The sequence below is a fragment of the Paenibacillus jepli genome (assembly GCF_047238105.1).
In the GTDB taxonomy this organism is placed as follows: Bacteria; Bacillota; Bacilli; order Paenibacillales; family Paenibacillaceae; genus Paenibacillus_D.
Genome location: NZ_JBDFMD010000001.1, coordinates 2,700,433 through 2,758,103, shown reverse-complemented (window position 1 = coordinate 2,758,103; position 57,671 = coordinate 2,700,433). Strand labels below are relative to the sequence as shown.

At 58.2% G+C, this 57,671-nt stretch carries 55 protein-coding genes (2 of these 55 only partly in view); 37 read left to right on the top strand and 18 right to left on the bottom strand.

From position 1 onward, the window contains the following. Positions 1-679: the 3' portion of an NtaA/DmoA family FMN-dependent monooxygenase gene (locus ABC336_RS12235; protein WP_413238915.1), read on the top strand. Its footprint begins 632 nt before the window's first position; only the last 679 of its 1,311 coding nucleotides appear in the window; the start codon falls outside the window, past its left edge; the stop codon is at positions 677-679. Between the two features lie 25 nt (positions 680-704). Next, positions 705-1,583: a fumarylacetoacetate hydrolase family protein gene (locus tag ABC336_RS12230; protein ID WP_413238914.1), complete on the top strand. Its 879-nt coding sequence runs from the start codon at positions 705-707 to the stop codon at positions 1,581-1,583. Between the two features lie 59 nt (positions 1,584-1,642). Here the strand turns inward: ABC336_RS12230 and ABC336_RS12225 are convergent, their stop codons facing one another. The 3 genes from ABC336_RS12225 to ABC336_RS12215 are packed head-to-tail and all read right to left on the bottom strand — an operon-like array spanning position 1,643 to position 4,263. Continuing rightward, positions 1,643-2,173, bottom strand: a complete 531-nt coding sequence (locus ABC336_RS12225; protein ID WP_413238913.1) for a hypothetical protein — start codon at positions 2,171-2,173, stop codon at positions 1,643-1,645. Positions 2,174-2,206: 33 nt separating this feature from the next. Then, entirely contained in the window at positions 2,207-3,580 is a 1,374-nt protein-coding gene (locus ABC336_RS12220) for a sensor histidine kinase (protein WP_413238912.1), read from the bottom strand. Next, positions 3,577-4,263, bottom strand: coding sequence for a response regulator (locus tag ABC336_RS12215; RefSeq protein WP_413238911.1), 687 nt, complete (start codon positions 4,261-4,263; stop codon positions 3,577-3,579). The genes ABC336_RS12220 and ABC336_RS12215 overlap by 4 nt, the downstream gene beginning before the upstream one ends. Positions 4,264-4,949: 686 nt before the next feature. Here ABC336_RS12215 and ABC336_RS12210 point away from each other — a divergent pair. The 6 genes from ABC336_RS12210 to ABC336_RS12185 all read left to right on the top strand — a co-directional run bounded on the left by ABC336_RS12210 (position 4,950) and on the right by ABC336_RS12185 (position 9,301). Beyond that, positions 4,950-5,150 carry a DUF5957 family protein gene (locus ABC336_RS12210; RefSeq protein WP_413238910.1) on the top strand — a complete coding sequence of 67 codons (201 nt, stop codon included), beginning with the start codon at positions 4,950-4,952 and terminating at the stop codon, positions 5,148-5,150. Then, complete coding sequence (locus tag ABC336_RS12205; protein ID WP_413238909.1) at positions 5,147-5,557, top strand: DUF6220 domain-containing protein; 411 nt, start codon at positions 5,147-5,149, stop codon at positions 5,555-5,557. Before ABC336_RS12210 ends, ABC336_RS12205 begins: the two co-directional genes overlap by 4 nt. 144 nt (positions 5,558-5,701) lie before the next feature. Next, a complete protein-coding gene (locus ABC336_RS12200; RefSeq protein WP_413238908.1) occupies positions 5,702-6,373 on the top strand; it encodes a PspA/IM30 family protein in 672 nt (223 codons plus the stop codon). Between the two features lie 28 nt (positions 6,374-6,401). Then, complete coding sequence (locus tag ABC336_RS12195) at positions 6,402-7,433, top strand: TFIIB-type zinc ribbon-containing protein (RefSeq protein ID WP_413238907.1); 1,032 nt, start codon at positions 6,402-6,404, stop codon at positions 7,431-7,433. Then, complete coding sequence (locus ABC336_RS12190) at positions 7,430-8,188, top strand: TPM domain-containing protein (protein ID WP_413238906.1); 759 nt, start codon at positions 7,430-7,432, stop codon at positions 8,186-8,188. The genes ABC336_RS12195 and ABC336_RS12190 overlap by 4 nt, the downstream gene beginning before the upstream one ends. A gap of 18 nt (positions 8,189-8,206) precedes the next feature. Beyond that, a complete protein-coding gene (locus ABC336_RS12185) occupies positions 8,207-9,301 on the top strand; it encodes an SPFH domain-containing protein (RefSeq protein WP_413238905.1) in 1,095 nt (364 codons plus the stop codon). A gap of 173 nt (positions 9,302-9,474) precedes the next feature. Here the strand turns inward: ABC336_RS12185 and ABC336_RS12180 are convergent, their stop codons facing one another. The 6 genes from ABC336_RS12180 to ABC336_RS12155 form a co-directional block, all read right to left on the bottom strand. Further along, positions 9,475-10,254 carry a tyrosine-protein phosphatase gene (locus ABC336_RS12180; protein WP_413238904.1) on the bottom strand — a complete coding sequence of 260 codons (780 nt, stop codon included), beginning with the start codon at positions 10,252-10,254 and terminating at the stop codon, positions 9,475-9,477. Between the two features lie 72 nt (positions 10,255-10,326). Beyond that, positions 10,327-10,962 carry a GntR family transcriptional regulator gene (locus ABC336_RS12175; protein WP_413242495.1) on the bottom strand — a complete coding sequence of 212 codons (636 nt, stop codon included), beginning with the start codon at positions 10,960-10,962 and terminating at the stop codon, positions 10,327-10,329. Positions 10,963-11,072: 110 nt separating this feature from the next. Beyond that, the gene (locus tag ABC336_RS12170) at positions 11,073-12,620 is read right to left on the bottom strand and encodes an ABC transporter substrate-binding protein (protein WP_413238903.1); all 1,548 of its coding nucleotides are present in this window, start codon (positions 12,618-12,620) and stop codon (positions 11,073-11,075) included. Between the two features lie 61 nt (positions 12,621-12,681). Beyond that, on the bottom strand, positions 12,682-13,569 hold the full coding sequence (locus ABC336_RS12165) for a carbohydrate ABC transporter permease (RefSeq protein ID WP_413238902.1): 888 nt from the start codon (positions 13,567-13,569) through the stop codon (positions 12,682-12,684). Between the two features lie 13 nt (positions 13,570-13,582). Next, positions 13,583-14,515: an ABC transporter permease gene (locus ABC336_RS12160; protein WP_413238901.1), complete on the bottom strand. Its 933-nt coding sequence runs from the start codon at positions 14,513-14,515 to the stop codon at positions 13,583-13,585. 15 nt (positions 14,516-14,530) lie between these two features. Next, entirely contained in the window at positions 14,531-15,364 is an 834-nt protein-coding gene (locus ABC336_RS12155) for a metallophosphoesterase family protein (protein WP_413238900.1), read from the bottom strand. A gap of 553 nt (positions 15,365-15,917) precedes the next feature. On the opposite strand from ABC336_RS12155, the gene ABC336_RS12150 reads away from it, so the two are divergent. The 14 genes from ABC336_RS12150 (at position 15,918) to ABC336_RS12085 (ending at position 32,451) form a co-directional block, all read left to right on the top strand. Continuing rightward, positions 15,918-17,249, top strand: a complete 1,332-nt coding sequence (locus tag ABC336_RS12150; RefSeq protein WP_413238899.1) for an FAD-binding oxidoreductase — start codon at positions 15,918-15,920, stop codon at positions 17,247-17,249. Positions 17,250-17,267: 18 nt separating this feature from the next. Next, entirely contained in the window at positions 17,268-19,118 is a 1,851-nt protein-coding gene (locus ABC336_RS12145) for a CocE/NonD family hydrolase (RefSeq protein WP_413238898.1), read from the top strand. A gap of 45 nt (positions 19,119-19,163) precedes the next feature. Further along, entirely contained in the window at positions 19,164-19,658 is a 495-nt protein-coding gene (gene lspA, locus ABC336_RS12140; RefSeq protein ID WP_413238897.1) for a signal peptidase II, read from the top strand. Positions 19,659-19,695: 37 nt separating this feature from the next. Further along, positions 19,696-20,376 (top strand): hypothetical protein, encoded by a 681-nt coding sequence (locus ABC336_RS12135; protein WP_413238896.1) that lies wholly within the window; start codon positions 19,696-19,698, stop codon positions 20,374-20,376. Between the two features lie 21 nt (positions 20,377-20,397). After that, positions 20,398-21,480 carry an AbrB family transcriptional regulator gene (locus ABC336_RS12130; protein WP_413238895.1) on the top strand — a complete coding sequence of 361 codons (1,083 nt, stop codon included), beginning with the start codon at positions 20,398-20,400 and terminating at the stop codon, positions 21,478-21,480. Positions 21,481-21,681: 201 nt separating this feature from the next. After that, positions 21,682-24,396 carry a cation-transporting P-type ATPase gene (locus tag ABC336_RS12125; protein WP_413238894.1) on the top strand — a complete coding sequence of 905 codons (2,715 nt, stop codon included), beginning with the start codon at positions 21,682-21,684 and terminating at the stop codon, positions 24,394-24,396. Between the two features lie 378 nt (positions 24,397-24,774). Then, entirely contained in the window at positions 24,775-25,527 is a 753-nt protein-coding gene (locus tag ABC336_RS12120; RefSeq protein ID WP_413238893.1) for a hypothetical protein, read from the top strand. Positions 25,528-25,560: 33 nt separating this feature from the next. Further along, the gene (locus tag ABC336_RS12115) at positions 25,561-27,246 is read left to right on the top strand and encodes a vWA domain-containing protein (RefSeq protein ID WP_413238892.1); all 1,686 of its coding nucleotides are present in this window, start codon (positions 25,561-25,563) and stop codon (positions 27,244-27,246) included. 87 nt (positions 27,247-27,333) lie between these two features. Then, positions 27,334-28,473, top strand: a complete 1,140-nt coding sequence (locus ABC336_RS12110; RefSeq protein WP_413238891.1) for a toxic anion resistance protein — start codon at positions 27,334-27,336, stop codon at positions 28,471-28,473. 179 nt (positions 28,474-28,652) lie between these two features. Next, positions 28,653-29,150, top strand: a complete 498-nt coding sequence (locus ABC336_RS12105; protein WP_413238890.1) for a hypothetical protein — start codon at positions 28,653-28,655, stop codon at positions 29,148-29,150. Between the two features lie 43 nt (positions 29,151-29,193). Continuing rightward, positions 29,194-30,108, top strand: a complete 915-nt coding sequence (locus ABC336_RS12100) for an aldo/keto reductase (RefSeq protein WP_413238889.1) — start codon at positions 29,194-29,196, stop codon at positions 30,106-30,108. Positions 30,109-30,470: 362 nt separating this feature from the next. Then, entirely contained in the window at positions 30,471-30,935 is a 465-nt protein-coding gene (locus tag ABC336_RS12095; RefSeq protein WP_413238888.1) for a DIP1984 family protein, read from the top strand. Between the two features lie 445 nt (positions 30,936-31,380). Then, complete coding sequence (msrA, locus tag ABC336_RS12090) at positions 31,381-32,049, top strand: peptide-methionine (S)-S-oxide reductase MsrA (protein WP_413238887.1); 669 nt, start codon at positions 31,381-31,383, stop codon at positions 32,047-32,049. Between the two features lie 84 nt (positions 32,050-32,133). Further along, entirely contained in the window at positions 32,134-32,451 is a 318-nt protein-coding gene (locus ABC336_RS12085; RefSeq protein WP_413238886.1) for a thioredoxin family protein, read from the top strand. A 179-nt stretch (positions 32,452-32,630) separates the two neighbouring features. On the opposite strand, the gene ABC336_RS12080 is transcribed toward ABC336_RS12085, so the two are convergent. Next, the gene (locus tag ABC336_RS12080) at positions 32,631-34,019 is read right to left on the bottom strand and encodes an MFS transporter (protein ID WP_413238885.1); all 1,389 of its coding nucleotides are present in this window, start codon (positions 34,017-34,019) and stop codon (positions 32,631-32,633) included. A 207-nt stretch (positions 34,020-34,226) separates the two neighbouring features. Between ABC336_RS12080 and ABC336_RS12075 the strand changes: the two genes are divergently transcribed. Both ABC336_RS12075 and ABC336_RS12070 read left to right on the top strand, forming a co-directional pair. Continuing rightward, positions 34,227-34,523 carry a hypothetical protein gene (locus ABC336_RS12075; RefSeq protein WP_413238884.1) on the top strand — a complete coding sequence of 99 codons (297 nt, stop codon included), beginning with the start codon at positions 34,227-34,229 and terminating at the stop codon, positions 34,521-34,523. 920 nt (positions 34,524-35,443) lie between these two features. Further along, the gene (locus tag ABC336_RS12070; RefSeq protein ID WP_413238883.1) at positions 35,444-36,430 is read left to right on the top strand and encodes a cell wall hydrolase; all 987 of its coding nucleotides are present in this window, start codon (positions 35,444-35,446) and stop codon (positions 36,428-36,430) included. 64 nt (positions 36,431-36,494) lie between these two features. Here ABC336_RS12070 and ABC336_RS12065 read toward each other — a convergent pair whose 3' ends face one another. Then, the gene (locus ABC336_RS12065) at positions 36,495-37,238 is read right to left on the bottom strand and encodes a sulfite exporter TauE/SafE family protein (RefSeq protein ID WP_413238882.1); all 744 of its coding nucleotides are present in this window, start codon (positions 37,236-37,238) and stop codon (positions 36,495-36,497) included. A 73-nt stretch (positions 37,239-37,311) separates the two neighbouring features. Then, positions 37,312-38,727 (bottom strand): pyruvate kinase, encoded by a 1,416-nt coding sequence (gene pyk / locus ABC336_RS12060; protein ID WP_413238881.1) that lies wholly within the window; start codon positions 38,725-38,727, stop codon positions 37,312-37,314. Between the two features lie 103 nt (positions 38,728-38,830). Here pyk and ABC336_RS12055 point away from each other — a divergent pair, with 103 nt between their 5' ends. Then, the gene (locus tag ABC336_RS12055; protein ID WP_413238880.1) at positions 38,831-39,610 is read left to right on the top strand and encodes a helix-turn-helix domain-containing protein; all 780 of its coding nucleotides are present in this window, start codon (positions 38,831-38,833) and stop codon (positions 39,608-39,610) included. Positions 39,611-39,714: 104 nt separating this feature from the next. Here ABC336_RS12055 and ABC336_RS12050 read toward each other — a convergent pair whose 3' ends face one another. The 3 genes from ABC336_RS12050 to ABC336_RS12040 all read right to left on the bottom strand — a co-directional run bounded on the left by ABC336_RS12050 (position 39,715) and on the right by ABC336_RS12040 (position 41,994). Continuing rightward, the gene (locus ABC336_RS12050) at positions 39,715-40,461 is read right to left on the bottom strand and encodes a peptidylprolyl isomerase (RefSeq protein ID WP_413238879.1); all 747 of its coding nucleotides are present in this window, start codon (positions 40,459-40,461) and stop codon (positions 39,715-39,717) included. Positions 40,462-40,633: 172 nt separating this feature from the next. Then, positions 40,634-41,056 (bottom strand): hypothetical protein, encoded by a 423-nt coding sequence (locus ABC336_RS12045; protein WP_413238878.1) that lies wholly within the window; start codon positions 41,054-41,056, stop codon positions 40,634-40,636. A gap of 107 nt (positions 41,057-41,163) precedes the next feature. Further along, positions 41,164-41,994, bottom strand: coding sequence for a hypothetical protein (locus tag ABC336_RS12040; protein ID WP_413238877.1), 831 nt, complete (start codon positions 41,992-41,994; stop codon positions 41,164-41,166). 239 nt (positions 41,995-42,233) lie between these two features. Between ABC336_RS12040 and ABC336_RS12035 the strand changes: the two genes are divergently transcribed. From ABC336_RS12035 to ABC336_RS12010, 6 genes are all read left to right on the top strand, one after another. Continuing rightward, positions 42,234-42,797 carry a GNAT family N-acetyltransferase gene (locus tag ABC336_RS12035; RefSeq protein WP_413238876.1) on the top strand — a complete coding sequence of 188 codons (564 nt, stop codon included), beginning with the start codon at positions 42,234-42,236 and terminating at the stop codon, positions 42,795-42,797. Between the two features lie 135 nt (positions 42,798-42,932). Beyond that, positions 42,933-43,814 (top strand): decaprenyl-phosphate phosphoribosyltransferase, encoded by an 882-nt coding sequence (locus ABC336_RS12030; RefSeq protein ID WP_413238875.1) that lies wholly within the window; start codon positions 42,933-42,935, stop codon positions 43,812-43,814. Positions 43,815-43,838: 24 nt separating this feature from the next. Continuing rightward, positions 43,839-44,168: an EamA family transporter gene (locus ABC336_RS12025; RefSeq protein ID WP_413238874.1), complete on the top strand. Its 330-nt coding sequence runs from the start codon at positions 43,839-43,841 to the stop codon at positions 44,166-44,168. A 4-nt stretch (positions 44,169-44,172) separates the two neighbouring features. Next, positions 44,173-44,475, top strand: a complete 303-nt coding sequence (locus ABC336_RS12020; protein ID WP_413238873.1) for an EamA family transporter — start codon at positions 44,173-44,175, stop codon at positions 44,473-44,475. Between the two features lie 107 nt (positions 44,476-44,582). Beyond that, entirely contained in the window at positions 44,583-45,890 is a 1,308-nt protein-coding gene (locus ABC336_RS12015) for a DUF6080 domain-containing protein (RefSeq protein ID WP_413238872.1), read from the top strand. A gap of 103 nt (positions 45,891-45,993) precedes the next feature. Continuing rightward, positions 45,994-46,884: a DMT family transporter gene (locus ABC336_RS12010; protein ID WP_413238871.1), complete on the top strand. Its 891-nt coding sequence runs from the start codon at positions 45,994-45,996 to the stop codon at positions 46,882-46,884. Between the two features lie 103 nt (positions 46,885-46,987). Here the strand turns inward: ABC336_RS12010 and ABC336_RS12005 are convergent, their stop codons facing one another. Next, on the bottom strand, positions 46,988-48,658 hold the full coding sequence (locus ABC336_RS12005; protein ID WP_413238870.1) for an ABC transporter substrate-binding protein: 1,671 nt from the start codon (positions 48,656-48,658) through the stop codon (positions 46,988-46,990). Positions 48,659-48,793: 135 nt separating this feature from the next. On the opposite strand from ABC336_RS12005, the gene ABC336_RS12000 reads away from it, so the two are divergent. The 5 genes from ABC336_RS12000 (at position 48,794) to ABC336_RS11980 (ending at position 54,922) form a co-directional block, all read left to right on the top strand. Then, positions 48,794-50,311 carry a DUF4153 domain-containing protein gene (locus ABC336_RS12000; protein ID WP_413238869.1) on the top strand — a complete coding sequence of 506 codons (1,518 nt, stop codon included), beginning with the start codon at positions 48,794-48,796 and terminating at the stop codon, positions 50,309-50,311. Between the two features lie 208 nt (positions 50,312-50,519). Beyond that, on the top strand, positions 50,520-52,826 hold the full coding sequence (locus ABC336_RS11995) for a serine hydrolase (protein WP_413238868.1): 2,307 nt from the start codon (positions 50,520-50,522) through the stop codon (positions 52,824-52,826). Positions 52,827-52,995: 169 nt separating this feature from the next. Further along, a complete protein-coding gene (locus ABC336_RS11990; RefSeq protein ID WP_413238867.1) occupies positions 52,996-53,343 on the top strand; it encodes a PadR family transcriptional regulator in 348 nt (115 codons plus the stop codon). 1 nt (position 53,344) lies between these two features. Then, positions 53,345-54,379: an HAAS signaling domain-containing protein gene (locus tag ABC336_RS11985; protein ID WP_413238866.1), complete on the top strand. Its 1,035-nt coding sequence runs from the start codon at positions 53,345-53,347 to the stop codon at positions 54,377-54,379. Between the two features lie 69 nt (positions 54,380-54,448). Then, a complete protein-coding gene (locus ABC336_RS11980) occupies positions 54,449-54,922 on the top strand; it encodes a hypothetical protein (RefSeq protein ID WP_413238865.1) in 474 nt (157 codons plus the stop codon). A gap of 230 nt (positions 54,923-55,152) precedes the next feature. Here ABC336_RS11980 and ABC336_RS11975 read toward each other — a convergent pair whose 3' ends face one another. Both ABC336_RS11975 and ABC336_RS11970 read right to left on the bottom strand, forming a co-directional pair. After that, positions 55,153-55,815, bottom strand: a complete 663-nt coding sequence (locus ABC336_RS11975) for a hypothetical protein (protein ID WP_413238864.1) — start codon at positions 55,813-55,815, stop codon at positions 55,153-55,155. A 268-nt stretch (positions 55,816-56,083) separates the two neighbouring features. Then, entirely contained in the window at positions 56,084-57,001 is a 918-nt protein-coding gene (locus ABC336_RS11970; RefSeq protein ID WP_413238863.1) for an EamA family transporter, read from the bottom strand. Between the two features lie 149 nt (positions 57,002-57,150). Between ABC336_RS11970 and ABC336_RS11965 the strand changes: the two genes are divergently transcribed. Next, positions 57,151-57,671, top strand: the 5' portion of a protein-coding gene (locus ABC336_RS11965) for an aldo/keto reductase (protein ID WP_413238862.1). The gene runs 433 nt beyond the window's last position; the window shows 521 of its 954 coding nt (coding positions 1-521); its start codon is at positions 57,151-57,153; its stop codon lies off the right edge, out of view.

Sequence of the window (57,671 nt, the reverse complement as noted above, 5' to 3'; positions counted from 1 at the left end):
CACCCCGCAGGGCAGGCCGACGCTCATCCAGGCCGGCTCCTCCGCGCGCGGCAAGGACTTCGCGGCACGCTGGGCGGACGCAGTCATCGTCGCCAAGCACAATCTGGATGACATGAAGCGCTACTATGACGACCTGAAGGAACGGGCGGTCAAGATGGGCCGTCATCCGGACGAACTGAAGATCTTCTTCATCATCAAGCCGGTGGTCGGCGCGACCGAAGAGATCGCCGCGCAGCGGCAACAGCTGCGCATGAACCCGACCGATCTGGAGCTCCATGCCGCGCTGGCAGCCATGTCCTCGCGGATGAGTGTGGATCTGGCGAAGTACGAGCTGGATGAGCCTGTGCCGACGATGAATGAGAAGAGCATCCAGGGCGGCCAGACGACTCTCTCCCGTTATCAGACGGCCGAGAAGCGTCCGACGCTGCGCGAGATGGCGACCGAGGAGAGTGCCGGCAACAAAGCCAACATCATCGGTACGCCGGACCAGGTGGCAGAGCAACTGGAGCACATCATGACGACGGTTGGCGGCGACGGATTCGTCGTGCGGGTCGATGCGCATGATCATGGGTACATGCAAGAGTTCGTCGACACGGTTATCCCTGTGCTGCAGGAGCGCGATCTGGTAAGGCGCGAGTATACCGGCAAGACACTGCGGGACAATCTGTTCGAATACTGAGCAGACTAGAAGGGAGAGAGGCTGGATGAAAATGGCTACGCTCAAAATCGGCGAGGTGGAGAAGGCTGCGATCCGGGCGCCTCATGGGTATGTGCTGCTGGAATCGCTAGGCGGCAAGTGGCCGACAGAGCTGTTGGAGCTGCTGAGAAGCGGCTTGCTGGGCGAGCTGCATGCATGGTACCGCGAGGGCGGCGCAGAGGTGCTGCTGCGGCTGCCTGCAGTAGATACCGCGGGGCTTCGATACGGTCCGCTCTATCGCGAGCCGTCCAAGATCTGGGGCATCGGCATGAACTATGTCGCCGAAGAGTCGGAGCTGCTGCAGATCCCGGCGGGCGAGGAGCCGGTCGGCTTCATGAAGCCGGCCACGGCGCTGATCGGCCCCGGAGAGAAGATCCGGGTCCCGGAGGGCTTCGGCGAGGTGACGGCGGAGGCCGAGCTCGCGATCGTCATCGGCAAGGCGTGCCGCGGCATTACAGAAGCGGAAGCGCCTTCAGTGGTAGCCGGCTTCACGACGGCCCTCGATATGACCGCCTCGGACATCCACGCCCGCAACCCGCGGTTCCTGACGCGTGCGAAGAGCTTCGATACGTTCCTCTCGATCGGGCCGGAGCTCGTCACGCCGGATGAAGTGGGCGATGTGCTGGATCTCGAGGTGGAGACGGTGTGGGGCGGCGAGGTGAAGCATGCCAACCGGATCCGCAACATGCGATTCCGGCCGTGGTACACCGTCGCTTTTCATGCGGCTTTCATGACGCTGCTGCCGGGCGATATCATCCTTACGGGGACGCCGGGAGCGGTCGTGATCCGGGACGGGGATGTGGTCGAGTGCCGCGTGGGCGGCATGCAGCCGCTGGTCAATCCGGTGGCTGCGATACCGGCAGTTCCTCAAGTGGAGGCAGGATAAAGGCAGGTACAGCGGCGCTTCCCGGACGGGGAGCGCCGCTGCTGCGCGTGCTGCCGTCTTCAGGCGGTGCCCCGGCGGGAGTCTGAGTAAAGCCAGGCCAGGGCCCATAGGCCCGCAAGGGGCTTGAGAGCGGCGATCAGCAGGCCGTTATGGACGCGGCTGGAGAGGATGCCGGCATCCAGCTGGCCCGGGGACGCGGCGTCAGCTGCGGTAGATAACTGGCCGATCCCGAAGAGGCTTCCGATATCCAGCACACAGCCTGCCGCGAGCAGCGCCATCCCCATGCTCGGTCCGGTGGCAAGACGGTGCATCCGGGCCTGCAGAGTGGCGGTCTGGCCGCTGGGCGACAGCGTGAACCGGAGCGCCGCAGCGATCAGACAGGAGAGTGTCCAGACGACGCGCAGCTCCAGGTCCAGGATGAGGTGGCCAGTCGCGATCACGGCCGAGCCGGTCATCAGCACGAGCATACTGAGCGCTGTGCAGTGCTGCATTCTCCGCGATAGTCTGCTATCAACCGCTTGCCCGTTCAGTTTGACTTGCAGGGCGAGCGCTCCCCCAACCGCCACATTGACGCACCATAACCATGCCACGGCTTACCCCTCCCCTGAAGAAAGCTGTACCGCCTACGTTCCTGGCGCCGGTCTCTCGGCAACCGGCAGCCTTACGACAAATACCGTTCCCTCGCCCTCCGTGCTCCGCACTTCGATCGTTCCGTCATGCACGAGCACGAACTCTCTGGCAATCGCCAATCCCAGTCCCATGCCGCCGCTGTTGCGTGCCCGAGCCTCATCCGTGCGGTAGAATCGGTCGAATAGCCGGGGCAGATGCTCCTTGGAAATCCCTGGCCCCGTATCCGCGATCTCCGTCCGAAGCCAGCCCTTGCCGGCGGCGTGCCCCGCTTCGGCCTCTACCCGGATGCTGATCCGGCCGTTCGCGGGCGTATAGCGAACGGCATTGACTAGCAGGTTCAGGAACACCTGCATCATCCGGTGCGGATCCACATCGACCTGCGGGAGATCCGCCGGCGCCTGGATGTCGAGCGAGATGTCATTGTCCTCAGCTGACGGCTCGATCCGCGCAGCTATCCGTTCAAGCAGCGTGCCAAGGTTCGTCATCCTGCGCTCCAGCGGCAGCTGTCTCGCCTCCGCCAGGGAGAGCTGATGCAGATCGCTGACGAGCCGGCGCAGCCGGGTCAGCTCGTCCTGAAGCGGCAGCAGGCGTTCCGGCTCGATCGGCTGTCCGTGCAGCTGGAGCTGCTCCAGCTTGCCCTGGACGATGGTCAGCGGCGTCCGCAGCTCGTGGGCGACATCGGCGACGAGGTTGCGGCGGGCCAGTTCGCCTTTGTGCAGCTGTCTGGACATGTCGTTGAACGCAGCCGCCAAAGTCGCGTATTCATCCTTGGAGGTCACGGGTGCCTGAATGCCGAGCTCGCCCTGGCCGAGCCGTTCGATCGCAGGCAGGATGCGCCGCAGCGGTGCGGTGAGCCGCCCGGATACCCGGTAGGCGACGAAGAGAGCGAGCAGGATGAAGATGCATAGACTTGCTGAGAGCAGGAACAACGTCGAGAACGAGATGCCGAGCTGGATCTTCTTCAGGATGGCGCCTTCCGGGCTGTAGTGGTATAGCGAAGCGATCGTCTTCTGACCACTCTTCAGCTCCCGCTTGATCCCGAGATTGCGGAGGAGTCCGGCGCTCTCCCGGCCGTCTGCATAGAGCAAGTGTCCTTCGGCGGACACAAGGAGCAGACTGACGTCACTGGCTGCACTGCCGGAGCCTTCAAGTCGCTTCTCTAAGACATCGGCTGCGGGCCACCCATGCTCCTGCTCATACACTTCCACGATCCCCTCTGCCAGCTCGTCCAGCTGCCCGCCCAGCGTCGACTCGATCACCGCCCCCAGCGACTCGCGGATAACCAGCTCTGTCAACAGTACATAGACAACACTCAGGACGACGATGAACGACGCGATGGTCAGGAAGATCTTGCGGCTGACCTTCAAGGGTTGTCACCAAACCGGTAACCGAAGCCGTAGACGGTCAGGATGTAGCGGGGGCGGGCAGGGTCGTCCTCCAGCTTCTTCCGGAGCCGACTGATATGGGCATCGGCGGTTCGTTCGTCGTTCATGACGTCGTCCTCGAAGGCTGTCTGCAGCAGCTGGAGCCGGCTGTAGACGATCCCCGGTCTGGAGGCGAGCGTGAGCAGCAGCCGGAACTCGGTGGGCGTCAGCGTGATCTCTGCTCCGCGCTTCCAGACACGGCGCTGCGATTCGGAGATCGTCAGCTCGCCTCGCTCTATCGTCAGATCCGAAGGTCCTGCCCCCTCCATCCGCCGGAGCAGGGAGCGGATGCGGGCGACCAACTCGCGCAATGAGAACGGTTTTGTCAAATAATCGTCAGCTCCGACCTCCAGCCCGACGATTTTATCGGTCTCCTCGACCCGGGCCGTCACCATGATGATGCCGATCCGTCCCCTGCTGCGCAGCTCGCGGCACACTTCGATCCCGCTCATGCCGGGCATCATCCAGTCCAGGATGACAATCGAGGGCTGCTGCTCTCTTACGATCTGCAGCGCCTCGCGTCCGGAGGACGCCGTGAGGACGCCGTATCCCTCCTGCCGGAGGAAGGGAGCGATAAAGTCGATTACTTTCGGCTCGTCGTCGACGATGAGCACAGTATGTGTCAAGAAGGATCCCTTCTTTCTTACATTCTAAGCGTTATATGATTCCTGGGTTTCAGGCTGCAAAAAATGCGGCAATAGCAGCAGAAAGGGTCGCTGCAGCAGCTCGAGCCGAAGATTGCGGTGCAATAGCGGCAGAAAGGGTCATTGCAGCAGCTCGCACCGAAGATCTGGTGGCACTAGCGACTGGGCTCGACCGTTCACCGCGCTCCAAGGTACCTTTCTTCCCTAAGAGAGCGCGGGAACCAGCCGTCCGCTGAGCTGCAACGCACTTTTTGTTCCTTAGAGCGCCGGAACCAGCCGTTCGCTGAGCTGCAACGCACTTTTTGTTCCTTAGAGCGCGGGAACCGGCCGTTCGCTGAGCTGCAACGCACTTTTTGTTCCTTAGAGCGCCGGAACCAGCCGTTCGCTGAGCTGCAACGCACTTTTTGTTCCTTAGAGCGCCGGAACCAGCCGTCCACTGAGCTGCAACGCACTTTTTGTTCCTTGGAGCGCCGGAACCAGCCGTCCGCTGAGGCTGCAACAACGCACTGTTTGTTCACAGGGTTAACATCCTTGCTGTTGTATCCCCATTATAGGGGATTTTTTGCGTTTCGGGGCATTTTCACAGCATAAGCATACGAAGCGCATAAGTTCGCAACATTGTGCTGCTACAATGAACCCAGTTACAAGAGGTACAGGAGGCGTTGGTAATGAATAAACGGTTAAAGGTTGTGTTGATTGCGCTGGCGGGGGGATTGGTCGGGGGCTTCCTGTTATCGGAACTTATCGGGATCCTTGGTTACCTGATCACGGGAGAGGCTTGGGGGATTCGCTATCTGCCGTTCATCCTGCCGGTGGTCAGTGCGGTTGCGGCTGGGCTGATGACGGGCAACAGGCGGGGTGTCAGATGAAGAAACGGGTACATGAAGAACGGATGGGCTCGCGGGTCCGCTTCTTCAGGTGGGTGTTCTTTGGACTTGCCTGGGCGCTTGTAGGCTGTATTGCACTTCAGACGCTGTTTGCCGGCATGGCGATTTTTAACGACCCCGGACACTGGGGCAAGCACGAGATGTTTGTGCATTTCTTTCAGTTTGTTCCTTTAATCATGCTAATATTTAATGCCGCCGGACGTCTGCCCAAAGGTACGGGGTGGCTGACCTTGGCCTCGTTCCTACTGATCTACCTTCAATATATGACTGCCCATCTGCCTGCCGCAGGCGCATTGCACCCGGTCATGGCATTGGTGCTGATCGTCCTGACGCTGCTTGTGGCCAGACGAGCCTCTGCTGCTGTCTTCCGTCGCGGGGCGGAGGAATAACTCTTTATATTAGGCTGTGCGAGACACGCCGCCAAGCGCAATTTCTCCTGCGCGTGGCGGCGCTTTTGCATACATAATGAATCCTTTTGGTTAAAAGTAAGGTATTATAAGGGTAAGATGTGATCAGGCGAGGAGGCGTGTGCGATGGGAGTCTTGTCCCGGTTCAGAGATGTGATGAGGAGCAATGTGAATGCTTGGCTGAACAAAAACGACCAGTCGGATAAAGCGATTGATGGCTATATGCGGACCTTGCGGAGCGACCTCGGCCAGGTGAGGGCGGAAGCGTCGGCGATGCAGGTGGAGGTGAATCGCGCCAAGCGGGCGCTGGACGAGTGCCGGTCGGAGATCAAGAAGCTGCAGCGGTATGCAGAGCGGTCGGTCGAGCGGGGCGAGGAGGACGCGGCCCTGCGCCTCCTGGAGCAGAAGGCGGTACAGACTGGCAAGGAAGCGCAGCTGAGGGCGGCGCATGAACTGGCGGCAGCCAAGGCAGAGCGTATGCGGCACATGCAGGAGAAACTCGTCGCCGACGTAAGCCAGCTGGAGCTCAGACACGCCGAGCTGAAAAGCAAGATGGCGGATGCGCGGGCCCAGCAGCAGCGCAATGAGATGCAGGGCAGCGGCGGCTTTGCGGCGGCGGAAGCGAAAGTGAATCAGGCTTATGATGAAGCGATGGCGCTGGCTGAGCTGCGGGCGGAGCAGGAGAGCGACCTTGACGAGCTGTTCGCCGAGCTGGAGAAGCAGCTGGCGGCAGAGGCCGAAGCCTCTGCAGATCCACAGCAGGAGCTGACGGCGCTCAAGACGAAAGAGGCAGAGTAACGGATAGAGAGAGAATCGAGGTGAGAGAATGCCGGTTATCGAGTACAAATGTCCCAGCTGCGGCAGCGGGATGAATTTCGACAGCGCCTCCGGGATGCTGTCTTGCCCCAGCTGCGGAAGGCAGGACAAGATCGACGATACGTCAGATCCGCTAATGGTTCAGACGTTTGAGGAAGGCGAGGCGGTGGAGTACCACTGCAACAGCTGCGGCGCCGACATCATCACCGACCCGGAGACATCGGCGACCACTTGCAGCTTTTGCGGCTCGGCGGTTGTGCTGGCGGACCGGCTGACGGGCAAGCTGGCCCCTTCCAAGGTGATCCCCTTCGCGATCAGCAAGCAGCAGGCCGAGGAGGCCTTCCGCAAATGGTGCCGGGGCGGCCTGATCACCCCAAAAGGATTTATGACGGCGGACCGAATCAAGAGCATCACGGGCATGTATGTGCCGTTCTGGCTCTATGACATCGACAACAATATCGAGGTGCAAGGTCACGGCACCAAGGTCAGAACCTATACCCGGGGCGATTATCGCTATACCGAGACCCAGCATTATGAGGTGTACCGCAAGATCCGGCTGAACTACCACAAGGTGCCGGTCGACGCTTCGGAGAAGATGAAGGACGAACTGATGGACCGGCTGGAGCCGTTCCCCTATCAGCAGCTCAAGACGTTCAACTCGCCGTATCTGGCAGGCTATCTCGCGGAGAAATACAGCTACGACGACAAGCAGCTGCTGCCGCGGGTAAAGGACAAAATCGCGCCGTTCATCAATGCTTATATTCAATCCACAGTGCGCGGTTACGCAACGATGAGCTACAGCCGCAAGGATATCGATACGCGGCAGAAGCATGCCGATTACGCCTTGCTGCCGGTCTGGATGGTACACTATGATTACAACAAGAAGGGCTACACCTTTGCGATGAACGGCCAGACGGGCAAGGTCGTCGGCAAGCCGCCGATCAGCAAAGGCAAAGTGGCGGCCTGGTTCGGCGGCGTCGCAGGCGTCACGCTGCTAGCGCTCAAGACGGTCTCATGGGCGATGGGAGGGGGGTTCTTGTGAAGCGAATTCCCCTAAAGTTAGTTGGGGTGCTGCTCCTGATCGGCCTGTTCATCCTCCCTGCGAGCGGGCTGGCTGCGGACAAACAACTGATCTTCGACGATGCAGGCCTGTTGACGGCGGAGGAGGCGCAGGAGCTCAACGCCCTCGCGAACCAGTTGGGCGCGGAGCGGCAGACGGAATTTATTATTCTTACGACGGATAATCCGGATGATATCGATATAGAAGTTTTTATGGGTGATTTTATCGATGCGCGCATGCCCGAGAATGCGGCTGTCCTTACTATGGATATGAGATACCGGGACATCCATCTTGCAGGCTTCGGCTTGGCGGAAGATTACCTGACCAATGAGCGCCTGAATAAGATTCGCAGAGGCATCACTTCCGATCTGAGTGCAGGCTATTATGCCGACGCTTTCCGGGAGTTCATCGAGGAATCTCATCGTTATATGGGCTATGATCCGAATTTTAACCCGGATAATATTTTGTTCAAGCTGTGGTTTCAACTGGCGGTATCATTGGCGCTGGGCGGAATTGTCGTAGTCGTGCTGGTCTACCGCTCCGGCGGCCGGGTGACCATCAACCGGCAGACGTATGAGGACGGAGCTAATTCTGGCGTGCTTGCACACCGGGATACGTATCTGCGGACGACGACGACCAAAACCAAGATCCCCCGCAACACTGGTGGAGGTGGCGGTGGAGGCGGCGGCAGGACCGGCGGCGGGCGTTCATACAGCGGCAGCCGTGGGAAATTCTAATCGAAGGGACGATGCGCAATGGTATTCTTTCGCAACCAATTCGCCAATGTGGTCGAATGGGAAGAGTTCAGAGACGATATGATCTTCTGGAAGTGGAGCAACAAGGAGATCAAGAAGGGCAGCAAGCTCATCATCCGTCCGGGGCAGGATGCGATCTTCTTCAATAACGGCCGCATCGAAGGCGTCTTCGAGCAGGAAGGGGATTACAATATCGAATCCCAGATCATCCCGTTCCTCTCGACGCTCAAGGGCTTCAAGTTCGGCTTCAACAGCGGCATGCGGGTGGAGGTGCTCTTCGTCAATACGAAGGAATTCACCGTCCGCTGGGGCACGCAGAATCCTGTGCTGATCCCGACGCCGCAGCTGCCGGGCGGGATGCCGATCCGCGCCAACGGCACATTCAACTTCAAGGTGAACGACTATGTCACGCTGATCGACAAGATCGCCGGCATGCGCAGCAGTTACCTGGTTGAGGATGTGCGGATCCGCATCACCTCGGCGCTCGATCAGCTCCTGATGAAGTGGATCAGCCGGGAAGGCAAGGATATGTTCAACCTGCAAGCCAACGCCCATGATATCGCCAAAGGAATCCGCGAGGACCTGGACATGGAGATTATGGACAACGGCATCACCATCACCGGGTTCAACGTCATGAGCTTCAACTATCCGAAGGAGATCCAGGATATGATCACCAAGACGGCCTCGCATGAGATGGTCGGCAATCTGTCCAAGTACCAGCAGATCTCCATGACCGACGGCATCGCCTCCGGCAAGGTCCAGGGCGGCGGCGCGGCCTCAGATATGGCGGGGATGATGATGGGGATGAACATGGCCAATGAAATGATGAAGAACATGAATCAACAGGGGCAGGGTCAGAACCAGGGTCAGAATCAAAACCAAAACCAAAACCAAAACCAAAACCAAAACCAAAACCAAAACCAAAACCAAAACCAAAACCAAAACCAAAACCAGAATGGCAACCAGCATTCTTCTTCATCGGATGGCGGCGGTTCGTCCTCAGGCGGCCAGAGCAAGCCAAACTTCTGTCCCAACTGCGGAGCCAAAAACGAAGGCGCCAATTTCTGCTCGAACTGCGGCCACAAGCTGGGCTGAATTGTTGGCGGAGATCCCCAACCTGGTCGGCAGGCTGCTGAAAAAGTGCTGACTAAATGGAAGAAGGTACTGCACCCGGATTGTATAAGGGAGCAGTACCTTTTTTTTGTTGAGAAATTGGCGAGTGGCTGTGAGTGGTGCTCGGCTCACGAAAGGACACAGTAACCTCTAATTCACGAAACCAGGCAAAACTCGCGAATGCGGTCGCGCTCCTCCGGCGTAATGCCGAATTCCTGTGCGAAGTAGTTGTCCCAAGTGTCGTAGCGATTGACCACCGCGTCGATCGCGGCCTGGAGATAGTCCGGATCGGCAACGAAAATATCCTGCAGATCGGCAAGTTGATGCGGCTCCAGTTCGCCGGCAAGCCCCTCCAACCGCTGCCGCAGCTTCGGTCCGAGCGTTTCGTTCGTCAGCAAATAGTCTGCCATCGCCGTTTCGTCGGACACACCCAGCAGCTTCAGAATGAGCAGCGCGCCGACGCCCGTCCTGTCTTTCCCGCCGGCGCAATGATGCAGGATGCCGTGCCGTTTGGGGTCCGCAAGCGCTTCGAGCAGAAACCGGTAAGCGGGATTCGCAAAAGGCAGCTTGCCGTAAACGTCCAGCATAATGCCACGGTTCAACGCGTGGAGGTTGAGCGTATCGTTCACGACGCCGCCGGCCCCCGCCGCCAGCGAACTGGTGTCGTACCGGCGATATTCCACACCGGCCAACGCCGGCGTCGGACTGCGTTCCGCTTCGCCGTCGGTGCGATAATCGAGCATCGTGCGCAACGATAGCCGTTGCAGCGTCCGCCCATCCTCGTCGGTCAAACTTCCGAGTTCGTCGGAGCGGAACAGGATGCCGTATTTGACCGTACGGCCGTCCTCCGCCGGATAACCGCCCATATCGCGAAAATTATGCGCGCCCTCAAGCGCGACGATTCGGTTATTCATTCTATCAGGAATAATGGCCATCAATCGTACTTCCTTTTTTATTATAAATTTGAACCGCTCTCATCGGCGGCCATGAAATTGCAATCCATGCGCTTATCGCATCATCCGCACCAATTCCTCGCAAATGTTCCGCATCGATTCCAAGAACACTTTACGCGCACCGGGGATATTGTCCTCGGTCAACATGCGGTACACTTCGGCGTACATTTTTCTGCTTTTGTACGGGCGGTTCGGGTTGTTGAACGTACGATGCACCATGACGAAATATAAAATTTTGTCCTTGTACGTATCGAACGTCTGCAGGATGCAGCGGTTCTGGCTGGTGGCCAGCATCGTCCGCATGAACAACAGACCGTTCTCGTAATATTCGCGGTAGCGTCTCTCCTCGCTCGCCTCGATCAGACGGTCCAATTGCTCCTTCATGACCGCAAGCTCGTCCTTGTATTGTTGCGGCTCGACGGTGTCCAGCACGTGGACGTACAGCGCCGTCAACAAGTCGAACATGTCGTACAATTCATTCACATCGACGCCTTTGACGAGAATGCCTCGTTTCTTGAGCGTTTCGACGAAGCCTTCGCGCGACAGCAGCGTCATCGCATCGCGAATCGGCGTCCGGCTCATATTCAGTTCGGCGGCGAGCTCGTTCTCGGACAGCAAAGCGCCGGGCAAATAGTCGCCGTTTAGCAACTTTTGGCGAATTTGGTGGTAAGCGATATCGACCAGGGGCATATCGGTCAAGATGGACCTCTCCTTTTTCCAAAATGCCGGGGAGGCGACCGGGAGTCCGTCCGCGCAGCGCGGAGGCCCGCGGCCGTTCCCCGACTCGATGAATTTTGTGATTATTTTTGGGTTTTCGCCCACTCGTCAAGCTGACGCTGCTTCTCGGCCACGATATTGTCGCTTCCCGCGGCTTTCAATTTTGCGATGAACTTCGGCAGGTTTTCCTGCGGATCGAGCGTACCCGTCTCCAGTCCGATCGCAAACTCGTTCACCACATTGCTAACCGCGGCCATTTCCGTCTTGACGTTGTTCGCGTCGAAAATGAAACCCAGCGCTTTCGACGGCGTGGCGTTTTTGTTGAATGCGTCGACCTTCTTCCAGATGTCCGGGTCTTCCGTCGGCCAGTTGTAGGACAAAAACTGATTGCCGAACAAGTAAGCCAGGTTGAAGTTATACCCGACGTTCGTAGCATCGACGTCGGACGGATAATCGATCATGTTGTCCGATTTCTTCACATAATGCTTGCCCTCGATGCCCCAGGCCAGCAGATTGAACAACTGCTTGTCCGTGTAGAGCAGGTTGATCAGCATCATCGCTCTGTCCGGATCTTTGGAGCTTATCGGAATCGCCCACATGGCATTGTTGATCGTGTCCGAGGTTGCATAATCCTCACTCAGTCTGACGCCGATCATCTCATGGCCGACAACCCGGGATATTTCCTTGTCGATGCCAGGCTTCATATTCGTCAGAAACGAAAACGCCTCACCGGCCTTCACGAGTCCCCGGCCGTCCTGCTTGCTCGAAGCGGCATCCTTCGGCAAATAACCGGCCTGGAACCACTTGCGCATCAAATTCAATTCGTCCGCATACTGTGGAGTTTCATACCAGTTTACCACTTTCATACCATTGTCGTAACCAGGCAGCACGCCGACGCTTCCGCCAAGCGGGTCAAACGGCAGATAGCCTTGAAAAAATGGCGAGGTGCCCGGGTTTTTGGCCACAAGCGGGATCACATCCGGTTCGTTTTCCTTGATCGTCCGGAATACGGTGTCCAGATCGTCCAGCGTCTTGATGGTGGTGACGTCGATGCCGTATTGGTCGACCAAATCTTTGCGCATCTCGATGCCGTAGTACGTGGCCATGTCCTTGATCGCCGGAATGCCGTAGAGCGTGCCGTTTACTTTGGCGGCTGCCAACTGGGCAGGGCTCACCGCTTCCTGAATGCCGGAACCGTAATTCTCCAGCAGCTCATCCAGCGGCGAGTAACTCCCGTTCAACGCCGTCGAGCTGTAATTAAACAGGTTGGAGGCGATCATCAGATCGACCTTCTCGTTGCTGGTGAGCATCAAATTCGATTGCTGCCCCCACTGGCTCGGAGCAATCGGCATAATTTTGACCGTCGCATTGATTTTCTCCCGCAAAATTTTGTTCATCTCGTCCTGCACGGCCGGCAAGTCCGGCTGATCGTTGCCCCAGAAGGCGACCGTCAATTCGTAAGGCGCCAACTCAGGTGCGCTTGACTCCGCCGAAGACGCCGCCGCGGACGACAAAGGCGCGTCACCGCTTCGGGCGTTGCCGGCATTATTGCCGCCGCAGCCGGCCAGCAGCATCCCCGATGTCAGTAGGACAGCCAGTCCCGCTTGCACTGCGTTTCGTTTCTTGAACATGGAATAAAAACCTCCTATGAGAATGTGTGGTATGCCAACCAGTTGAAGATTGGATAAGGCCTTATCCTTTGATCGCACCGATCGTCAGCCCTTTTACGAAATAACGCTGGAAGAACGGATAGGCGACCGCGAGCGGAACGATCCCGATGACCGCCATCGCCATGCGCACCGTTTCCCTCGGAACGTCCGCCAACATGTCGCTCGCATTTCCGGAGAAATTGCCGTTGGTCAGAAATTCGAAGTCGAGTAAAATCCGGTTCAGCAAGCTTTGCAAGCTGTACAGCTTGCTGTCGGTAATGTAGAGCATGCCGTTATACCAGTCGTTCCAATAATGAATCGTCTGGAACAGCCCGATCGTCGCCAAAATCGGCAGCGACAGCGGCAGCACGATCTGCACGAACGTGCGGAATTCGCCGGCTCCGTCCATGTGGGCCGATTCGATGACGGGAACCGGCACCGAAGTGGCGAAAAACGAGCGCATCAGCATGATATAGAACGCGTTCATCAGCAGCCCCGGCACGATCAGGGCGAGCAGCGTGTTCTTCAGCTCGAACAACTGCGTGTAAACCAGGTAGGTCGGCACCAGACCGCCGTTCAGCAGCAGCGTGAAGATTACGAAAAATGACCCCATCTTGTTGAAAGGCATATCCTTGCGCGATAACGGGTAGGCCAGCAAAGCGGTAACGGTCAGTCCGGCAACGGTCCCAAGCGCCGTGATGGTGATCGTGATGCCGTAGGCGCGCAAAATCCGGCCGATATCGTGCCACAAATACCGATAGGCGTCCAGGCTGAACGCCTCCGGAAAGAAAGAATACCCGTTGCGCACAATCGACTGCTCGTCCGTCAACGAAGCGATAAACAGCAGAATAAGCGGGAGCAGGCAAAAAGCCGCAAGCCACAACAGCGCGAGGTGCACGAACCAGGACCAGAAGGAGTTTTTCGTGTGCAAGAGAATCCCCCTCTTAATATAAGGCGTTGTCTTTATTGATTTTTCTGACGACAGCGTTGGACAACAGCACCAGCACGAAACCGACAACGGATTGATAGACGCCGGCCGCCGAGGACATCCCGACATCGCCGATCGTAAGCAAGGCGCGGTACACATACGTATCAATGACGTTGGTCGTCGATTGCAGCGCCCCCGCGTTAAGCGGGACTTGGTAAAACAGGCCGAAGTCGGAGTAGAAAATGCGGCCGATCTGCAGCAAAGTCATGATCGTAATGACCGGCACAAGCAGCGGAACCGTAATGCTCCTGATCTGCTGCCATTTGCCGGCCCCGTCAATCGTCGCCGCTTCGTAATACTCCGGATCGATACCGACGATCGAAGCCAAGTAGACTACGCTCAAGTAGCCCGCGCTGCTCCAAATATGCACGGTCGCCAAAATGTACGGCCAGTATTGCGCTTCGCTGTACCAGGCGATATCCGGCAAACCAAGCAACGGCAAAATCGTTTTGCCGACGAAGCCGGTATCCGTGCCGAGCAGCGAGTATACCAGGTAGCCGACGATGACCATCGAGATCAGGTACGGAAGCAGAACCGCGCTTTGATAAAAGCGGGACAACCATTTTTTTTGAACCTCGTTGAGCAAAATCGCCACGCCGACCGGCACGATCAAGTTCAAGCAAATAAAAACGGCGTTATACAGCAGTGTGTTTCGGGTAATCAACAGCGCGTCCGACGTTTTGAACAAATACTCGAAGTTTTTGAACCCGACCCAGTCGCTGCCGAGAATGCCCTTCGCATAGTTGAAGTCTTTGAACGCAATGACGACGCCGAACATCGGCAAATAATTATTGATCAGTAGGTAGAGGATGCCGGGCAGCATCATGAGCCATAACGCAGCGTAACGCCGGGGCTTGTTCGCCTTGGTGCCGGCCGCCTGCAGCTTCATCTCGAGTGACACCTCCTAACTTCTGGCCTGGACAATGCCAAACTGCGCCAATTCCAGACGGAAAAGCTCTTCGTGCGGGACCGGCAGTGTGACCGTCTGAACGGAAGGCCGGCGGTTGGTCACGGTGACGATGTTGTAGCTGCAATAGTTCTGGCCCGCGACGAAGCCGTCGCCCATCCTTTTTCCCATGTAGGTCGTCCCGGTCGCGGCCACGCTGAAAATGCCGTTGTAGAAACCGGTATTGTGCGTATGGACGTGGCCCGCGAAGACGCCGACGATATCGCATCCGCCTTTGATTACGGCCGCCACTTCCTCCGTGTTGGTCAGCAAATATTCCGGAGCCACATCGTTGACCGCCAGCATCGGATGATGCAGCGCGATGACCGTGCCGTTCGGTGCCGTTGTTTGCAGTTGCTCGGCCAGCCAAGCCAGTTGCTCTTGGTCGATCGCTCCGGCTCCGGTGTCATCGCCCGGTACTTGCGAGTTGAGCGCGATCAGCCGCAAACCGCCGACTGTCGCCGTGTAGTAGTAGGGCTGCTCGGAAGGCGTCTCGCCCAGGTAGCCTTCCCGGAAAGGCGAACGATGGTCGTGGTTGCCAAGCATCACATAGACAGGAGCGTCGATGAGCGCCGAGCCTTCGTCCACCAACTGGCGAAAATAGGCGTAGTCCTCCGCATTGCCCTCGTGCGTGAGATCGCCGGTAATGACGGCAAAAGCGGGCGCGTAACCGGACCTTCGCACATCTTGAAACACACGCTTGACTTTGTCGGCCATGCCGACTTGAAACAACTCCCGTCCCGGCGCATTCATATGCGTGTCGGTCAAATGAATGAATTGTACGGTTTCCATGGTCTGTTCCTCCGATGTCGATCAAGTTTCTTACATACAAGATTATCGATCTTGAATGTAATGGCTGTATTATTGGGATGCAAAACTATTGTAAAGTCCGAGATTGCGCGAATGCGAGCATAAAAATACGCCCTCCGTCCCAACGGGCAACGGAAGGCAATCGATCTTCGGTTTAAACGATCGTCGGCACCTAAAGAACGTGGTATTGGAAAGGAACTTCTTCAGCATTCGCTAATTTTCCAGATCAGTCTTACAGGGCTCAGCAAAAAACAAGCACTCCTTTGTTTTTAATCGATTTAATTCGGTCGATTTCTAGAGTGCACGAGTGCTGCTCCCGACAGGTTGTGAATTTTTTGTCATACGCACAGCCGCAGGACGTTTTTTTGGCAGGGTCACAAATGTCAAGAAAGTTAACGCAGATGAATTGACACTCCTTCTTAAGCCTGCCTATAATCGAAATAATCTGACATCGATTGGATTGCTTTCGTTAACAACGTTAACTATATGACAGATTAACTTATCTGTCGAACATCAGAAGAGGGAGAGTGCTTGCATGAAACAAGGATGGCAAGAAGCGCTGAAGAATGAGCTCCCGCAAGAGATCCTGCTGTGGGACCATCACTCGCTCGTCAAGTTCTCCAATGACATGCACCATCTGTCCCCCGTGCTGGAGAATGCGCTCGCAGGGAAACTGGCCGATTGCATCGCGGTGCCGACCACTCTCGCAGAGCTGGACCGGGTGATCGCGTTCGCTGCGCGCTGGGAGGTGCCGCTGACCCCGAGGGGCGGGGGTACCTGCAACTACGGGCAATGCGTACCCTTGACCGGAGGCATCGTCATCGATGTGACCAAGCTGAACCGGGTACTTGAGATCGGCGACGGGTATATGCGGGTCGAACCTGGCGCCAACATGGGGCGGATGGAAACGGCTGCCCGTGAAGCCGGACAAGAGATGCTGCTGCTGCCGACGACGTTCAAGAAGTCGACGCTGGCGGGTTTTCTTATGGGCGGGTTTGGCGGTGTCGGTTCCATCGCCTGGGGGACGATCTGGGACGGTATGGTGGAGCGTCTGACGATCCGGACGGTGGAGATGGAGCCCCGGACGGTTGTGGTCCAGGGCGAGGAGATCCAGCCGTACCTTCACAGCTACGGGACGATCGGCATTATTACGGAGATCCGGGTCGCGCTGGCTCCGAAGACTAAGTGGATCCAGTACGGCGTTACCTTTGATGATTGGCAGACGGCTGCCCGGTTCGGATATGAGCTGGCAGACGATGACTTGATCCGCAAGCGGCTTGTCTCGGTCAATGAGTGGCCGATCCCGTCGTACTTTACTCCGTTCAAGCTGCCGACGGACCGTGCCCTGGTATTCGTCATGCTGGACGCTGATCATGAGCAGCGGCTGCAGGTACTTGCGGCGCGCTGGAGAGGGCGGATCGATATGCAGCTGCCCTACGATGAATATCATAAGAAGCTGGGGATCTCCGATTTCTCATTCGGCCATTATCGGCTGTGGGTGCAGAAGCAGGACCCGGCCTATACCAATATCCAGCTGTTCCTCGACCCGGAGCGGTATATCGAGCAGTTCGAGGCCATCAAGGCGGAGTTCCCCGATCTGCTCGTTCACATCGAATTTATGCGTAAAGGGACGCGGCTCGCTCTGATGGGTACGCCGATCTTCCGCTATGAGACAGAAGCGCGTATCCAGCGGCTCAAGGAGCGCTGCATCGCGCACGGAGCAAAGGTGGACGATCCTCATACGTATGATTTGGAAGGCGGCGGACGCGCGTATTCGGTGGACACGCTATGGGCGATCAAGCACAGCAATGATCCGCTGTTGCTGCTGAATCAAGAGAAGCTGTCCCGGCCGAAGGCGGCACAGTAGAAGAAGGAGGTGCGGACTATGCTGCAATTTGGCGGTGTAAATGTAGAGAAGAAAGTGCCTTGCATGATGCGTGACGGGATCTCTCTGTATGCCGATGTCTACCGTCCGGGGGGGAGCGGCGAGCATCCCGTGCTGCTCATGCGCCAGCTGTATGGACGGGCGATCGCCTCGACCGTCACCTCGGCTCATCCCCTCTGGTATGCCAGGCAAGGCTATATAGTCGTGGTGCAGGATGTGCGCGGCCGGGGCGAGTCGGAGGGCGAGATCGCTCCGTTCGTCCAGGAGGTGGCCGACGGTTATGATGCCGTGGAATGGGCGGCGCGGCTGCCGGGGGCTAACGGAAAAGTCGGCATGTACGGTTTCTCCTATCAAGGATCGGTCCAGTGGGCGGCCGCAGCCTCGGGCGCGCCCAGTCTGGTAGCGATCGCTCCGGGGATGTGCGCCGCCGATCTGTATCATGGCCGCTTCTATCCGCATGGCCGGTTTGCCTGGGGGGCGCAGCTGACGTGGGCGTACCAATTCTCGCGGGACGGAGCCAAGCGGGCCGGCGACGAGAAAGCGGCGACGTATTGCGAGCGGATGATGCGCGATGCCGGCGACCGGCTGTGGGAGCTGCCCCTGACAGCCAGGGATCCGGTGCTCTCGCAGTATTGCCCATTCTTCTACGAGTGGCTCAGCCATCCGGAGTACGACGGGTACTGGGAGGAGCAGAACTGGCTGCCGAAGCTGACCCGGCGGCCGATCCCGACGCTGCAGATCGGCGGCTGGTACGATACTTTCCTGCAGGGCACGCTGCAGACCTATGATGCGCTGAGCGGTACGGGTCATCGTCCGGACTGCTTCCACCGGCTCCTCATCGGCCCATGGGCGCATATCCCGTGGGGCAGGACGGCCGGCGGGATCGATCACGGCCCGGATGCGGACGGGGATGTGCACCGCGAGCAGCTGCGTTGGTTCGACTATTGGTTGAAGGGCGAGCGGGACTCAGAACTGGGGACGGAGCCGCCGATCCGATATTACGAGCAGGGCAGCGGGCAGTGGCGGACTGCTCAGGAATGGCCGATGATGGCGGAGGCTGGAGGAGTGGCTGGGGACGGCAGACGGAGCGAGGCGCTGGAGCGAGGCGAGACGGCGGCAGTAGCCGGTATGGAGCAGATGGGAGCGGAAGAGCTGGAGAGGGGCGCGGCAGAGACCGCAGTGGCAATCGCGCAACCGCGAGGAGAGTCACTGCGCTGGTACCTGTCTGGCTCGGCCAAGCCGGCCAACGGTGCTGTCGGCGGCGGGCGGCTTGTCGCGGGCAGGGATGCGGTCGCGGAGGCGGTGCCGGATGTGTATGTCTACGATGCCCGTCTGCCGATGACACTCGGCAACTATATGCCGCTGGAACGCAGTGCGCAGCAGGACCGTTACGAGATCCTGGTCTACACGAGCGAGGCGTTGACCGAGCCTGTCCAGCTCTTGGGAGCACCGTGGCTGAGTGTGTATTGCCAGACACTGGATGGTCCGACCGATCTGGTAGCGGTGCTGAGCCGAGTGAGCCCGGACGGCAAGGCGCGCTTCCTCTCGGTCGGACGGACCGAGATCGGACGCGGCGGGGAGAACGGGGAAGGGAGCTGGCTGCAGGCGGAGCTGGAGCTGCGGCCTGTGTCGGTAGAGCTGCAGCCAGGTGAGTGCCTGCGCCTGGAGCTGACCGGCAGCGCCTTCCCGCTGTTCGCCCGGCATCTGAACGGTCATGGGGCGGAGGAGCTGCCGCAAGCCGGGCCCGAGCGGCTGAGCATCGCCACCGTGGCGGTGTCCAGCACCCCGGACGTGCCATCGGTGCTGAGCGTGGGCTCACGGATCCGATTGGCTTGCCCATCTTCCATATGATACACTATCTGGGTGGTGTTACTTATTCCGTCTAGGAGTGATGGTATGCGTTTGTTGGGCTATTCCCTGTTTGCTCTTCTAGTGCTGGCCGGCGATTTTATCACCAAGCGATGGATCGCGACGAGAATGGAGATCGGAGAGGAATTCAGTGTCATCGGCGATTTCTTCCTCATCGCCTCGCATCGCAACCGCGGCGCCGCATTTGGCATCCTGCAGGATCAGCGGATTTTCTTCCTCATCATTACGACCGTTATTTTGATCGGGTTGGTCACGTATGTCGTTGTAATGCGCAACCGTGGCAGAGCGACGCTGCTCACCGGACTTTCTCTTATCTTAGCCGGTACGACGGGCAATTTCATCGATCGCATCCGTTCCGGCGAAGTGGTCGATTTCTTGAAGTTCAATTTTGGCGATTACACCTTCCCGCTTTTTAATGTTGCGGATTCTGCTCTCTTCTGCGGCGTCGTGCTGATCCTGATCGATACGCTGCTCACGGAACGCGAGGAAAAACGGAGCCAAGATCTACAACCGGTCCGATAGCGTTCACAACATCGCCACGTTGCGGGCGATTTTTTTTGTGTCCGATCCGGGTAAAAGGATTACAACAACACATCAGGGGGTGGGGAAGATCGAGGAGAAATTCGCGGGCCAGTCGCCTTACGAAGGCAAACGGCTCTGGCTGGCTCAAGTCATCTCGCGGCTGTCCAATCCGCTGTTCGTCGCGCCGCCGCTGCTCCTGTGGGTGGCCCTCCTGACCGCGCCCAGTCTGTGGTCTGCATTGCTGTGGTGGGCGGTGCTCGGCATCGCCATCTCGGCAGCGCCCCTCCTGTTCATCCGGCGCGGCGTGCGTCAGGGCGTATACACCAACTATCATGTAAGCCGACGAGAGCAGCGGTTCATCCCCTTCTTGTTCTCCATAAGCTGCATGTTCATCGGGCTCCTGATCCTCCGACTTATGGGCGCCTCGCATGAGCTGATGGCAACACTGACAGCCATGATCGCCACACTCCTGACGGCGCTGCTCATCACGCAATGGGCCAGATGGAAGATCAGTCTGCACCTTATCGGCTTGTCCGGGGCGCTCACGACTCTCGTGGTTGTCATCGGTCCGAAGTTTGCCGCTCTCTTCATCCTGCTGCCGGTGATCGGCTGGGCGCGTTGGCAGGTGCATGCCCATACGATAGGGCAGATCGCGGCAGGCAGCCTGCTCGGTATTGCAGTGCCGCTGGCGGTATACGGGCTTCTGGATCTTTATTAACGAATGCACTGGAGGCCACTCATGAGAGAGACGCTGCAACGGACGCTGCTTACCGCAGCGATCGCTATATTAGGCGGCTTGATGTTTCGGAGCCTGCACATCCCCGTCCCTTGGCTGCTGGGACCGATGTCGGCGGTCTTCGCCGCGTCGATGCTCCTCCGCGGGGAGCGCGCTAAGCCGCTGTGGTCGCCGGCGCTGCGCAATACGGGGATGATGATCGTCGGTTATGCGATCGGGCTATCCTTTACACGGGAAGCGCTCAGCCAGATCGTCCGCCAGCTGCCGACGATGATCGTCCTGGCCGTGCTGCTCATGCTGCTCTGCATCTTGATCGCGCTGCTGAGCGCCCGGCTGGCAAGACTGGACTTCCCGACGGCGATGCTCAGCTGCGTGCCGGGCGGCTTGTCGCAGATGGTGACGCTGGCCGAGGAGATGCGGGGCGTCAATCTGACGACCGTGACGGTGTTCCAGGTGGTGCGCGTGCTGCTGATCGTCCTGGTGGTGCCGCTGCTGGTCGTCAGCCCACTATTCGGAGGAGTGGCTGCTCCGGGCACAGAGCTGCCTGGTGCAGAGCAGGTCGGGCTTAGTCCGGTTCTTATCGTATTCGTCCTGTGCGGGGCGGCGGCGATCTGGCTGGGACTCCGGATCAAGCTGCCCAATGCGTACATGGTTGCTCCTATCCTCAGCACAGCTGTGCTTATCCAGGCAGGGGTGTCCGGGCCGGAGCCGGGGGCGTTGGTGCTGCAGGCCGCTCAGCTGCTCATCGGCGTCTATGTGGGGCTGCTGCTCAAGCCTTCGCAGGCCGAGCGCAAGCTGCGTCTCCTGCTGACTGCGGTGCTCGGCAGCGTGCTGTTGATCGGCGGCAGCCTCGGCATGAGCGAGCTGGTCGGTCACATTCACGGTCTCGACCATATCACCGGCTTTTTGGCGATGGCGCCGGGCGGGATGGACCAGATGAGCATTATCGCTCATGAAGTGGACGCTGATCTGTCCATCGTCTCGGCTTATCAGCTATTCCGTCTGTTCTTCGTGTTCTTCGTTGTCCCGCCTCTGCTGCAGCTGCTGTTTCGCCGTCTCTACGGTCCGCGGACGCAGCAGCTCTGATCCGGTTCGCCTGCGGGATGGCCGGTTTCCGCAGTCCGGTCCGGGCGCTTGGTTGCATCTGCTCTCACATTTCCGCCATACTTCCACAATTCCCAGTCTGCATCTTGCCTTGCAGGGTTTAATCGACCCTCGTTCTCGTTTAATAAGTTTAGAATGAATAGCCGTCTGTCCCACTCCATTACAGAAAGGGGCGAGTGACACTTGGCGACAGAGCAGGAACGGCAGTGGCATGCGCTGGAGGATCAGCGCGTATTTGAAGAGCTTGATGTTGACCATTCGGAAGGGCTGAGTTCGGAGGAAGCTTCGAAGCGGCTGGAGGAGCATGGCAGCAATGAGCTGCCCGAAGAAGAGAAACAGAGCATGATACTGAAGTTTTTTAAACACTTCCATGATGTGCTGATCTATATCCTGCTGGCGGCGGCGGTCATCACTGCCTTCCTCGGACACTGGCTGGACACGGCGGTTATCGTGGTGGTGGCGATCGTCAATGCGACGATCGGCTTCGTCCAGGAGAACAAAGCGGAGAAAGCATTGGAAGGCATCAAAAACATGCTGTCGCTGGAGGCGAACGTCCGCCGAGGCGGCGAGACGGTCGAGGTGGAGGCGGCGGAAGTTGTGCCAGGGGATATCGTGCTGCTGAGAGCGGGCGACAAAATCCCGGCGGACCTGAGGCTGTTCAAAGCCAGCAATCTGAATGTTGAAGAGTCGGCGCTGACCGGCGAATCCACGTCGGTTGAGAAGCAGACGGGTACGCTCGAAGAAGATGCGGTGCTGGCGGACCGTACGAATATGGTGTACTCGGGAACGACGGTGTCGTCGGGAACGGGCAGAGGGGTAGTAGTGGCGACAGGCCGGCACACGGAGATCGGCAAGATCAACAAATCCATCGCCGATGTGGAGGAGATGCAGACGCCGCTCCTCAAGCAGACGTCCCGTTTCGGCAAGATGATATCGATCGTCATCGTCATTCTTGCGGCGCTCATGTTCATCTTCGGCTACCTGGTGCGTGATTATGAGACGGGCGAGCTGCTGCTGTCAGTCATCGGGCTTGCGGTAGCAGCGATTCCCGAGGGCTTGCCGGCCATCCTCTCGATCATCCTGGCCATCGGCGTACAGAACATGGCAGGACGCAACGCGATCGTCCGCAATCTGCCGTCTGTAGAGACGCTGGGCGCGGTCTCCGTTATCTGCTCGGATAAGACCGGGACGCTGACCAAAAACGAGATGACCGTCACTTCCATCATGATGCATGAACGGGAGTACAACGTCACGGGCACCGGATATTCTCCGGAGGGTGAGATCCAGGCGGGTGACGAGGAAGCTGACGCGAAGCAGGATGGGCTCCTGGAGGAATTCCTGCTCTGCGTCAAGAACTGCAACGATGCTTCGCTGCGCAAGGATGAGGACGGACATTGGGTGATCCAGGGCGACCCTACCGAGGGCTGTCTGATCACACTGGCGGCCAAAGCCAATATAGAGGTGCCGGAGTTGGAAGTGCAATCGAAGATCCCTTTCGATTCGGACTACAAATACATGGCCGTCTTGGTAGAGCAGGAAGGGCGCCAAGTCATCTATGTCAAAGGCGCGCCGGACCGTCTGTTCGATATGTCGGAGCATCAGGTCGGTGCGGATGGCATGATGCCATTCGAGCAGGCGCAGTGGGAGGAGCGGATGCGCGATCATGCCCGGCAGGGCGAGCGTGTCATCGGCGTCGCCGTGAAAGAGCTGGCTGAGGGCGAGGGCATCGACGAGCTGGATCATGACGACCTCAAGGAAGGGCTGGCGTTCCTCGGCCTGGCCGGCATCGTCGATCCGCCGCGTGAAGAAGCGGTAGCGGCGGTCAAGGAATGCATCAGCGCCGGCATCCAGGTCAAGATGATCACCGGCGACCACAAGGAGACGGCGATGGCGATCGGTGAGCAGCTCGGCATCGGCGACGGCGAGGAGGGGCTGACGGGTAAGGATATCGACGGCATGTCGAAGGGAGAGCTCGTGAAGGCCGCGCAGAAGTATCATATCTTCGCCCGCACCAGTCCACAGAACAAGCTTCAGCTGGTCGAGGCGCTGCAGAGCAAGGGCAAGATCTGCGCCATGACCGGCGACGGCGTCAACGATGCACCGGCGCTCAAGCGCGCCGACGTCGGTGTAGCCATGGGGATCAAGGGCACTGAAGTATCGAAGGATGCGTCGGAGATGGTGCTCGCCGATGACAACTTTGCGACGATCGTTAAGGCCGTTAAGGAAGGCCGGCGGGTGTATGACAATCTCAAGAAGACGATTCTGTTCATCCTGCCGACCAATGGCGCGGAGAGCTTCCTCATCATGGCCAGTATCCTGCTGGGGACGATGATGCCGCTGACCCCGGTACAGATCCTGTGGGTCAACATGGTCAGCGCGGTAACGGTCTCGCTGGCCTTGGCTTTTGAGCGGCTGGAGCCGGGGGCGATGGAGCGGCCGCCGCGCAATCCTAAGACGCCGCTGCTCAGCAGATATTACATCTTCCGAATCCTGTTCGTGTCGGTCATCCTGGGCGGCGGTACGCTGGCGATGAATCTTAGTCTGCTGGATCAAGGCTATGAGCAGGCTGCGGTGAACACGGTGACGCTGCACACGATCGTCGTAGCGCAGATGTTCCATCTGTTCAACTGCCGCAGCGAGCTCGGCAAAGCGTTCGGACCCGGATTCTTCTCCAATCGCGCGGTCTACGTCGTATCCGGTTTGCTCATCCTGCTGCAGCTGTCGATCACGTATCTGCCATTTATGAACACGATCTTCGGTACGGAAGCGATCGCCCTGTCTTATTGGACGTTCCCGGTTCTGATGGGCCTGGCGATCTTCATCATCATCGAGATCGAGAAATGGATCACCCGGACGATCATCGCCCGGCGCGATAGCGGCAAGACAGCGGAAGCTTGATGCCGCTAATTCCCCAGACGATTCTGCAAGGCTGCGCTTGAATGGCGCAGGTTGTGGAATCGTCTTTTTTTGTTCTCTCCAAACGAGGCGTTTTGTACGATATAATGAATACATCCCAAACGGAAGAAACATTATGCATCATTTTTATTTGTTGGACGTATTAGATGATAAACGCTTGGCGGCCATATCGTACCATGTTCAAATAAGTCGGTGTTCAGCACCGAGAAGGTTGAAGACAGGAGGAACTGAGGAGCGGAGCGTAGGTGAACCTGCGTGAGCACCGGAAGTTCCGACTGCATTCAAGATTCGATGTCGAATTGGCTACTTGTAGTTGCTTCGTGATGGGCAGCGGCCAACGAGAGGAATGGAGGAGGAAGAATGGGCGGCAATAGGATGCTGAAGCTGGCGATGTTGGTGCTCGGAGTAGCTGCTGCGTGCGTCGTCGTCCTCTCTCCGGGACTGCTGGGACTGGATCTGGTCGCCGGCGGTACCATGGAGCGGGCGGCAGGCATCACCGTGCTCGTCATGAGCGGACTGGTGCTGCTGTACGGCACATATCAGCTGCTGCTGAGGCCCGAGCCGCCAGCCGTGACCGTCAAGGTTGGGGAACTCCGCTCGCATGAAGACTACGCCGCTGCATTGGACGCGTACGGGGCAGTAGACGGGCTGCAGAAGGAGATGGAGCACGGCCGGGATCAGCTGCGCCGGATGAGTGTACGGCGGCGCTCGCTGAACGCCTTGCTGGCCGAGCGATTCGAGCCCGGAGAGCTGAGTTACACCAAATTTATGCGTGTGATTCAGGAGGTGGAGCAGCTGTTCTACCGCAACATTCGCGGCATGCTGAACAAGCTGGACGTATTTGATGCCGCAGATTTTCGCAACTTTGCCAAGCGCCACCAGACCTCGTCGTTCTCGTCCAGACTGGTGCAGGAGAAGACGGGGCTGTACCGTGAATATATGGCCGCGATGTCGGGGTATCTGGAAGCCAACGAGGAGATCCTGCTGAAGCTCGATAAGCTGCTGCTGGAGATCTCGCGGCTCTCCAGCAGCGACTACCGCAATGTCGAGGAGATGCCTTGCATGCGCGAGATCGACGCGCTGATCAAGCATACCAAGCTGTACAGACAGTAGAATGTTCGAACTACATACAAGGGGGAGAGGAGCATGGCTAAAGGCAAGACATTTATCACACTGATCCTTGTGGCGGGCGTGGTATTCGGCCTGGTCTATCTGGGCATCACGTACACCGCCAACCTGGGTAAATCAGGCGCGGAGATCTCGGGGGAAGATGCCGCGAAGCGGCTGGATAAGATGTACAACAAGATCGGCGCGACTGTGGCTGATCCGATCAAGGGGCAGATCGATCTGGACCCTGTCTCGATCGCGGACGCCCTGCCGGAGATCGACAAGTTCACCGTCTCGGTCGAGCCGTCGACCGCCAGCTTCGTGGAGATCTTCTCATCGACAGAGAAGTCCGGCACCGGGGTGGACGGCTGGCTCAATGAAGTCGCCGAGGCGTTCAACCGCTCGGGAGTTCAGGTGAACGGGCAGCCGGTATCGGTCAAGATCCGCAACATCGCCTCCGGCACGGCGACGGATTATATCCGCTCGGGCAAATACGTGCCGGACGCCTTCACGCCGTCCAACGAGCTGTGGGGCGAGATGGTCAAAGCCGAGGGCGTCCAGGCGGAGCTGATCGAGAAACGGCTGGTGCCCAATGTGACGGGCATCGTCACCAATCAGGCGAAGTATGACGAGCTGATCGAGAAGTACGGGGCACTGAACGTCAAGACGGTGACTGATGCCATCACGGCCAACGAGCTGTCGATGGGCTATACGGATCCGTTCGCCAGCTCGACGGGACTGAACTTTCTGGTCACGGCGCTGAGCGCTTTTGACAGCTCGGACCTGCTCGGTCAGACCGCCGTGCAGGGCTTCGAGCAGTTCCAGGCCAATGTGCCGTTCATCGCTTCGACAACGCTGCAGATGCGCGAAGCGGCCAAGTCGGGAGCGCTGGATGCCTTCGTGCTGGAGTACCAGACGTATGTCAATGCGCCGGATCTGCAGGCGGGCACGGTGTTTACCCCGTTCGGCGTCCGTCATGACAGTCCGCTGTACGCGCTCGGCGAGCTGCCTCAGGCGAAGCGGGATATCCTGCGCGCCTTCGCCGACTTCGTCGGGCAGGAGCAGAACCAGCGGCTGGCGGAGGAGAACGGCTTCGGCGGACTGCCGGACTATGAGCCGGAGATGGGGCCGGTAGAGGGACCTGTGCTGATCGCAGCCCAGAAGCTGTGGAAAGAGAAGAAGGATGCCCACAAGCCGATCGCCGCAGTCTTCGTGGCGGACGTCTCAGGCAGCATGAACGGCGAGCCGATGAACCGGCTGAAGGAATCGCTGCTCCAGGGCCAGAAGTATCTGGGCCGGGACAACAGCATCGGCTTTGTGTCCTATGCCAGCAAGGTGGAGATCAATCTGCCCATAGCCAAGTATGACACCAATCAGCAATCGATGTTCGTGGGCGCCGTGAACAGCCTGCAGGCCGGAGGCGGTACGGCTACCTTCGACGGCATCGCGGTGGCGATGAAGATGCTGCAGGAGGAGATGGCGGTCAACCCGGAAGTGCGGCCGCTGATCTTCGTACTCAGTGACGGCGATACCAATGAAGGCCACTCTCTCGATGAGATCCGGGGACTGATCGAGGCGTACCGGATCCCGATCTACACGATCGGCTACAACGCCAACATCCAGGCGCTGGAGAGCATCTCCGGCATCAATGAAGCCGCCAATATCAACGCCGACAGCGAGGATGTCGTCTACAAGATCGGCAATCTGCTGAACGTACAGATGTAGACGGCTCTTGCAAACCGCGCTCATCGGAAGAACTCATGGTTTATTGTTTCAAGGAATATCATTTAGATCACGCGAGGAGGAGTCCGTATGTCATTTTCAATGGAAGTGATTGATGAGCAGCAGTTGAAGTCGGCGCTGGAGGAGCAGGTCAAGCCGGAGCCGGAGGAGGTCACGCAGCTGCGTGAGCAGGCCAAGGGCAATGTCGACTCGATCCTGGAGATCGACCTGGAGTCCCTGGAGAAACGCAGGGAGATCATGCAGTCGATTGACAAGTTCGGCTTGCAGACGATGCGCTCGTCCTCGGAGAAGAACGCGCTGCTGCAAGTATCCGTCGGCAATCTGGCGAAGGCTGGCGATGAGGGCGGCGATGTCGCCAAGGGGCTGACCGAGCTGAACCTGCAGCTCAAGGATCTCGACCCGAGCGCGATCGACTTCGCCAAGAGCGGTCTGCTGGGACGGCTGTTCAACCCGCTGCGCGCCTACTTCGCCAAGTTCGAGAAGGCCGACACCGTCATCGCCGACATTATCGTCTCGCTGGACAGAGGCAAATCGGTGCTGCGCAACGATAACACGACGCTGGAGATCGAGCAGCAGGTGCTGCGCGATCTCACCAAGCGGCTGAGCAAGGAGATCCAGCTCGGCATGCTCATGGATGAGGAGATCGAGCGTCAGATTGAGGCGGCGAAGCTGCGCCAGGAGCCGGAGGACCGGATTCGCTTCATCACGGAGGAAGTGCTGTTCCCGCTGCGCCAGCGCGTGATGGACCTGCAGCAGATGCAGGTCGTCAACCAGCAGGGCGTGATGGCGATGGAAGTCGTCATCCGCAATAACAAGGAGCTGATCCGCGGCGTCGACCGGGCGCGCAACGTGACGGTGTCGGCCCTCCGCATCGCGGTCACGGTGGCCAGCGCACTGTACAATCAGCAGGTCGTACTGAAGAAGATCGAGCTGCTGAATCGGACGACGGACCAATTGATCAGCGGCACCTCGCGGATGCTCAAGGACCAGGGCGCCGCCATCCACAAGCAGTCGCTGGAGACGAGCATCTCGGTCGACACGCTGAAGCAGTCGTTCTCGGACGTGCTGTCGGCACTCGACGCCATCAGCGCTTACAAGCAGGAGGCGCTGCCGCGGATGCGCGAGACGATCGGCCAGTTCCGCGAGCTGGCAGAGAAGGGCGAGGAGCAGATCGTCCGCATGGAGCAGGGACAACGGCTGGGACTTTAGGGGGTTAGGCAGGGGAGGACGTGAGGAAGCTGCACGTCCTTTTTGATTTTCTTCGTAGCCGTCAGAGCGGTGATCAGCGATGGCGGAGCGGGGACGCAAGCTGTTCCAGGAGGAATTGCTGGACAGACTTCTGGCAGACTGGCTCGGCGCTTCATCGGCAGAGAGTTAAGGAGGAGAGTATGGGCAAGAAGAAGCGGGCGCGCGGCAATACTCCCCGAACCAAGCGCATGAACAAAGAAGGGCGCAAGCAGTCCGCGGCGGTCTGGCTGAAGCGGTACGCTGGCACACATATCCTTAGAGATTACTGTACACGGTACGCGGTTGATGCATACACCGCCCTGCTCGAACTCACCGCCTTGGGGGTCGATATCCCTGAGAAAACAGCGGCTTGTATCCGCAGGAAGCGCAAGCTTGCTCAGCAGAAAGGCGCCGAAAAGCAGAGGCGAAGGAAGGTGGAGCGGCAGGACTTGCCGGACTCGGATGAGACGTATGCGTTTATCGCCGGATATACGGCGTGGGGGTTTCCGTATGGCCTAACTTGGGAAGAGATGGAGCAGATGGCCGATGAACAGAGCTTGTTCGATACCGTGCCGCCTGCAGAAGCCGATGAGCAGTGGCGGTACACGACGCATACCGAAGAGGATGAGAGTTTGTTCGCCGCTGTGCCTCCTGTATAATGTAGATGTATGATCATATTCCAATCCGAGGAGCGTGGAACGGTTGAAGTACAGAAGACTCGGCAGTACGGAGCTGAAGGTGTCTGTCGTCGGTATCGGCACCTGGCAGTTCGGCGGTGAATGGGGCCGCGATTATACGCAGCAGGAGGCTGACGCCATCCTGGATAAAGGGCGCGAGCTCGGCATCAATCTGATCGATACGGCGGAGTGCTACGGCGATCATCTGTCGGAGTCGCTGATCGGCGACTACCTGAGCCGAGGCCGGCGCGAGGACTGGATCGTGGCGACGAAGTTCGGCCATCAGTTCCATGAACGCTTTACCCGCACGGATATTTTCGACGCCGACAAGGTTGTTGCCCAACTGGATGCTTCGCTGGCTGCATTGAAAACGGACTACATCGATCTGTACCAGTTCCATTCAGGACCAGACGCTGCCTTCGATAGCGATGAACTGTGGAGTGTGCTGGAGGGTCAGGTAAAGGCGGGCAAGATCCGCTTCCTGGGCACCTCAATCGGCAGCAACGACAACCTGCACCAGACGGACCAATCAGAGAAGGTAAACAGCCGGGTGATCCAAGTCGTCTACAACCGGCTGGACCGTCAGCCGGAGGAGCGGGTATTCCCGTCCTGCGAACGCCAGGATCTGGGCGTGCTGGCCCGCGTACCGCTGGCGAGCGGCTACCTCAGCGGCAAGTACAAGCCCGGCGCCGTCTTCGACAGCAGCGACGTCCGGCATCGGCATGATGCCGAAGCTACGCGCCGCAAGCTGGAAGAGGTTGAGCGGATCCAGCGGGAGGAAGTGCCACAGGGGGTGGACATGGCGAGCTGGGCCTTGGCCTGGTGCCTGCAGCATCCGGCCGTCACTGCGGTCATCCCGGGCTGCAAGGACCCCGAGCAGGTCGAGGCCAATGCCCGGGCGGTGGAGCTCGTCACGGAAGCGCACAAACAGGATATGTAGCCGATATGGCTGGCCAGAGGCGACCTTGCGGGGTCGTCTTTTTTTGCAAGAGGTAACAGCTATTAAGCTGCTTGCCAGACGGTCACGCTGAGAAGGCTGCTACTCCGTTACTCCGACCCTGTCGCCTGCTATACGGACGGGTTAGCGCCTATTGGATACAATACTCAGATGTTGGCTGGTTGATCGGACACGCAATCCGTTATCCGCCGCATTTGGGCTCGTACCTTTCTTCCTCTGGAGCGCCGTCGTCGCGCCTATGGACGGAAATAAGGCATGTTCGCCATACTTCTGCCCTGTTCGGATGGAGCGGGCCGTGCGATGATACGGTCATGAGGATGATGACAGAAAGGAATGAGGGCCGGATGAGATTGGCAGAAGCGCTGGTGCTGCGGGCGGACAGCCAGAAGAAAGTCGCTCAGATGCGGGGGCGGCTGGAACGTGTCGTAAAGGTGCAGGAAGGCGAGTCGCCGGCTGAGAGTCCGACGATGCTGCTGGACGAGCTGGAGGAGACGCTGAATGAGCTGACGCGCCTGGTCCGCCGGATCAACCGCACCAATGTCGCTACGACATTTGATGAGGCGTTGACGCTTGCAGATGCGCTGGCGGAGCGGGACAAAATCATGCAGCATCGCAAAATACTGAACGATCTGCTGCAGGAGGCGTCGATCAAGCAGGAGCGGTATAGCCGCTCCGAGGTCCGGTTCGAGCGGACGATCGATGTGGCGGCGTTGCAGGGACAGATCGATCAGATGGCGAAGAGCTACCGGGAGCTGGACTTCCGGATCCAGGAGCTTAACTGGACCACAGATGTGGTAGACGACGAGTAGACAGAGCTGCGACGGTAACCTCTCTCTTACGAAGCGAGCACAACCCGCCAGCGGGTTAGCTGGACAAAAGCTTGATTGAAGTCAATTCGGATAGACGCGGGGCACGTCTCTATATTTACCAATTAAGCCCAGTAATGTAACAAGCATGCGATTTAGCATGGAAGTAATGCGTAGCGTGTACTGTAACTACCGCGTGCTGATCCAAGAGACAGGTGAGGGTGGGGAAGGGGAAGCAGTCAGCCATGAGGACGATTTTGTCCGCATGGTTTTTTTTAATGATGGCCCAGATCTGCCAAGCGGCCACAGCCGCGCCTAAATTCGCTGCCGCATAGCACCTGTTGGTCAACTTGCCGCCTGGTTAAACCAAGGGACAGAAAAATGTTACAATGAGAGACGACAGGGCGACTTAACGGGATGAGAGTCCAAACGAGATGGAGGTGCGGCGATGGAATCCACTACATCAGAAACGAATGCGGCACCGCACCATCAGCCGTGGCAGACGGCGACATTCGGCATGGGCTGCTTTTGGAGTCCGGATGCGTACTTCGGTCATCTCCCGGGTGTCGTGCGGACGCGTGCGGGCTATGGTGGCGGTACGACTCCGGCGCCGACGTACCGCGAGATGGGCGACCATACGGAGACAGTACAGCTCGAGTATGATCCGGGACAGATCAGCTATGAGGATCTGCTAACCGAGTTCTGGAGCCGGCATAACCCGGACAACTTGCATGACTACAAAGGCAACCAATACCGCTCGCTGATCCTGTACCACCATGAGGAACAACGGGAGGCAATCGAAGAGCGGATACGGCAAATGGCGGCACAAGGCCGCTATGTGAGCGCTACGGCAGTCGAGCCGTGCAGAGCCTGGCATCTGGCGGAAGAGCGGCATCAGAAGTATTATCTGAAGCGCTATCCGGATGCGGTCGCTAAGGTTCGGGAGCTGTTCCCCAATGTAGCAGAGCTGGTAGACGGGACGTTGACTGCCCGATTGAACGGCTTGGCCAAGGGTTACACCTCGCTGGAGCGGATCCTCCGTGAGCTTGAGACCTGGCCGGTCAGCGACCATGAGCGGAGACACTGGGCGGAGAAGATAAGGAGTATCAAGTGGTAAGTGAATGACATACCTGATCGGTTAACCCAATCAATGATCAAGGGGCTTAACTATACGAGCCCGTCGTGAAAGGAAAGGATCCGTGTGGCAATCGTTGAGGTGAAAGAAGAGGAATGGCTGCGGCTCAGACGGATCGGCGGCGGACGCGACGCACTGATGTTCTACTCGCCGTTTTGCGGGACGTGCAAGGTCGCGCTGCGGATGCTGGAGGTCGTAGATGCCGCGGGTGTCCCTGCGTCTCTGTATAAGATCAATATCAATTATGCAGGTAGGCTGCGGGAAGCATGGCAGATCACCAGTGTGCCGTGTCTCGTCCTGGTAGAGGACGGGCGGCCCGTCCGGAAGGAATACGCGATGCGGTCGGTCGCGCATCTGTTCGCGCTGCTAAAGGACGAAATGTAAGTGCACTGCGAGTCTGAGCTGTGCAAGGATATACGGCGTGCTGGTAGAGATGCGAATAAGGGCTGCAGGATGCCGGAAAATGGCACTTGCAGCCCTGCTTGGCGTCCGGAGATGTCCACCCGCAGCCCCCAGCGCGCGGGGGCCGGCGGCATGACGGCGGCCGGACACCACGGTGGCGGCTAGGCGCTCTCCTCCAGTCCGGACCCGGAGGTGACACGGCGCAGATATAACGAGGCGCAGCCGATGGCTAACAATACGAGCGCCGAGATGCCCCAATAAATGTTGCCGTAGGCGGCGGCTGGCGGCAGGCCGCGCTGCCACTCCATAGCGGCGGCAGCGGCGGCGACGGCAAAGGCGCCGCTAAAAAACTGCAGCAGCTGGAACAGCCCCAGACCGGAGCCGATCTGCGCTGCAGGCAGGATGCGCGACAGTTCATTGGACACGCTGCTGGAGAGGGCAGTGAAGCCGACGCTCAGCAGCATGTAGATAAACAGGATCGCCAGATACGACTGCCCGGCCAGCAGGGCGAACAAGACAACGGAGGCCAGCAGAAGAAACGGTGCATACCGGATGACCATACCGTTGCCGTAGCTGTCGATCAGCGAGCCGACACGGCGGGAGAGCAGCATCGCCAGCAGCGAGCCGGGGAAGATGACGAGACCGGCCTGGATCGCGTTCAGACGGAAGGTCCCGATCAGAATCTGTGGCATGAGGAATAGTGTAGCAAAGCTGCACAAGTAAGCGGCAATGCCGACGGCAATCAGCATTAGATAAGTGCGGTTGCCAAAGAGCGACGGCTGAACGAACGGATCGGAGGCCCGCCGGATGCGGAGCGCGAACAGCAGCAGGCCGCCCACGCCCGCCGCGAGGGCGGCCCAGCTCGGATAGGTCAGCAGCAGCAGGCAGCCTGTCGTGCCGATGCCGATCAGCAAGGCGCCGATCGCATCGAACGCCCCCAGACCTTTGCGCTCCCGGGGGATCAGCCGGACGAAGAACGGCAGCAGCAGCAGACTGAGAGCCGTGACGGCAAACAGATACCGCCAGCCCAGCAGCTGGACGATAAAGCCGCCCGCTACCGGGCCAAGTCCGAGTCCGAGCGAAGCGGCAGCCATCACCGTAGCCATCGCTTTGCCCCGGCGCTGCAGCGGGATGTAGCGGGTGACCAGGACGATGGAAAGTGCAGGCATCGCACCGGCCCCGGCGGCCTGGAGGATGCGAGCCGCTAGCAGCATGATGAAGCTGCCGCTGAACAGGCCGAGGAAGGATGCCGTCCCCAGCAGGCTGATCGCAGTCAGATAGAGTGTGCGGATCGGTACGAAGTCGGATAGCCGGCTGTAGGTGATGGTAGCGATCGCGAAGACGATGGAATAGCCGGTGACGATCCAGGAGGTGCCGGCAGCAGACATTGCGAAAGCTTCGGAGACGTCCGGGAGCGCCAGGTTGAACATCATCGTGTTCATGATCACCATCACGATAGAGAAGCCCAGCAGCAGTGTGACGGCCCCTTCTCTTAGCGTGATCTGCGGGGTATCGTCGCCTAAGCTGGCTGTGGATGACGGGGTAGACATATACTTTCATCACCTTAGTTTCGAATGTTTTGTAAGTATCACAGAACTATAGCAAAACAAGCGGGGAACATCAATCCCCAAAACCAGAATAATTTGTGATTTTAATCACATACTAAAGGCGGCCTTTGCCTTATACTTTAGATGTGAAGTTCACAAGGACCGGTGAGTAGCACCGAGTACACCAGGTGATGAAAGGGGAAGAGAGCCATGAAAAGAGAGCATATCGTACACTTCAAGATCATTCGGGACGGGGAAGTTAAACGGCTGCGCGGCCTCATCCGGCTGGAGCCCGGGGCAGAGCCGACAATCGCCCAGTTCGCCCAGTGCTTGCGTGAGTGCGGCCATGAGGTAAAGCTCGTCGATGAGAAACGGGTCATCTTCGAAGGACGCCGGGCAGGCGACGAGTACAAGATCGATGTCCTGGAGGATTACGAGCAGCCGAAGAGAGACTGGGATGCCGAGCGGCTGGCCACTGCGTTCCAGAAGCCGGAGCCCATATTGTAAGGATGACGCCGACCGGCGAAGCCGGGGAGGCGTCTTTTTTGTTGTTTAGGAAATGATGACTTCCGTCTCTTGTGGATAAGTTGTGCTCCCGGCTGGGTTGGATGCCGCGGTCCACAACCATGGGTAAAATGTTACTTGAAACCGACCGAATGGCGGAAATCCGCCCAACCAGGTGCAAAAAGTTACTCCGTTCCAATGGTTGGTCCGATCAGTTATCGGGTGTTGACCCGATTGCGGCATGGTGTCCTCACTCCTCGCCAATCTGCGTTGGCAGGTTTTGTTCAAATACAAAGTATATAATTCTCCTATCTACTTGGCTTGTATTTCTCCGACAAAGCTCTTCGCACGTCCTACGAGTTTTGCGTAGCAAAACTCTTAGTCGTAGCCGTTTCACCTTGAACAGATAAGTATAAAATTGTGGGGGCCACGAAGTGACTCCCTGACTGCATTTACTTACGAGCGGACACCGTAGCCCTTATTTCGGTCAGGGGCGTATTTTTATAGCTGCTTGCGGACAGAGGATCCGTTATCGGTCTAAAAATGGTGCTTCCCGAGCTCAAAATCAGCACATAACGGATCGTGTGTCCGTAGGACCTGCTCCGAGTAGGGTTTGGATCGAATTAGGCGCAACCCGTGTCCGTATCGGCAGTGCTGCTAGCCTGCGTGAGCAGATGTTGTTCTAGTTACTAGCTGTGGATAAGCATGTCGAAGGAAGTGGCGAAAGGGAGGCTGCGGGTGGTGTTCGGCTCGCGAGAAAAGGCTATTCTGAGAGGAGAGGGTGCCTTTGCGAGCGCAGAAAAACGCGGTTTTTGTTAAGAATTCTGTGAAAACGCTAATCCAACAGCGGTGGAAGCCTGTGGTATACTACTCAGCGGAGCATCACCTGAGCGAGATGAATTTATACATAATCGGAGGTTCTTATGGTTAGGAGATACAAGCAAGTCTGGTTAGTACTTGGCGCCGCACTCTTGTTCTGTGCATTGGCTATGGCAGCCTCTGCATCAGCGCAAGCCCAGGTCGTCCATGGGGTGACGATCCAGGTGGACGGCGAGGTGCGGTCCTTAAGCGAACCCGCGCAGATGAGAGAAGGTCGGCTATACGTGCCTGTGACACGGGTTGCGGAGTTGTTCCAGGTGCAAGGGATGAGCTGGAAGGCTTCACACCAAGAAGCTACGATTATTACTTCTACAGACGATACGATCGTTTTGGGCAATGGCGTGCCTGTCGTCTATTTCAATGATGAGCGTTACCGGATGGATGTAGCGCCGTTCGTCTCCAGCGGACGGATGTACGTGCCGCTGCGTCATGTCGCTGAGCTGCTGCATGCCCATGTCCATTGGGATGCGGATGCGCTTCAGGCGATCTTCACTGTGCAGGAGCCTGTCGTCGTCGAGGAAGACTTCGGCTTGCGGGAGATCAGCGCCCTGTATGGCAGCTCGAGCGCCCAGTTGCTGAAGCGCAACGGTCTCCAGGCGGCGGAGCAGGTTAAGACGGGGACATCCCTGCTGGTCGTCGTGCCGTCGATCTTCGACAACAAGGCGGAGCCGTACTCGGAGCAGGACTTCAACCTGCTGGCGAAGATTACTCAGGTAGAGTCCGGGTATGAATCGTATGCAGGCCAGCTGGCGGTGGCCAATGTCATCCTGAACCGGGTCAAGCATGCGCAGTTCCCGGACTCGATCCGCGATGTCATCTATTCCGGCAGACAGTTCCCTCCGGCCCACAACGGACTGATGGACAAGAGCGTACCCAATGCCAGTGTGAAGCGAGCCGTGAAAGATGCGCTCAACGGCAAAAACAATGTCGGGAGCGCCGTCTACTTTTACAATCCGAGAGTTACCCGGGGCGCCTTCTGGAACGGTCTGCAGACGGTTGCGACCATCGGCAATCACCGGTTCGCCAGATAGCGTTCACCCGAAACAGAACCAAACAACCCTGACGTCTCTCATGAGCGTCAGGGTTGTTTGCGTCTTAAAAGATAATCAGATACAAGCCGCCAAGCGCGGCGAAGGCAAGGATAAGGGCCTGAAACAGCTTTTGCGGGATCAGCGGCAGTACCTTGAAGCCGATAAAGGCGCCGACGCAGACGGCCGGGATCATCCAGGCGTTCCATACGAGCGACTCCGCATGGATCAACCCCAGGTGAACGGTGAACGGCACTTTGATCACATTGACGATGAAGAAGAAAAAGGCGTTCGTGCCGATAAAACTCGTCTTGTTCATCCCCTTGGAGAGCAGGTAGATCGACATGATGCTGCCAGCGGCGTTGCCGATCATCGTCGTGAATCCCGCCAGGATACCCAGACTGGCGCCCCAGGAGCGGGACTTGGTAAAGGCAAACCGCAGCGACTGCTCCAGCTTATCCTTGGAGAGATGAAGTCCGATCAGCAGCAGTACAAGGCTGCCGATGACCAGCGACAGCCGATCGTTGCTGATCTGGCCCAGTACCCAATAGCCTGCCAGCAGCCCGGCGAGCACCCACGGCAGCAGCGTGATGAGATGCTTCCAGACGACGGCGTGGCGGTAATACAGGATGGCGATGATATCGCCGGTGATCAGGATCGGAGTGAGCAGTCCGACCGATTCGCGAGCCGGGAAGACCGAGGCCATGATCGCGGCTACGAAGATCCCCAGCGTCGGAACGCCGGTCTTCGTGAAGCCTACCATCAAGGCGCACAGGATCAGCATCCCGAGCTGCAGTGGGGTTATGTCCATGATAGCTCCTTCGCGAGGTCGTTTCTCCCAGTATAGCACGAAGGAGCTTGGCCTGACGACGGCTGACTTGCGCTCAGACCTCGAGGATCTTGATCAGGTTCGTCGTCCCGGCCCGGCCGATCGGCACGCCTGCGGAGATGACGATCGTGTCGCCTTCCTTGACCAGTCCGCTACCTACCGCGCCGCGAACCGCCGAATCGAACATGTCATCCGTGGAGGCGATCACGCCGCCCAGCACGGGGATGACGCCGGAGAGCAGGCAGATCTTGGGCAGTGTATGCTCGTTGTGCGAGATCGCGATGATCGGGGCGCTCGGACGGTACTTGGAGATCATCCGGGCGGTATAGCCGCTCTCGGTCGAAGTTACGATCGCTGCCGCGTTCAGCTCCAGCGATGCACTGACGGCGCTTTGACTGATGACCTCGGTAATGTTGGTGCCCTGCTGCTCCCGCTTGCGCTTGAACTGATCCCGGTAGTCCGTCATGGCTTCCGCTTTGCGGGCGATCGATGCCATCGTCCGGACCGACTCGATCGGATAGCTGCCGGCAGCCGACTCACCGGAGAGCATGACGACGTCTGCGCCCTGCAGTACCGCATTGGCCACATCGCTGACCTCGGCCCTAGTCGGGCGTGGGTTGTACTGCATGGATTCGAGCATGTGCGTGGCGACGATAACCGGTTTGCCAGCCAGATTGCAGCGCTCGATCATCCGCTGCTGCATCAGCGGCACATCTTCGATCGGGATCTCGACCCCAAGGTCGCCGCGTGCCACCATGATGCCGTCGGAGGCTTCGATGATCGCATCCAGGTTATGGACGCCTTCTTCGTTCTCGATCTTGGAGATGATCTGGACATGCTCGGCCTGCTGCTCTTCCAGCAAGCGGCGAATCTCATAGATGTCCTCTGCCTTGCGGACAAAAGAAGCGGCGATCATCTCGACGCCGTGCTCGATCCCGAAGGCGATATGGGCAACGTCCCGCTGCGTGACGCCTGGCAGGGTAGTCTGGATGCCTGGCAGGTTGACGCCCTTGCGCGGCTTCAGCTTGCCGCCGCTCTCGATCCGGCAGCTGATCTCGGTGCTTCCTACCTCCAGCACGGTCAGATCGACCAGGCCGTCATCGATCAGGATGCGATCGCCTGGCTTCACGACCAGAGGCAGCTCGTCATAGTTGACCGAGAGACGCGACGCATCGCCGAGCAGTTCTTCGGTCGTCAGGATCAGCGTCTCGCCGGCGATCAGCTCGCAATACGCTTCACGCAGGCGGCCGATCCGGACCTCCGGACCCTTGATATCCATCATGACCGGTACACGCTTGCCGAGCTCGCCTGCAGCCTGACGGATGTTGCGGATGCGCTGGACGTGGTCTTCCAGCTCGCCGTGAGCCATATTGAGACGGCCGACTGTCATGCCGGCGGTGATCATTTCTTTGAGGGTCGCTATCGAGTCGCAAGCGGGTCCCATCGTACAGATAATTTTAGTTTTCAACATTCGTATCGTCCTCCTTGTCAGTCGTAATTGTACCCTGTTCTGTCGAAAGATGACATGAACTATAGTATACTGATTTTAATATGGTACGAACGGAGGCGGTAGGTTGCTGACCATTGGCGAAGTGCGTCACGATCGCGGAGTGGACTGGTATGAAGAGCGGGGAGAACAGGAGGATTATGTGCTGGTGCTGGTGACCTATGGCCGATGTGTCTATTGGCTCGAAGGCGAGAAGTGGATTATGGAGAAGGGCGAGCTGCTGCTGCTCCCGCCGGGTGTAAGCTTCTACGGGAAAAGTGTGCCCACCGTGCTGCACACGAAATATGTGGTCAGCTTCTCCTGGCCGGCAGCGGCTGAGATCCTGCCTGTCCTATCCCAGACAGAGCCGTGGCGGCAGCGGCCGGGATGCTACGAGCTGGTCGCTGAGCGCCTAAGGGAGCTGGTCACCCAGTGGGAAGAGCGACCTGATTATTACCGCCTGCTGGCCGGGGCGCAATTGACGGAGGTCTTGGTCTACCTGAGCCGCGAAGCGGACCGCGGGCATCTGCCTGACCGGAAGCGGCGGATGGCAGACAGTATGAAGCAATATATCCAGACCCATTACCGGGAAGCAGTGAACAAAGCTACTCTGGGCGAAGCCGTCGGTATCAGCCCCAATTATGCGGCAAGCTTGTTCCGGACCGTCACCGGCCAGACGATCAGCGATTATGTGCACCGCCAGCGTATCAAGACAGCTATTTATATGCTTACCGATTCTTTGCTGACCATTCATGAGATTGCAGAGTATGTGGGCTTTAGCGACGCTTCGTATTTCCACCGGGTGTTCAAGCGGATGACAGGCAGGACGCCGTCCGCCTATCTGCAGGACCGCCCGCCGGCCCCTTAATGCCAACAAAAGATGACGAGAGTTCCGGAATGAAAAGACAAAAGACGCTCCTTTTGTCCCCTGAAGCGGGGCAAAGAAGCGTCTTCGCGAAGCGGGAATACGGGTCAGCTGGCCAACTCATCCTCGATCAGCTCCGGCTCCGGATAGGTCTTGCCGAACAGCTCGACGGTCACTTTCTCCATCACTGGCGGCGTGTGCGGCCGGGCCTGCGTACCGACAGGAAGCTGGGTGATCTCGTCGATGACCTCCATGCCTTCGATGACTTCGCCGAATGCGGCGTAGTTGCCATCAAGATGAGGAGAGTCGGTCTCGACGATGAAAAATTGCGATCCGGCGGTGTCCATGCCTTCGGAACGCGCCATCGAGATGACGCCTCGGGTATGACTGAGATCGTTGGGAAAACCGTTGTTGGTAAATTCGCCCGCAATGCTATAGCCGGGACCGCCCAAGCCGCTGCCTTCCGGGTCGCCGCCCTGGATCATAAAGCCTTTGATGACGCGATGAAAGATCGTATCATCGTATGCGCAATCCTGAACTAGCGAGATAAAGTTGTTGACCGTGTTGGGTGCGATATCGGGATATAGTTCAATGCGGATCAGCTGCTCGTCCTCCATCTGGATCGTGACGATCGGGTTGCTGTCCTCCGTTTGTTCGGTGTTCGTCTCAGCCGGCTCGGATGTCTGGGTACAGCCCTTGGGCGTCTGGCTGCCCGCAGTTTCTTTGGCGTTCGAATTAGCCGTTCCTGTCCCTGCATTGTTGTCGGCGGGGCGGTTGCCGCATGCGCCGAGGATGATGACGCTCAGCGCCAATATGATAAGCAAAGAAATGGAAGTACGGGTATTTCTCGTCATGCTCCCTATCCCCCTAAGTCTGATGTACATTCGTATAATAGCACAGGGTCCTTCTATAAATCTACTTGAATCCGGTTTCCAGACATCAACAGGGGGCTTCCGCCTTTCTCAGGCTGCGAAGCGCCCCTGTACATGGGCATCTGATCGTCTCATCGCTGCGATAAGAGACGAGTCACACGGCGGTTTGCGGTTCTGTCGCGGGCGAGCCGTCCATCCGCCGGTAAGCGCTCTGACGGAGCAGTTCACGGAGCTCCGAGCGCTGCTGCCGGTAGGCGGCAGGCGACAATGAGCCGCTGCGAACCCGCTGCTCCAGCAGATCGGTCATCTCTCTCACCTGCAGATCGATGACTTCCTCGATGTCGGCCCGCTGGGATGATGCGATATCCGCGAGCGAATCGCCTGCGTACAAACGATCACGCACCTGATCGGGCGAGACATCGAGCAGATGCGTGAGATCGTTGCGCCTGGGACATCTCATGCCTCTTGATGGTCTGCTGACGACGGATCGCTCGCCCGGCTGCTCGCTGCCCATCACACTTCTTATAGTTACCGCAAAGGCCATCGTGCCTGCGATCATCAGTTGTTTCGGGTTCATGCCTGGGTTCCTCATTTCATGGGGTTAGCCGTTAGTGCGGACAGCTATTGTGCTGCCCCATTATGATTAACCAGGCGGGCGTCGCCGTAAACGCCTTTTTTCGGTAATTATGGGCGCGGCAGCTCTCGCTCTACCTTGGCTACGATATCGCTGATCTTCACTTCCAGCCCATGCTGTTTTTGTTTCTCGGCTACGAGCTGTCCGGAGACCTTGACGAGTGTCGCAAAGGCGCTGGAAGCCGCTGGCGCATCATTGCTGCGCACTGCCTGATTGGCTGCTTTCCAGGCCGTTGCCGCGTGTTTTTTGGTCGCACTGATCGTACTCTTGGACGCGCGGACCTGCACCTTGACCGGATCGACGGCAGCGAGCATATCTCTCAGCTTTTTTGTCGTTTTGGTCTTTGCAGCCTTGGCAGTCTTGAGGGCATCTTCTTTGCTGCGGATGTCGCTTTTGGCCACTTGAACCGCCCATTTCAGCTGATCAGACTGAGATCGGAGCCGGGCATTCAGCTCCTTGTTTTTGAGTGGTTTGGCGGCGGCGATCTGCTTGTTCAGCGAAGCGTTCATGTCCAGTATTGGCTTGTATCGGGCCTTGCTCTGTTGCACCTGCTGTTCAAGCTGGGCGATCTTGCGGTCATCGATCTGCCGGATCGCTGTGCGGAGCTTGGCCATCCGTTCCTCAGTAGCGTAATGCAGGGTGCGTATCCGCTCATCCCATTCCGCTTCCTGGGACTGATGGGCCTGCACCTGCTTATACTGCGTATCCAGCTTGACTGCTGTCGTCTTGTCTGTCTTGGCGATCAGCTCGGTAAGAGCTTTCTTGCTCGTGCTGGTCAGCTCGTATGTGCTGGCCGAGGCCTGCGGGAGCAGGACGGTGAGCAGGACGACGAGCGCCAGTGCGGCAGCGGTGACACGGTACAACCCTTCCTTCCGTTTCATTCCTTTGGATAACCTCCTTTAGCAGTTTGTCCGGATCCCGAGCGACACAAAAAAAGCACCCGCAAGAGGGCGCGCATGCGCCGCTCCTTACGGGTGCTTCCAACGTAAGTGATGATCGGAATTCGGTTCCCCACAACTATAACCCGGTCTTGTTAAAGCTGTCAAGAGCTGGGAGGCAGGTTTGATCCGGGGGTGTCAGGGGTATCTTAAATAATAAACTTCGCAGGAGGCGGCCTATATTGAACTGGTATAACAAGCTGAACAATTACTTCCCGGAGCATGAGATGAAGGCGCCGGAGCATCTGCAGGGACTCATCGAAGACAAAGACATCTATCACAAGGACGAGGATGAGCATTATCTCGTCCTCTATGCCGAATTCCCTACCTTCCTGTTCATCGACTATCTGCTCGTTACCGGCAATGTGAGGGGGAAGGGGATCGGCACGCAGCTGCTGAACCGTTATAAGGCTAAGGGCAAGATGATCCTGCTCGAGGCCGAGCCGCCCGATGAAGAAGACGCCGACACCTGCCGCAGGATGCAGTTCTACGAGCGCAACGGCTTCCGCCATGCCGACCAGATCATCTACGAACGCGAGGATGGGGAAGGCAACCCTTTTGAGATGCACATCCTGTACTGGTATCCGGAGGAGGCGCGCTATACACAGAAGCAAGTGATGGAGCATATGGCCGAAGCCTGCCGGGAGATCCACAACTTCCGGGCCAAGCGCTACTATGGCAAGCAACAGGTCGTCGTCCCGGAGGAAGTGCTCAGCTGGCAGAGCACAACCAAGACCAAGAGCTGATCGGTTTACCGGCGTTCCGTTCACCCTCGGATGAACGGGACGTTTGTCTTTTTTTCTGGTAATATAAGATCACATGCATTGAAATGGAGGATTCAGGAATTGGCGGTAGGGAACAATGCAAGAAGAGTGCAAGACATGAAGGCGGCCAGGGTGTCCATGCCTGCATTGCTGCTCCGGCAGCTCAGGCCCAAGCAGTGGACTAAGAATCTGCTCGTGTTCGCGGCGCTGCTGTTTTCCTTTGACCGGATCGCTCCAGGTACCGTTGCGGCCTCGCTGGCCGGCTTTTTGCTGTTCAGCTTCGTAGCGGGCTGCGTCTATATCATCAACGATGTGGCCGACCGCGAAGCCGACCGGCACCATCCGACCAAGCGACTGCGCCCGATCGCCTCAGGGGCGCTGCGGCCGGGGACGGCCCTGATCTTCGGCGGCCTCCTGCTGGCGGGCTCGCTGACAGCGGCTTATGCGATTAATCCGCTGTTTATGGTATTGCTGACGGGTTACTTTGCACTCAATGTATCCTATTCTTTCAAATTGAAGCACATGGTTATTATTGATATCATGACGATCGCGGCCGGCTTCGTCCTGCGGGCGATTGCGGGCGGCCTTGTCATCCATGTGCCGTTTACACCGTGGTTCCTGCTCTGTACGCTGCTGCTGTCGCTCTTCCTGGCGATCGGCAAGCGGCGGCAGGAGCTGGTGCTGCTCGGAAGCGGCGTCGGTACGCATCGCGAGGTGCTCTCCCTCTACTCGCTCCCGCTGCTGGATCAGTTGACGAGCATCGTCACGACTGCGACGATCATGGCCTACTCGCTCTTCACCTTTACCTCGGAGCGGACGATCCATCTGATGTGGACGATCCCGCTGGTGCTCTATGGCATCTTCAGGTACCTCTATCTGATCCACATCGAAGGCAAGGGCGGCTCCCCGGACCGGGTGCTCCTGGAGGACAGGCCGCTGCTGGCGACGGTCGTTATTTACGTCATCAGCGTTCTCTGTATATTGGCATGGTTCGAATGAGGCAAGAGAGGGGGAGGTCAAGCGATGGCGATGAGCGGCCGCCGGCATGCCGGCAAGGCGCTGATGGTGCTGGCTGCATTTCTGACGGCAACGGGCCAGCTGTTCTGGAAGTGGGGGCATCACAATCTGTTCTATATGGGAGCGGGCTTCGTCTGTTACGGAGCAGGGGCGGTGTGTATGATCAAGGCATATGCGAGCGAGCAGCTGTCGGTGGCTTATCCGCTGATGTGCCTGAGCTACGTGTTCGCTTTGATCTATGGCGATCTGCTGCTCGGAGAGGAGCTGACCTGGCGCAACACAGCTGCCGTAGGATTGATTGGCGTCGGCGTCACACTGACTTCTTATGATAAATAGTGTCTTGTATCTGCTGCTTGTCCTCATGACCGTGTGCGGTGCGGTTGGCAGCGTCTTGTTTAAAGTATTTGCGGAGTCTCGTCAAAAGCGGATTTTGCTCGCAGCCTTGTTCTGCTACGGACTGGGTGCGTTGCTTAATATATACCTGCTGGCCTACCTGCCCTATACGGTGGTGATGCCTGCCAATGCCATGACATTTATCTGGACACTGCTGCTGGCAAGGAAGGTATTCCAGGAGCGGATCGGCGCAGCCAAGCTGGCGGGTGTGGCTTGCATCGTCGCGGGAGTTGTGCTGTTGCTCACATGAGAGCTTGGTGGATGGACTAATACATGTGGTCATCCGGCCGCATCATGACGCCGGCCCCCGCGGGCCGGGAGTTGCGCGTTGAAAGAAACGTTGGAGGGAATGTAATCATGCGTTTTTGGAGTTTTCTCCTGCGCAGCAGAGCGGACAATGCAACGGCGTTTGCTTTGTTTATCCTGCTGGGCGGTTTTTATGTAGCGATGAACCTGCCTCTCGTGCAGTTCATGCAAGAGCATGAGGCGCTGCTGCAGCAGTACAGCCCGTTTTACGGGGCACCGTTCACGTTGAACCTGTTCAATTTTGACCCGTCCATGTACTATCCGGCGGGAGCGCCGACAATCATCCATCCGGTGAAGGATCTTCTGGCGGTGCCGCTGGCGTGGGTCGCAGGACAATGGGGCGGGCATCTATTCTTCCTGGTGCTGCAGTCGGCTCTCAATGCGCTCAGCGCGTCGCTGCTATTCTACAGCATCCGGCGCAGTGGCGGCGGGTTGTGGATGGCGGCCGTGTGGGCGCTGTTTTTCGGGATGAGCTCGTACAGCCTGTTCACCTCGCTGATCCCCGATTCTTATCCCTATGTGCAGCTGATGATCCTCTTCTCGCTGGTATATCTGCAGTACACCCGGGCGGCTGCTGCAGAGGGAGGCAAGCTGTGGCCGCAAGCCTCGCTGGCAGCCGCCAACTTCGCTCTTACCTCGACTAATGTGGCGACGTTCATGGCGGGCGTCTTCGTCAATCTGCTGGACGGCAGACGCTCCTGGGGCGCTGCGCTGCGCCGGTTCCTGCGGATCGGCACAGCAGCGTTGCTGCTGGCGCTGGCGCTCACAGGGCTCCAATGGCTGATGTTCGGCGGCACTACCTGGCTCACCGGCTGGCGGCAGGGGCTGGCTGGCGGCGGCTTTAGCTATGTCGCCCCGTTCTCTTGGGCCCATCACTGGCAGGCCTTTTATATGCTGTTCGTCAATCCAGTGCTGACGCCGGCGCTTGATTTCATCGACCCGGGCCTGGCCGCCTTTGTGACCGATCTCTCGCGGCCGTACCCGCTGCATGTTCACATGGTGGGCGGGCTGCTGATCGTCCTGGCGCTGCTGGGATGGTACAAGGGGAGACGCACCCGGGAGGCCTGGATCCCCGCCGTCTATATCGGCTTTGCGCTGCTGCTGCATCTTGTCATCGGGTTTGGGCTTGGTGCCTTCCGGTATGATATGTATCTGTACGCCGGGCATTTCCTGTTTGCTTTATTTTTGCTGGCCGCAAGCTTTCTTATTCAGCTTCGCAGCGCGAAGGTGAGACAGTGGTTATTTGTACTGATCTGTTTGTGCGTACTGATCACTCTCGTCCATAATGTGCTTCGCCACGCCGATGCGCTGGAGACGATCCGGGCGGCGTACAGTGTCTTGGCGGGGCCGGCCGGCTGAGACGCCAAGCGAGTGTCAGCTGCAAGCATTATCCATCTACATCCTGTTCGCAGTATGCTACAATAGCCCAAGGTTTTAAGAATGAACTGAAGGTGGAATTGAAGTGGGATACGTTTTTTTGCTCCTCGCCACACTGGCTTGGAGCTTTGTTGGCTTGCTCGTCAAGTCGGCTTCGACGATGGTCGACGCATCAATGATCACCTTCGCCAGATTCAGTCTGGGCATCTTCTTCCTTGGTCTGTTCCTGCTGCTGAAGGATGGCCGGATCCAGCTGCGGAGCCATTTGAAGTGGATCTGGCTAGGTGCGGCAGGCAAGTCGATCAATTATATCTTCGAAAATATTGCCATCTCGATGGGTTATGCCTACGGCAACATCCTGATCCCGCCGATTCAGACGGTGGTTCTGCTGTTGGTCTCGCCTTTGCTGTTCAAGGAGCACGTCTCGGGCAAAGGCTGGATCGCTGCCGCCTGCTGTATGGCGGGCGTCCTGGCGATCAGTTGGAACGGACAGCCGCTGGATGACTTGCTGGGGGGCAGCGGCTGGATCACGCTGCTGTTTGCCTGCTCGGCTGTCGGCTCGGCGCTGCATGTGCTCAGCCAAAAACAGCTGGTCCAGGCCATGGACAACGGCAGCATGAATTTCTCGGTCTTCTTCTGGTGCAGCGTGCTGACGGCGCTGCCGCTGCCGATGCAGTCGGAGGGCTTCATCGGTCCGATGAGCGTCTGGGCCTGGCTGGCGCTGGCCGCGCTGGGGCTGATTACGGGCCTCAGCTTTGTCTGGTTCTCCGAGGCGGTGCGGCGGGTGCCCTTCCCGATGATCATCATCGTCAGCAACAGCATGGTGCTGTTCACGATTCTCTGGTCCTTTCTGTTCCTCGGCGAACCGATCACGGTGTATATTATCGGCGGTACGGTGATGTTCTTCCTGGGACTGCTGCTGCTCAATCTACCGCTCATGAAAGCGAAGGCGAAGACGACGACGGAGCGGGCCTGACGCGAATAAATGAACGAATAAGCCCTGGGCATTCCCGCATAAGCGGCGCCCGGGGCTTCTTTTCGGAGCAAAGTCCGGCTCAAATGGCGCATGACGCCTCGGGTCAGTGAACCGGAGGAAACCACAGCTTGCGCAGATCCATCCACCCTTGAGCACCCAAGGCGACCCCGCGGACGGAGGGCAGATACGCGGCTTGCACCGGCTTCTCGTACAGGATGTGCAGCTGATGCTCGGCAACGAGCGCGGCCTCGAGCTCGTCGAAGTGCATCATGCGCCGTTCGGTCTCGGCCTCGGCAGAGACGGCCTGCAGCGTGCGGTCCACACGTTCGGCGGCGGTGCTGTCCAGATGGGACTGCATCGTGGCATAGAGATCATACAGCCTAAGCTGCACGTCCTGGTCCCGGAGCAGCGAGAAGAGGATGAGGTCGGCGCTCAGCCGTCGTTCGCCCTTGAAGGCGTCGGGACTCGCTGTTGTCACTTCGCAGCGATAGCCGGCGCTGGCCAGCCGGTCTGCCGCTTGTCGAGCATCCTCGCGGTAATGCTCGATCGTCATCAACCGGAGCGGTTCCGCAAGCAGAGGAGAGGAGTCTGGTACCGGATGCGGGGAGCTTTCCGCGAGGGCAGCCATCACCGCCGACCGGACGGCGGGACGGGTCAGCGGCCCTCCCCGCTTGGTGTTGCAGGTGATGAATTTGCAGACCCGCGTCTCTGAGGAGATCCGGCTCCAGCCTGTATCCGGAGCGCCTGCATGGTGCATGATGTGGAAAGGAGCATGCGGGTCAGGCTGCGCATGGCCGGACGCCCAAGGCACATGGACGATCTCCACCCGATCCAGTTGGGCCCGTCCCAGATGGTAGTGGGGGTTGGCTTCCAGGACACAGAGTGCAGGTTCCCAGTGGACGGGCTTGAACGGCCCTGTGCCTGCAGGGGGAGTTGCGGCCTGAGACGCGGATGATCGACCATCGCTGCGGGAGATGATGCCTGCCCGGCTGGTGCTGAGCAGCGGCAGGAACAGCTCGTGCGCCGACGTCAGCTCGATTGCGACGACTGCGGGCGTCAAGGCACGGACCGAGCGGATGAGGCGGAACAGGGTCCCGTACAGTGTGCGCCGGGCGGGATGGATCAGCCGTTCCAGCGAATAGACCACATCGTCTGCCGTCAGCGTCCGCCCATCGTGAAAGTTTACGCCTTTGCGCAGATAGAATGTCCATCTCCGACCCTCTGCCTCCGACTCCCAAGCGTGGGCCAGACCCGGCAACATCTCGCCGTTCTCCCTCGAACGGCGGACGAGCACGTCATAGACATGGCTGGAGACAAAAGATTCGGCAACCAGATTCATGGTGAGCGGGTCGATGGAGTGCAGCTGTTCCCTGATCGGCAGCCGCAGGATGTCGATCTGGCGATCCTGCCGGACCTCGGCACGGTGGCCGAAGTACGAAGCCAGCCACACCTCAAACGGTTCTTCCTTGTCGGTAGCCGCGTGGCTGACGAGTTGCTCCAGCGAGCGTCGGAGTTGATTGCTGTTCATCGCCTGATGCAGGGAGGCGCGGGCGATCTCTCGGGGCTCTGCCAGAAATCGCAGCGAAGAGCGGCGTGCGCGGCCGCGGCGCGAGTTCCAGTCGATCCAGCCGAGAGCGGCCAGCTTGCCCATGATGGTGACGGCGCTGCGGTGGGTGCAATCCAGCGTTTCGGCGATGTCCGCAAGCGTTAGCTCGATCTCATCCACACTGCCGAAACGCTTGTGCAGCTGCAAGTATTGCAGGTTCAGCTTCATAGATGTTCACCTCCTGAATCAAACTGGCGATCTAAAATGTGAAATTCCCGCACTTTCATTTCTCTTTATTTTCTTATTTTAATGCCTAGAATAAAGAATGAGAAGTCGCAGATTTAAAAGGGGGATTCATTCATTATGAACGAGCAAACGCCGCTGCATCCGTCCGTTGCAAAAGGAGCGGCTGCGGCGCTGGCAGCGGCTGCGATCCTGGCCATCGTGCATCAGTATTTGTTCTTCGGGCATCCTTTTGGCATTTCACATCCGCTATTCGTAGCCTTGTTCTACGGGTATATGCTGACGTTCGGCCGCCCGATCCTGCGGCCCGTGGGGGCGCTGGACTGGCTGCTGGCAGGTGTGATAGCGTTGCTGTCGCTTACCTTCGTCTGGTTCCATAATCCGGTGCTGCGGGCGCTGAATACGCTCGCTGTGCCGGTGCTGGTCTTCATCCAGTTCACGCTGCTGCTCAGCCGCCGCCGCTACGGCTACTGGGATGCCCGGCTGCTAGCGGATGCACTGGATCATCTGGTGCCGCAGAGCATACGGCACTGGCCCACGGCGGTCCGTACAGCGGGGCGGCTGTTAACCGGGGTGAGAGAGGGAGGCGGCCGCTCGGGCAACACACAGACGAGCCGGGTCCTGATCGGCCTCATCGTGGCCGCACCGCTGCTGCTGGTCATCCTCAGTCTGCTCGCCTCAGCGGACGGGGTATTCCATTACGCCCTGGCGTCCGTGCCGGACTGGCTCGGGACGATCTCCATGAGCAGCTGGTTCTGGCGGGTGGTATGGGCCGCGATGATGGCGCTATTGCTCTTTACTTATCTGTGGGGGTTCAGGGACAGTGCCGAATACGATTGGGAACAAACCTTGCGCTCGGGAGAGGCTCTTGTGCCTGCAAGGCGCGCCAGGGCCGCGATCGACCCAGTGATCGCGGTAACGGTGCTCGTCTCGGTAACGGTGGTCTATGTGCTATACGTCGGCGTACAGCTGTCCTATCTGTTTGGCGCGTGGGAGGGGGTACTGCCGGAGGGGCTGACTTATGCCGACTACGCAAGGCAGGGCTTCGCGGAGCTGATGGCTGTAAGTGGCATCAACCTGGCTCTGCTGATGGGGACGCTATTGCTGGTTCGCAGCGCCGAGGGCGGAGTAAATCGGGTGATTCGTGTGCTGCTGCTGGTTATCGTCGGCTGCACGGGCGTGATGCTCAGCTCGGCATTCTCGCGGCTGCAGCTGTACGAGGAAGCCTATGGCTACACGTATTCCCGGTTCCTGGCCCATGCATTTATGTTCTATGTCGGTGCGCTCCTGCTCATCGGGGCTCTGCGCACCATCGTCAGGAAGCTGTCTCTGGGGCGGTGCTTCATCATGGTCAGTCTGGTGGCCTACATTATGCTGAACTACGCCCAGATGGATGCCCGGATCGCCGCCGGCAATATCGAGCGTTACCAGGTCAGCGGCAAGCTGGACGAAGATTACCTGCTGGGTCTGTCAACGGATGCGACGCCTTTACTGGTACACTTTCGGGAGACTGACTATCCTCAGCTCAGACTGGAAGATCACGCACGCTGGAACCATCTCATGGAGCATCGTGGGTGGCAGTCCTTCAACTGGTCCTATCACCGAGCGGCTAAGGCTGTCGCAAGCTTAAGGGAATAAATTTGTCACGTAAACTAACTTTATAAGATAATTGTATGTCTTGTTCAGTTTTTATGAGAATTTGCATATAAAAAGAAGGAAACCTATGTTTTAAGCGTTTTAATGATGAATTTTAGTGCTTGTGTGTCGTTTGTTTGAGACGCTATACTCCCTTAAGTGATGTTTGTCTGCGTCATATAATATGACGGCTTACGAAAGGGGAAAGCATATGAAGAGAAAGTACAAGCTGCCTGTCCTGAAAGTTGCCTTGGCGGCGGCGCTGGCCGTCACCGCATGTCTGCCGTCCGCGTTGAACCGAGGTGCCGCGGACGCCGCTGAACCCGCCGATTGGCAGGGTCTCCGGACTGTCGTCCAGCCCATCGTCGAAGCGGCGGAGGAGCAAGGCGTCCGGGTGTCCGTCTCGATCCAGGATCTAAGCGGGGCCTTCGGCCATCAACGCTTGTCGCTCGGCTCCACGGAGAGCTATATGCCCGCAAGCACGATCAAGCTGGCGCTGGCGGCAGCCCTGATGCAGCAGGTGGACAAGGGCGAGCTGTCGCTGTCGGACGAAGTCGAGGTGACGCCGGAGGATGTCGTGGGCGGGACCGGCTCGCTGAAGGAGGAGACCTTCCCGCAGCAGGTGACGCTGGAGCGGCTGGCGCGGCTGATGATTACGCAGTCGGACAATACGGCGACCAATGTGCTGATCGACGTCGTCGGGCTGGAGACGGTGCAGCAGCTGATGGATGAGCTCGGTCTGACCGTCATGCATCTGGGCCGCAAGATGTTTGCCTCGGCTCCGACGCCGGAGCAGGACAATTATATCGATGCCGCTGATCTGACAACCTTGTTGGAGGAGATCTATCAGGGGGAAGTGCTGAGCGAAGCGTCGAGCGGTCAGTTGATCGCCTGGATGGGCGAGCAGGAGGTCGATACGAAGTTCGGCAGCGCGCTGCCGCAGGCGCCGATCGCACACAAGACGGGGGAGAATGCCAATGTCACGCATGATGCCGGCTACTTCCTGGTACCGGGACGGGAGCTCGCGATCAGCGTGCTTACTGAGGTGACGACAACGACGGAATTTAGCGAAGCGCAGGCGGTAGGCAACCCCATCGTCCAGCGGATCGCAAAAGCGGTGTACAACTATCAGCTTGATTATGCATCGGCGTCCGTCTCGCCGCTGCACCTGCCGCAGTTGGTCCGGTCGGTCGAACCGCTGATCCAGGATGCATCGGAGCGGGGGATTCGGGTCTCCGTGGCAATCAAGGATTTGAGCGGCAGTTTTGGCTATAAAGAACTGCATCTCGGCTCCCGGCAGCCTTACATGCCCGCAAGCACGATCAAGCTGGCGCTGGCGGCAGCCCTGATGCAGCAGGTGGACAAGGGCGAGCTGTCGCTGTCGGACGAAGTCGAGGTGACGCCGGAGGATGTCGTGGGCGGGACCGGCTCGCTGAAGGAGGAGACCTTCCCGCAGCAGGTGACGCTGGAGCGGCTGGCGCGGCTGATGATTACGCAGTCGGACAATACGGCGACCAATGTGCTGATCGACGTCGTCGGGCTGGAGACGGTGCAGCAGCTGATGGATGAGCTCGGTCTGACCGTCATGCATCTGGGCCGCAAGATGTTTGCCTCGGCTCCGACGCCGGAGCAGGACAATTATATCGATGCCGCTGATCTGACAACCTTGTTGGAGGAGATCTATCAGGGGGAAGTGCTGAGCGAAGCGTCGAGCGGTCAGTTGATCGCCTGGATGGGCGAGCAGGAGGTCGATACGAAGTTCGGCAGCGCGCTGCCGCAGGCGCCGATCGCACACAAGACGGGGGAGAATGCCAATGTCACGCATGATGCCGGCTACTTCCTGGTACCGGGACGGGAGCTCGCGATCAGCGTGCTTACTGAGGTGACGACGACTGGCGTGTTCAGTGAAGCTCAGACGATCGGCAATCCCATCGTACAGGAGATTGCCCGGGCGGTGTATGGGGTTTTGACTTATGAGCATCCGTATACCGATGTGCCGGAGCACCATTGGGCGGCCCCCAGTATTCGCCAAGCCGCAGCAGCGGGGCTGACCGAGGGGATGCCAGACGGGCGCTTTGAACCGGACGCTCCGGTGACCCGAGCTCACTATGCCGCGCTTCTCGCCCGAACACTGCAGCTCCACGCAGCGGCTGATCCGGTCTTCGTCGATGTCGAAGCCGGCAGTTGGTACGCCAGCGCCATCGCAGCTGTGCATGAAGCGGGCATCGTCAGCGGCGGAGCGGGGGAGGCTTTTCATCCCGAGGCGTTGCTGACCCGGGCGGAGTTGGCTGTGATGACGCTTCGCGCGTATGAATATGCTGGTGGCGGGCTGCCGGTCGAATCGGGAGCCGAAGCTTATGCCGATGAGTCGAGGATCCCGGCTTGGGCATTGACGGCGGTCCGGCAGGCCCGGCAGTTGGGGGTGCTGGAAGGCTATCCGGACGGCAGCTTCCAACCGGACGGTACTGCATCCAGAGCTGAGGTCATCAAAGTCATCACCGGTTTGTGGAATACTTAACCTAATTAATTGCTGAAATCAAGAGCCTTCTCACTTCTATCCGGAGTGAGAAGGCTCTTTTTGCCGTCTTGTACTAAATGAGATGTCGCATGCTATTGTTAAATCAATTATATTATACTATTTACAATAGTGTGCGACATACACTATAATCGATTCAGGAGTTGATAAGATGAGCGATGTGAAAGAACTGACAGCCTCTTTGTCGCAGGAGCTGCGGCGCGGCACGATCATCATCGGCGTGCTGAGCCAGTTGGCTGAGCCGCAATATGGCTATTCGCTAGTCTCGGTGCTGGAAGAGAAGGGGTTCGGGGTCGAGCCGGGTACCTTATATCCGCTGCTGCGACGGCTGGAGAAGCAGGGGCTGCTGGAGAGCCAATGGGACACCAACGAGACGAGACCGCGCAAGTATTATCTGCTCAGCCCGCTTGGGTCTGAAGTGTACCGTGAGCTTATGGCGGAATGGCGGCGGATGGCAGAAGGGCTGGAGCGTCTGATGAGAGAGCAGGGGAGTGGATAAGATGGAATTAGTCGAACGTTATATAGCAGCAGTTACAGGAAGGTTGCCCCATCAGCAGCGCAGCGAGATCGAGCGGGAATTGCGCGGGCTGATCGAAGATATGCTGGAGGAACGGAAGGGCGGCAGGGAAGCGTCGGAGTCGGAAATTGAAGCGGTGCTGATCGAGCTAGGACACCCGCGCAAGCTGGCTGACGGGTATCGGGGCAGCCCGCGTTATCTGATCGGCCCGGCCTTGATGGATTCGTATATGGCCGTGCTTAAGATTGTTCTGTTCACGGTCTTGTCCATCATGAGCGTCATCTTTGCAGTAGAGGTGATCCTTGAGCCTGCGGAGACCATGCATCATCTTGTGGAATACACGCTTTCGCTTTTGGCGGCCGGTGTGCAAGGGTTTGCCTGGGTAACTGTCATCTTTGCCTTCCTTGAATACAGGGGTGTTGGGGCATGGGATGTCACGGGCAAGCGGGAGGAGGACTGGGAGCCTGCGGATCTGCCGCCGCTCACTGAGGGCAAGCTGGAGATCAAGCGGTCGGAGCCGATTGTCGGAATCGTCTTCTCTGTTCTGATCCTGGTGGCGGTCTGGTATTCACCACAGTGGATCGGGATCCACCGCTTTTTGGATGGCGAGTGGCTCGTGGTGCCGTTCTTTGATCCGGAGAAGCTCCAGGTCTTGGTGTATGTTCTGCTTGCGATGTTTGCGCTGCAGCTCGCCAAGGATGCTGTGAAGCTGATCTTCCGCAGGTGGACGTTCAAGCTGGCTGGGATCAATCTGCTGTTTAATCTGGCGACGATCGGTTTGTTCATCCTGGCTTTCCAAGTGTATGAACCATGGAACCCCGACTTTATGGTAGGGATGTTTGAGATCGGGCTGGTCGATCTTGGCGGCGACAGATACGACGCGGTGTCGGCCGTCTGGGAAGCGGTGACCGAGTATTTTGTCCTAGTGGCGATCATTATTTGTATCTGGGATGCGGCTGCAGCATACTACAAAGTGTTCTCCGGCGCGGCATCGGCAAGGGCGAAGCGGGCGACATAGGTGATTGAGTTTCACATGCCTCTCCAGTATAATCTTCTAGAGACATGACAGGATTATGGAGGCAAGTGGATGATGGTTCGAATCTTGGCCGTGTTGGGCGGCTTAGTAATCGTACTGGGCTTGATCAGCTTCTTCACGATGCGGCCGGCACCGCAGCCTGGCGAAGAGAAGCTGGCCGGTTGCGGGCAAGTGGACCCCGAGCTGGTCGCCATCGACAGGGAGAAGGCGGAGATCGCCAAGGTGTTCGAGCTGGTGAAGCGTCACGCGCCCATCGATCAGCCCCGGACGGATATCAAGCTGTACGAGGGCGCATTGTTTGAATCGGTGATTCCTTGGGACGCTCATATTTTGGAGGTTACCCTGACCGATTTCGGAGCTCCGAGAGTGACGATTGATTATTACAATCTGGAAGGGCGCACGGTCGTCACTTACTTTGAGAGCGGTCGGGTCGACAAAATGTTCCGTGAGCATAACTGCAACTGGGCGCTGCTCAATGAAGACGGCGAGATCCGGCAGCTGGATATGCAGAATAAAGAAAGTTGATAGACCAAGGTGAAACCCCGAAGATTTCCTTCGAGCATTTTCTCCAACAGATCGTTCTGGTCTTCGCAAGAGGAAGCCCGTCGATGGGCTTGCGAGGGAAACCCTTATTTTGGGTTATGGGAGGCGCCCGTAGTCCCCATTCAGGACACTCACTGTAGATGCCCCCATGCAGGTATACAAAGAAAGAAGCCGCTCTCTTATTTAAGAGATACGGCTTCTTTCACGTTAACTTATTTCACTACATATTTGCTCAATGCTTCTTCTTTCAATATATTAAAATGATCTACATGCTCCCCGATGTACTCAAGATCATTTAACTGTTCTTCGCTAATAGTAAATCCTTGGAAAGGCTCTGCTGGATCTGCCTTCTCAACATTAAATTTCCCTTGAAACGTACCATTGATTGCATAGGTGTTTTCGCCAGTCTTCCTTAAAAACAAGAGGTATTTATCCTCATTATTCATTTTCACGTAACCTTCCAACGTAACTAATACATCCTCAGTAATAACTGCAGATTCCATTACCGTCACAGGATGGTCTGTTGGAATATCTCCTTTAAGAACTTGGTCAATTTGAACAGAAGTTTGACTTAACTGGTCTACAATGACACCCTCGTCCGTTTTTACATCGTACAAGCCTTGGTCATTCACTGCATGCCCAATAGCGACGATCTCTGTAGCAGAGTCAAGAATAGAGAAATCATTAAAGAAGACCAGTTTTGCTTGAGTTGTAGAAATCTTATATTCCTTTTGTTGAATTGTCTCATTTATTTCATTAGGAGCAGCCTTTGTTTCAAGGGTAGGTGTCTCCTTGCCTAAAGTGTCTGTACTTGCGTATATAACAACTCCCATAGCAACGGCCAAAACGGGGATGATAGCTTTACGAATTTTCATTGTGCGGCGCTCGCACACGAACGGACACAGTAGCTCTTATTTCGAGCATGGGCGTGTGTTTAGAGCTGCTTGCGGACAGAGGATCCGTTATCGGTCTGTAAACGGGGGCTAACGGGCATAAAACCAGCGCATAACGGATCGTGTGTCCGCAGGGCCGGTTCCTGGCGGGCTTTTGTGCAAACAGAGCCTATTGTGTCCGTATCGCAGTGCGAACCTGCGTGAGCAGGGTTTGTACTTGCGGCGCCAGCGAACATGCCTGGCAAGATGCTCAGAACATGCGGAGCAGGACGATGCCGATGAAGGCGGTAGCCATGCCGGTCAGCTCCAGCGGGGTGAACCGCTCCCGGAGATAGATCCGGGTGTATAGCAGGATGATCAGTACGTTGAGCGCGATCACCGCCGAGACGAGCGAGGTGATGCCAGTCTCGAATGCCGACAGGATGAGCACCATGCCGCTAATATTGGTCAATCCGACGACGAGGCCGGCGAGGAAGGTGTTCCGCGGCGTCCAGCGGATGCGTCCCCGTCCCGCTTGCGGAGTGGAAGCGGGGGCTGGCTGCTCCTGCACCCGTACGGACAGTGAGGCCGCTGCAGCCCGGCTCCGCTGCTCGATCCCCCAGCTGAGGCCGAAGCAGAGCGTGCCGGTAATGAACATGAAGAACAAGGTAGGAAACATGTCCGCGCCAAGGATTGTCGACAGCTTGCCGGTCACGTCGTTCATGCCGAAGCACAGCGTCGCCAGCAGTCCCCAGCCAGCTCCTTGCAGATTATCCAGCGACAAATCGTTGGAGTAACGGACGAGCAGGATGCCACTGACAATAACGACAAATGATAATAGCTGCCACATGCTGAGTGTCTCGCCCCAGAGCAGATAGGCAAGGAAGACGACAACAACCGGCGGCAGGGCGGTCAGGATCGCGATGAGCGAAGGCTTGCCGACAGCGAAGCCCTTGAACATGCAGGCATTGGCTCCGTAAGAGAAGAATCCCATCATCATCCCGGTCAAGGCCGAGAGACTCCAGGTCTGACCGTAGATGAAGACGCCGAGCAAGCTGAGGACGGCGCCAGTGCAGAAGACGCCGCACAGCATCAGGCTGCGGTCGAGCCGCTGCCTGGAGGCAGCGTGATACAGGATGCCGCGAAGCCCGAAGCTGACAGCGGCCAGAAGCGACAGAATAAGCCACATGATGTACAAAAACTCCTTCACAGCCTAGTATTCCTAATGCTAAGGTTCATTTGGCGTCCCGTCAAGACGTCCATGATCCAGAACTTTGAAATGTGCGGCTGCCTGTGTCTATAATAAGAGAGAACAAATACCAGAAGGGAGATGAAATCATGCAATATCGCAAACTAGGCAAAAACGGACCGGAGATCTCGGCTATCGGCTTTGGGGCGTGGGCCATCGGAGGCGCGGGATGGGCCAGCAGCTGGGGAGATCAGGATGATCAATCTTCCCATGACGGGGTGCGCGCGGCGCTGGACGCGGGCATCACTTTCTTTGACACGGCTGCCGTCTATGGACTGGGTTATTCGGAGGAGATCATCGGCAAGGCGCTCGGCAGCGACCGCGAGCGCGTCGTCCTCGCCACCAAGTGCGGCCTGATCTGGGACGAGCAGGGGAAGGTGTCGAAGAATGGCACTTACGAGTCGATCCTGCGCGAGGCGGAAGCGTCACTGCGCAGACTCGGAACCGATTACATCGATCTGTATCAGATGCACTGGCCCGATACCGATCAGAATGCCTCGGCGGAAGAAACGATGCGGGCGCTGGATCGCCTGGTGCAGGACGGTAAGGTCCGTTACGTCGGCGTGAGCAATTACACGGTTCCCCTTCTGGAAGAGTCGTTGCGGGTGAG

Excerpts from the sequence above, each read along its gene's own strand:
- ABC336_RS12230 (WP_413238914.1), top strand. The coding sequence starts at position 705 with ATGAAAATGGCTACGCTCAAAATCGGCGAGGTGGAGAAGGCTGCGATC.
- ABC336_RS12210 (WP_413238910.1), top strand. The coding sequence starts at position 4,950 with ATGAATAAACGGTTAAAGGTTGTGTTGATTGCGCTGGCGGGGGGATTG.
- ABC336_RS12205 (WP_413238909.1), top strand. The coding sequence starts at position 5,147 with ATGAAGAAACGGGTACATGAAGAACGGATGGGCTCGCGGGTCCGCTTC.
- ABC336_RS12200 (WP_413238908.1), top strand. The coding sequence starts at position 5,702 with ATGGGAGTCTTGTCCCGGTTCAGAGATGTGATGAGGAGCAATGTGAAT.
- ABC336_RS12195 (WP_413238907.1), top strand. The coding sequence starts at position 6,402 with ATGCCGGTTATCGAGTACAAATGTCCCAGCTGCGGCAGCGGGATGAAT.
- ABC336_RS12185 (WP_413238905.1), top strand. The coding sequence starts at position 8,207 with ATGGTATTCTTTCGCAACCAATTCGCCAATGTGGTCGAATGGGAAGAG.
- ABC336_RS12180 (WP_413238904.1), bottom strand. The coding sequence starts at position 10,254 with ATGGCCATTATTCCTGATAGAATGAATAACCGAATCGTCGCGCTTGAG.
- ABC336_RS12175 (WP_413242495.1), bottom strand. The coding sequence starts at position 10,962 with ATGCCCCTGGTCGATATCGCTTACCACCAAATTCGCCAAAAGTTGCTA.
- ABC336_RS12170 (WP_413238903.1), bottom strand. The coding sequence starts at position 12,620 with ATGTTCAAGAAACGAAACGCAGTGCAAGCGGGACTGGCTGTCCTACTG.
- ABC336_RS12160 (WP_413238901.1), bottom strand. The coding sequence starts at position 14,515 with ATGAAGCTGCAGGCGGCCGGCACCAAGGCGAACAAGCCCCGGCGTTAC.
- ABC336_RS12155 (WP_413238900.1), bottom strand. The coding sequence starts at position 15,364 with ATGGAAACCGTACAATTCATTCATTTGACCGACACGCATATGAATGCG.
- ABC336_RS12150 (WP_413238899.1), top strand. The coding sequence starts at position 15,918 with ATGAAACAAGGATGGCAAGAAGCGCTGAAGAATGAGCTCCCGCAAGAG.
- ABC336_RS12145 (WP_413238898.1), top strand. The coding sequence starts at position 17,268 with ATGCTGCAATTTGGCGGTGTAAATGTAGAGAAGAAAGTGCCTTGCATG.
- lspA (WP_413238897.1), top strand. The coding sequence starts at position 19,164 with ATGCGTTTGTTGGGCTATTCCCTGTTTGCTCTTCTAGTGCTGGCCGGC.
- ABC336_RS12130 (WP_413238895.1), top strand. The coding sequence starts at position 20,398 with ATGAGAGAGACGCTGCAACGGACGCTGCTTACCGCAGCGATCGCTATA.
- ABC336_RS12120 (WP_413238893.1), top strand. The coding sequence starts at position 24,775 with ATGGGCGGCAATAGGATGCTGAAGCTGGCGATGTTGGTGCTCGGAGTA.
- ABC336_RS12115 (WP_413238892.1), top strand. The coding sequence starts at position 25,561 with ATGGCTAAAGGCAAGACATTTATCACACTGATCCTTGTGGCGGGCGTG.
- ABC336_RS12110 (WP_413238891.1), top strand. The coding sequence starts at position 27,334 with ATGTCATTTTCAATGGAAGTGATTGATGAGCAGCAGTTGAAGTCGGCG.
- ABC336_RS12105 (WP_413238890.1), top strand. The coding sequence starts at position 28,653 with ATGGGCAAGAAGAAGCGGGCGCGCGGCAATACTCCCCGAACCAAGCGC.
- ABC336_RS12095 (WP_413238888.1), top strand. The coding sequence starts at position 30,471 with ATGAGATTGGCAGAAGCGCTGGTGCTGCGGGCGGACAGCCAGAAGAAA.
- msrA (WP_413238887.1), top strand. The coding sequence starts at position 31,381 with ATGGAATCCACTACATCAGAAACGAATGCGGCACCGCACCATCAGCCG.
- ABC336_RS12080 (WP_413238885.1), bottom strand. The coding sequence starts at position 34,019 with ATGTCTACCCCGTCATCCACAGCCAGCTTAGGCGACGATACCCCGCAG.
- ABC336_RS12075 (WP_413238884.1), top strand. The coding sequence starts at position 34,227 with ATGAAAAGAGAGCATATCGTACACTTCAAGATCATTCGGGACGGGGAA.
- ABC336_RS12070 (WP_413238883.1), top strand. The coding sequence starts at position 35,444 with ATGGTTAGGAGATACAAGCAAGTCTGGTTAGTACTTGGCGCCGCACTC.
- ABC336_RS12065 (WP_413238882.1), bottom strand. The coding sequence starts at position 37,238 with ATGGACATAACCCCACTGCAGCTCGGGATGCTGATCCTGTGCGCCTTG.
- pyk (WP_413238881.1), bottom strand. The coding sequence starts at position 38,727 with ATGTTGAAAACTAAAATTATCTGTACGATGGGACCCGCTTGCGACTCG.
- ABC336_RS12050 (WP_413238879.1), bottom strand. The coding sequence starts at position 40,461 with ATGACGAGAAATACCCGTACTTCCATTTCTTTGCTTATCATATTGGCG.
- ABC336_RS12045 (WP_413238878.1), bottom strand. The coding sequence starts at position 41,056 with ATGAACCCGAAACAACTGATGATCGCAGGCACGATGGCCTTTGCGGTA.
- ABC336_RS12040 (WP_413238877.1), bottom strand. The coding sequence starts at position 41,994 with ATGAAACGGAAGGAAGGGTTGTACCGTGTCACCGCTGCCGCACTGGCG.
- ABC336_RS12030 (WP_413238875.1), top strand. The coding sequence starts at position 42,933 with ATGAAGGCGGCCAGGGTGTCCATGCCTGCATTGCTGCTCCGGCAGCTC.
- ABC336_RS12025 (WP_413238874.1), top strand. The coding sequence starts at position 43,839 with ATGGCGATGAGCGGCCGCCGGCATGCCGGCAAGGCGCTGATGGTGCTG.
- ABC336_RS12015 (WP_413238872.1), top strand. The coding sequence starts at position 44,583 with ATGCGTTTTTGGAGTTTTCTCCTGCGCAGCAGAGCGGACAATGCAACG.
- ABC336_RS12005 (WP_413238870.1), bottom strand. The coding sequence starts at position 48,658 with ATGAAGCTGAACCTGCAATACTTGCAGCTGCACAAGCGTTTCGGCAGT.
- ABC336_RS12000 (WP_413238869.1), top strand. The coding sequence starts at position 48,794 with ATGAACGAGCAAACGCCGCTGCATCCGTCCGTTGCAAAAGGAGCGGCT.
- ABC336_RS11995 (WP_413238868.1), top strand. The coding sequence starts at position 50,520 with ATGAAGAGAAAGTACAAGCTGCCTGTCCTGAAAGTTGCCTTGGCGGCG.
- ABC336_RS11990 (WP_413238867.1), top strand. The coding sequence starts at position 52,996 with ATGAGCGATGTGAAAGAACTGACAGCCTCTTTGTCGCAGGAGCTGCGG.
- ABC336_RS11985 (WP_413238866.1), top strand. The coding sequence starts at position 53,345 with ATGGAATTAGTCGAACGTTATATAGCAGCAGTTACAGGAAGGTTGCCC.
- ABC336_RS11980 (WP_413238865.1), top strand. The coding sequence starts at position 54,449 with ATGATGGTTCGAATCTTGGCCGTGTTGGGCGGCTTAGTAATCGTACTG.
- ABC336_RS11975 (WP_413238864.1), bottom strand. The coding sequence starts at position 55,815 with ATGAAAATTCGTAAAGCTATCATCCCCGTTTTGGCCGTTGCTATGGGA.
- ABC336_RS11970 (WP_413238863.1), bottom strand. The coding sequence starts at position 57,001 with ATGTGGCTTATTCTGTCGCTTCTGGCCGCTGTCAGCTTCGGGCTTCGC.